General features: G+C 70.9%; 42 protein-coding genes and 3 pseudogenes (1 of these 45 running past the window's edge). 33 read left to right on the forward strand and 12 right to left on the reverse strand.

All coding sequences use genetic code 11. From position 1 onward, the window contains the following. Positions 1-57 precede the first annotated feature (57 nt). On the forward strand, positions 58-4,014 hold the full coding sequence (locus AB0C75_RS33010) for a thioester reductase domain-containing protein (protein WP_362895847.1): 3,957 nt from the start codon (positions 58-60) through the stop codon (positions 4,012-4,014). Between the two features lie 68 nt (positions 4,015-4,082). On the opposite strand, the gene AB0C75_RS33015 is transcribed toward AB0C75_RS33010, so the two are convergent. Together AB0C75_RS33015 and AB0C75_RS33020 are read right to left on the reverse strand one after the other, a co-directional pair. Further along, positions 4,083-5,270: an acyl-CoA dehydrogenase family protein gene (locus AB0C75_RS33015; protein ID WP_362895757.1), complete on the reverse strand. Its 1,188-nt coding sequence runs from the start codon at positions 5,268-5,270 to the stop codon at positions 4,083-4,085. A gap of 208 nt (positions 5,271-5,478) precedes the next feature. After that, complete coding sequence (locus tag AB0C75_RS33020; protein WP_362895759.1) at positions 5,479-5,916, reverse strand: helix-turn-helix domain-containing protein; 438 nt, start codon at positions 5,914-5,916, stop codon at positions 5,479-5,481. A gap of 177 nt (positions 5,917-6,093) precedes the next feature. On the opposite strand from AB0C75_RS33020, the gene AB0C75_RS33025 reads away from it, so the two are divergent. From AB0C75_RS33025 to AB0C75_RS33040, 4 genes are all read left to right on the forward strand, one after another. Then, positions 6,094-7,524, forward strand: coding sequence for an MFS transporter (locus AB0C75_RS33025; protein ID WP_362895761.1), 1,431 nt, complete (start codon positions 6,094-6,096; stop codon positions 7,522-7,524). A gap of 237 nt (positions 7,525-7,761) precedes the next feature. Further along, positions 7,762-8,940 (forward strand): acyl-CoA dehydrogenase family protein, encoded by a 1,179-nt coding sequence (locus AB0C75_RS33030; RefSeq protein WP_362895763.1) that lies wholly within the window; start codon positions 7,762-7,764, stop codon positions 8,938-8,940. A 100-nt stretch (positions 8,941-9,040) separates the two neighbouring features. Further along, the gene (locus AB0C75_RS33035; protein ID WP_362895765.1) at positions 9,041-9,883 is read left to right on the forward strand and encodes an NAD(P)H-binding protein; all 843 of its coding nucleotides are present in this window, start codon (positions 9,041-9,043) and stop codon (positions 9,881-9,883) included. A gap of 143 nt (positions 9,884-10,026) precedes the next feature. Beyond that, positions 10,027-10,518 carry a pyridoxamine 5'-phosphate oxidase family protein gene (locus tag AB0C75_RS33040; RefSeq protein ID WP_362895767.1) on the forward strand — a complete coding sequence of 164 codons (492 nt, stop codon included), beginning with the start codon at positions 10,027-10,029 and terminating at the stop codon, positions 10,516-10,518. 76 nt (positions 10,519-10,594) lie between these two features. On the opposite strand, the gene AB0C75_RS33045 is transcribed toward AB0C75_RS33040, so the two are convergent. Further along, positions 10,595-14,083, reverse strand: coding sequence for a BTAD domain-containing putative transcriptional regulator (locus tag AB0C75_RS33045; protein WP_362895769.1), 3,489 nt, complete (start codon positions 14,081-14,083; stop codon positions 10,595-10,597). Between the two features lie 254 nt (positions 14,084-14,337). Between AB0C75_RS33045 and AB0C75_RS33050 the strand changes: the two genes are divergently transcribed. Beyond that, complete coding sequence (locus AB0C75_RS33050) at positions 14,338-14,916, forward strand: hypothetical protein (RefSeq protein ID WP_362895770.1); 579 nt, start codon at positions 14,338-14,340, stop codon at positions 14,914-14,916. Between the two features lie 23 nt (positions 14,917-14,939). Here AB0C75_RS33050 and AB0C75_RS33055 read toward each other — a convergent pair whose 3' ends face one another. Further along, positions 14,940-15,671: an SDR family NAD(P)-dependent oxidoreductase gene (locus AB0C75_RS33055; RefSeq protein WP_362895772.1), complete on the reverse strand. Its 732-nt coding sequence runs from the start codon at positions 15,669-15,671 to the stop codon at positions 14,940-14,942. Between the two features lie 100 nt (positions 15,672-15,771). Here AB0C75_RS33055 and AB0C75_RS33060 point away from each other — a divergent pair, with 100 nt between their 5' ends. Beyond that, positions 15,772-16,623, forward strand: a complete 852-nt coding sequence (locus AB0C75_RS33060) for a helix-turn-helix transcriptional regulator (RefSeq protein ID WP_362895773.1) — start codon at positions 15,772-15,774, stop codon at positions 16,621-16,623. A gap of 199 nt (positions 16,624-16,822) precedes the next feature. Here the strand turns inward: AB0C75_RS33060 and AB0C75_RS33065 are convergent, their stop codons facing one another. Then, complete coding sequence (locus AB0C75_RS33065; RefSeq protein ID WP_362895775.1) at positions 16,823-18,283, reverse strand: hypothetical protein; 1,461 nt, start codon at positions 18,281-18,283, stop codon at positions 16,823-16,825. A gap of 608 nt (positions 18,284-18,891) precedes the next feature. Further along, positions 18,892-19,335, reverse strand: coding sequence for an ATP-binding protein (locus AB0C75_RS33070; RefSeq protein WP_362895777.1), 444 nt, complete (start codon positions 19,333-19,335; stop codon positions 18,892-18,894). 205 nt (positions 19,336-19,540) lie between these two features. Here AB0C75_RS33070 and AB0C75_RS33075 point away from each other — a divergent pair, with 205 nt between their 5' ends. The 3 genes from AB0C75_RS33075 (at position 19,541) to AB0C75_RS33085 (ending at position 22,770) form a co-directional block, all read left to right on the forward strand. Next, complete coding sequence (locus AB0C75_RS33075) at positions 19,541-20,380, forward strand: helix-turn-helix transcriptional regulator (RefSeq protein WP_362895779.1); 840 nt, start codon at positions 19,541-19,543, stop codon at positions 20,378-20,380. Continuing rightward, positions 20,377-20,583 (forward strand): DUF397 domain-containing protein, encoded by a 207-nt coding sequence (locus AB0C75_RS33080; protein ID WP_362895781.1) that lies wholly within the window; start codon positions 20,377-20,379, stop codon positions 20,581-20,583. The genes AB0C75_RS33075 and AB0C75_RS33080 overlap by 4 nt, the downstream gene beginning before the upstream one ends. Positions 20,584-20,739: 156 nt before the next feature. Continuing rightward, complete coding sequence (locus AB0C75_RS33085; protein WP_362895783.1) at positions 20,740-22,770, forward strand: tetratricopeptide repeat protein; 2,031 nt, start codon at positions 20,740-20,742, stop codon at positions 22,768-22,770. 38 nt (positions 22,771-22,808) lie between these two features. Here the strand turns inward: AB0C75_RS33085 and AB0C75_RS33090 are convergent, their stop codons facing one another. Continuing rightward, positions 22,809-24,710, reverse strand: coding sequence for an SMI1/KNR4 family protein (locus AB0C75_RS33090; protein ID WP_362895785.1), 1,902 nt, complete (start codon positions 24,708-24,710; stop codon positions 22,809-22,811). A gap of 61 nt (positions 24,711-24,771) precedes the next feature. Further along, the gene (locus AB0C75_RS33095; protein ID WP_362895787.1) at positions 24,772-27,357 is read right to left on the reverse strand and encodes a glycosyl hydrolase family 65 protein; all 2,586 of its coding nucleotides are present in this window, start codon (positions 27,355-27,357) and stop codon (positions 24,772-24,774) included. A 175-nt stretch (positions 27,358-27,532) separates the two neighbouring features. Here AB0C75_RS33095 and AB0C75_RS33100 point away from each other — a divergent pair, with 175 nt between their 5' ends. From AB0C75_RS33100 to AB0C75_RS33120, 5 genes are all read left to right on the forward strand, one after another. Further along, entirely contained in the window at positions 27,533-28,285 is a 753-nt protein-coding gene (locus tag AB0C75_RS33100) for a GntR family transcriptional regulator (protein ID WP_362895789.1), read from the forward strand. Positions 28,286-28,536: 251 nt separating this feature from the next. Further along, on the forward strand, positions 28,537-28,719 hold the full coding sequence (locus AB0C75_RS33105) for an SPOR domain-containing protein (protein ID WP_362895791.1): 183 nt from the start codon (positions 28,537-28,539) through the stop codon (positions 28,717-28,719). A gap of 90 nt (positions 28,720-28,809) precedes the next feature. Next, positions 28,810-29,211: an NUDIX domain-containing protein gene (locus tag AB0C75_RS33110; RefSeq protein ID WP_362895793.1), complete on the forward strand. Its 402-nt coding sequence runs from the start codon at positions 28,810-28,812 to the stop codon at positions 29,209-29,211. A 186-nt stretch (positions 29,212-29,397) separates the two neighbouring features. Beyond that, on the forward strand, positions 29,398-29,835 hold the full coding sequence (locus tag AB0C75_RS33115) for an ATP-binding protein (RefSeq protein WP_362895795.1): 438 nt from the start codon (positions 29,398-29,400) through the stop codon (positions 29,833-29,835). 194 nt (positions 29,836-30,029) lie between these two features. Beyond that, complete coding sequence (locus AB0C75_RS33120) at positions 30,030-32,609, forward strand: SpoIIE family protein phosphatase (RefSeq protein ID WP_362895848.1); 2,580 nt, start codon at positions 30,030-30,032, stop codon at positions 32,607-32,609. Positions 32,610-32,757: 148 nt separating this feature from the next. Here the strand turns inward: AB0C75_RS33120 and AB0C75_RS33125 are convergent. The 3 pseudogenes from AB0C75_RS33125 to AB0C75_RS33135 form a co-directional block, all read right to left on the reverse strand. Further along, a pseudogene (locus AB0C75_RS33125) lies at positions 32,758-32,931 on the reverse strand (PspA/IM30 family protein); the annotation flags it as partial. 11 nt (positions 32,932-32,942) lie between these two features. Beyond that, positions 32,943-33,620, reverse strand: a pseudogene (locus AB0C75_RS33130) (TPM domain-containing protein); the annotation flags it as partial. Between the two features lie 215 nt (positions 33,621-33,835). Next, a pseudogene (locus AB0C75_RS33135) lies at positions 33,836-34,008 on the reverse strand (family 1 glycosylhydrolase); the annotation flags it as partial. 146 nt (positions 34,009-34,154) lie between these two features. Here AB0C75_RS33135 and AB0C75_RS33140 point away from each other — a divergent pair. The 16 genes from AB0C75_RS33140 to AB0C75_RS33215 all read left to right on the forward strand — a co-directional run bounded on the left by AB0C75_RS33140 (position 34,155) and on the right by AB0C75_RS33215 (position 54,947). After that, entirely contained in the window at positions 34,155-34,631 is a 477-nt protein-coding gene (locus AB0C75_RS33140) for a MarR family winged helix-turn-helix transcriptional regulator (protein WP_362895797.1), read from the forward strand. An 8-nt stretch (positions 34,632-34,639) separates the two neighbouring features. Further along, a complete protein-coding gene (locus AB0C75_RS33145; protein ID WP_362895799.1) occupies positions 34,640-36,091 on the forward strand; it encodes an MFS transporter in 1,452 nt (483 codons plus the stop codon). Between the two features lie 83 nt (positions 36,092-36,174). Next, positions 36,175-36,726, forward strand: a complete 552-nt coding sequence (locus tag AB0C75_RS33150; RefSeq protein ID WP_362895801.1) for an isochorismatase family protein — start codon at positions 36,175-36,177, stop codon at positions 36,724-36,726. A gap of 213 nt (positions 36,727-36,939) precedes the next feature. Beyond that, positions 36,940-39,219, forward strand: coding sequence for an ABC transporter family substrate-binding protein (locus tag AB0C75_RS33155; RefSeq protein ID WP_362895803.1), 2,280 nt, complete (start codon positions 36,940-36,942; stop codon positions 39,217-39,219). Between the two features lie 335 nt (positions 39,220-39,554). Further along, on the forward strand, positions 39,555-41,429 hold the full coding sequence (gene typA, locus AB0C75_RS33160) for a translational GTPase TypA (RefSeq protein WP_362895805.1): 1,875 nt from the start codon (positions 39,555-39,557) through the stop codon (positions 41,427-41,429). Positions 41,430-41,871: 442 nt separating this feature from the next. After that, a complete protein-coding gene (locus AB0C75_RS33165) occupies positions 41,872-43,500 on the forward strand; it encodes an ABC transporter substrate-binding protein (protein WP_362895807.1) in 1,629 nt (542 codons plus the stop codon). A gap of 121 nt (positions 43,501-43,621) precedes the next feature. After that, positions 43,622-44,551 carry an ABC transporter permease gene (locus tag AB0C75_RS33170; RefSeq protein WP_362895809.1) on the forward strand — a complete coding sequence of 310 codons (930 nt, stop codon included), beginning with the start codon at positions 43,622-43,624 and terminating at the stop codon, positions 44,549-44,551. After that, the gene (locus AB0C75_RS33175) at positions 44,544-45,488 is read left to right on the forward strand and encodes an ABC transporter permease (protein WP_362895811.1); all 945 of its coding nucleotides are present in this window, start codon (positions 44,544-44,546) and stop codon (positions 45,486-45,488) included. The genes AB0C75_RS33170 and AB0C75_RS33175 overlap by 8 nt, the downstream gene beginning before the upstream one ends. A gap of 11 nt (positions 45,489-45,499) precedes the next feature. Further along, positions 45,500-46,558 carry an ABC transporter ATP-binding protein gene (locus AB0C75_RS33180; RefSeq protein ID WP_362895813.1) on the forward strand — a complete coding sequence of 353 codons (1,059 nt, stop codon included), beginning with the start codon at positions 45,500-45,502 and terminating at the stop codon, positions 46,556-46,558. Next, a complete protein-coding gene (locus AB0C75_RS33185) occupies positions 46,551-47,693 on the forward strand; it encodes a dipeptide ABC transporter ATP-binding protein (protein ID WP_362895815.1) in 1,143 nt (380 codons plus the stop codon). The genes AB0C75_RS33180 and AB0C75_RS33185 overlap by 8 nt, the downstream gene beginning before the upstream one ends. A 160-nt stretch (positions 47,694-47,853) precedes the next feature. Continuing rightward, positions 47,854-49,482, forward strand: coding sequence for an ABC transporter substrate-binding protein (locus tag AB0C75_RS33190; RefSeq protein ID WP_362895817.1), 1,629 nt, complete (start codon positions 47,854-47,856; stop codon positions 49,480-49,482). A gap of 93 nt (positions 49,483-49,575) precedes the next feature. After that, complete coding sequence (locus AB0C75_RS33195; RefSeq protein WP_362895819.1) at positions 49,576-50,499, forward strand: ABC transporter permease; 924 nt, start codon at positions 49,576-49,578, stop codon at positions 50,497-50,499. Further along, a complete protein-coding gene (locus AB0C75_RS33200; RefSeq protein ID WP_362895821.1) occupies positions 50,492-51,484 on the forward strand; it encodes an ABC transporter permease in 993 nt (330 codons plus the stop codon). The genes AB0C75_RS33195 and AB0C75_RS33200 overlap by 8 nt, the downstream gene beginning before the upstream one ends. Positions 51,485-51,497: 13 nt before the next feature. Then, entirely contained in the window at positions 51,498-52,475 is a 978-nt protein-coding gene (locus AB0C75_RS33205; RefSeq protein ID WP_362895823.1) for an ABC transporter ATP-binding protein, read from the forward strand. Further along, complete coding sequence (locus tag AB0C75_RS33210; RefSeq protein WP_362895825.1) at positions 52,465-53,631, forward strand: dipeptide ABC transporter ATP-binding protein; 1,167 nt, start codon at positions 52,465-52,467, stop codon at positions 53,629-53,631. Before AB0C75_RS33205 ends, AB0C75_RS33210 begins: the two co-directional genes overlap by 11 nt. A 206-nt stretch (positions 53,632-53,837) precedes the next feature. Beyond that, on the forward strand, positions 53,838-54,947 hold the full coding sequence (locus tag AB0C75_RS33215; protein ID WP_362895827.1) for a hypothetical protein: 1,110 nt from the start codon (positions 53,838-53,840) through the stop codon (positions 54,945-54,947). Between the two features lie 9 nt (positions 54,948-54,956). On the opposite strand, the gene AB0C75_RS33220 is transcribed toward AB0C75_RS33215, so the two are convergent. After that, positions 54,957-57,083, reverse strand: a complete 2,127-nt coding sequence (locus AB0C75_RS33220; RefSeq protein ID WP_362895829.1) for an alpha/beta fold hydrolase — start codon at positions 57,081-57,083, stop codon at positions 54,957-54,959. Between the two features lie 221 nt (positions 57,084-57,304). On the opposite strand from AB0C75_RS33220, the gene AB0C75_RS33225 reads away from it, so the two are divergent. Beyond that, the gene (locus AB0C75_RS33225) at positions 57,305-57,499 is read left to right on the forward strand and encodes a hypothetical protein (RefSeq protein WP_014154257.1); all 195 of its coding nucleotides are present in this window, start codon (positions 57,305-57,307) and stop codon (positions 57,497-57,499) included. Between the two features lie 71 nt (positions 57,500-57,570). Then, on the forward strand, positions 57,571-57,671 hold the 5' portion of the coding sequence (gene mshB, locus AB0C75_RS33230) for an N-acetyl-1-D-myo-inositol-2-amino-2-deoxy-alpha-D-glucopyranoside deacetylase (RefSeq protein WP_362895831.1). The gene runs 853 nt beyond the window's last position; the window shows 101 of its 954 coding nt (coding positions 1-101); it begins with the start codon at positions 57,571-57,573; its stop codon lies off the right edge, out of view.

Raw genomic sequence — 57,671 nt, forward strand, 5'->3', positions numbered from 1 at the left:
GATTACTGGGTCCGTCAGGTGCGTGAGGCCGTTCGGTACGGCGACGCGGTGACCACGATGTATGAGCACGGCGTCCGCACCTTCCTCGAAATCGGACCCGACAGTGTCCTGACCGCCCTGAACCGGAGCATCCTCGACGACCGTGCCGGCACCCGGGCCCTCGCCCTCCAGCGGCGCGGCCGGGCCGAGCCGGACGCCCTGGTCCAGGGCATCGCCGACCTGCACCTGGCCGGTGTGGATGTGGACTGGGAGGCGTTCTACGCACCGTCGGGCGCCAGGCGCGTACCGCTGCCGACGTACGCCTTCCAGCATCAGCGCTACTGGGTGGAGGCCTCGGCCCCGGCATCCGACGCCGCAGGGCTCGGCCTCGACCCGGCCGGGCACCCGTTGCTCGGTACGGCACTGGCGCTCGGCGACAGCGACGAGACGCTCTTCACCGGACGCCTCTCGGAGCGCGCCCACCCCTGGCTCGCCGCGCGCACGGCGACCGGGGAGCCCCTCGTGCCCGCCGCCGTGCTCACCGAACTGGCCATCCGTGCGGGGGACGGGACCGGCTGCGCCGTCGTCGAGGAACTCCACATCGACGAGCCCCTCGTCCTGCCCGTCACCGGCGCGCTGCGCCTCCAGGTCCGGGTCGGCGCGGCGGACCCGGACGGCCGGCGCTCCCTCACCGTGCACACCCGGTCCGACGACTCCGGCGCCTCCTGGATCCGCCATGCCCACGGCACCCTCGGCCAGGACCCGCTGACCGCGCCCCCTGCGGCCCTCGGCACCGGGCCGTGGCCGCCCGCCGGAGCCACCGCCCTCGCAGCGGGCGACCAGGGCACGGACGGTGTCTGGCAGCGGGACGGCGAGCTCTTCGCCGAGGTACGGCTGCCGGACGAACTGGCAGACCAGGCGGACGCGTTCGGGATCCACCCGCTGCTCGTGGGAGCCGCCCTGCGACCGGTGCTCGACGGTGGGCGGGCCGCGGCGGTGCGCTGGCGGGGAGTGCGTCTGTACGCGACCGGCGCACGGGCCCTGCGCGTCCGCCTCAGCCCGCGCCCCGACGGCGCGGCCGGCTACGCCCTCCACCTTGCTGACCCGTCCGGCGCACCCGTCGCCGACGTGGCCGCCGTCATCCCGGAGGCCCTCGCACCGGCCGCTGTCGCAGCCGCACGGACCCGGGACCACGACGCACTGTTCCGCGTCACCTGGACGCCCCGCCGGCTGCCGCCCGCGACGCTGCACTGGGCGGAGACCGGCGAGGACGGCGGCCCGCCCGACGTGCGGGCCCTCTCCGCCGCCGTCGGCAGCGGCACGGCCGTCGACGCGGTGCGCGTCCGCCTCGCCGCACCGCTGGGCACCCCCCTTCCGGACGCCGTGCACCGCACCGTGGGCCGCGCTCTGGAACTGGTCCAGCAGTGGCTGGCCGACGACACCCCGTACGCGACACCGTTGGTCGTGCTCACCAGCGGGGCCGTCGCGGCATCCGACGGCGAGGACGTCAGGGACCCCGCCGCTGCCGCCGCCTGGGGGCTGCTGCGCTCGGCCCAGTCCGAGGCACCCGGCAGGATCGTCCTGGCCGATGTCCCGGACCCGGACGCACCCGGCCTGGACGCCGTGCTGTCCGCCCTGGTCGCCTCGGGTGAACCACAGGCCGCCGTACGGGACGCGGAAGGGGCGGGCGGTCATGCCGTACTCGTCCCCCGCCTGACCAGGGCCGACCGGCCCGCGGCGGACGGCGCCCCGGTCTGGGATCCCGCAGGCACCGTCCTGATCACCGGCGGCACCGGTTCACTCGGTGGCCTCTTCGCCCGGCATCTGGTCACCGAGCACGGAGTACGCCATCTGCTGCTGACCAGCCGGCGCGGCGTCGACGCCCCGGGGGCGAGCGCCCTGCGGGACGAACTGGCCGCGCTCGGCGCCTCGGTGACCCTCGCCGCCTGCGACGTGTCCGACCGGGACGCCCTCTCCCGGGTGCTGGACACCGTCCCGCCCGAGCGGCCGTTGCGTGGAGTCGTCCACACCGCGGGCGTGCTGGACGACGGGGTGATCGCCGCCCAGACCCCCGAGCGGCTCGCCGCTGTCATGCGGCCCAAGGCCGATGCGGCCTGGCACCTGCACGACCTGACCCGTGACCTCGGGCTGACCGCCTTCGTACTGTTCTCCTCGGTCGCCGCGGTCATTGGCGGGCCCGGCCAGTCCACGTACGCCGCCGCCAACGGTTTCCTCGACGCGCTGGCCCTGCACCGCGCGGCACACGGCCTCGCGGCCACGTCGATCTCCTGGGGCCTGTGGGCGCGGGCATCCGAACTGACCGGCGACCTCTCCGAGACCGACCTGCGCCGCATCGCCCGCAGCGGCTTCCGCCCCGTCGGGACCGAGCAGGGCGTCACTCTGTTCGATCTCGCCCTGCGGATCGGCCGTCCCGACGCGGTGGCCACCCCGCTGGACCCGGCCGCGCTCGGTCAGCAGCCGCAGGTCCCGGCCGTCCTCGGCTCGCTGGTCCGCGCCCCGCGTCGGGCCAGGGCCCACGGCTCCGCCGACGACCTGGGCCCCGCGCTGCCCGACCGGCTGGCCGCACTGGACGACGAGCAGGAGCGTCTGGCCGCCCTCCTGGCCGCGCTGCTCGATGTGACCGCCCAGGTGCTGGGCCGCGGGGACGCCGCGGGTATCGAGCCGGACCGTTTCTTCCCGGAGCTCGGCTTCGACTCGCTCACCTCCGTCGAACTGCGCAACCGGGTCACGGAGCTCACCGGACTGACGCTGCCCGCCACGGTCGTCTTCGACCACCCGGCCCCGGGGGACCTGGCCGCGTATCTGCTGACGCGGCTGGTGCCGGACACCGAGGCCGCAGCCGACGTCTTCGACCACACGGCGGACATCCACCTGCCCGACGACATCCGCCCGGCCGCCGAGGTGGTCCGCACCGTCGACGACCCGCAGGAGATCCTGCTCACCGGCGCCAGCGGCTTCCTCGGCGCGTTCCTGCTGCGCGACCTCATGCGCACGACCACGGCCCGCATCCACTGCCTGGTGCGCGGTGCCGGGGAACAGGAGGCGTACGAACGGCTGCGGGCGGGCCTCCAGTGGTACCGGGTCTGGGACAGCGTCGACGAGGACCGGCTGGGCGTCATGGTCGGTGACCTCGCCGATGAGCGGCTCGGACTGACCGAGGAACGCTTCGACGGCCTCGCGCGCACGGTCGACGTGATCTACCACGCGGGCGCGTCGGTCCACTGGCTCAAGCCGTACGAGGCGCTGCGCGACGCCAATGTGTACGGCACCCGCGAAGTGCTGCGGCTAGCCGCCCGGCACCGTACGGTCCCCGTCCACCATGTCTCCACCGTCGGTGTGTTCGAAGGGCCGGTCACCCCGGGAGCCCCGTTGCGGGTCACCGATCCGACCGGACCGTACGAGGCGCTGCCGAGCGGCTATCTGCGCAGCAAGTGGGTCGCCGAACAGGTCATCGGTCTGGCCCGTGAGCGGGGTCTGCCGGTCTCCGTGCACCGCGTCGACGTGATCTCGGGCGACCGGGACAACGGGGCCTGCCAGACCAGGGACTTCGTCTGGCTCAGCTTGAAGGGCCTGCTCCAGGCGGGGCTCGTGCCTTCGGGTGCCGAGGGCAGGTTCCACCTGCTGCCGGTCGACTACGTGAGCGCCGCGATCCTGGGCGTCTCCACCCGGCCCGAGGGCGCAGGTGGCACCTACCACCTGTTCAACCGCAGCTCGCTCCGGCTCTCCGACTGCGTACGGTATCTGCGCCGGCTCGGCTACCGGCTCGACGAGGCGGAACCCGAGCAGTGGCGCGCGGCCGTGCGGGCAGACCGGGACAACGCGCTGCTGCCCCTGCTGCACGCCTTCGAGATGATGACCTCCGACACCGACGCCTTCTACCCGGCGCTGGACACCGGCGGGACGGAGGCGGCGCTGGCCGGGACGGGCATCGTCTGCCCGCCTCTCACCGAAGAGCTCTTCGGCCGGTACGTCGAGTTCTTCGTCGAGCAGGGCCACTTCCCGCCCACGGGCTGAGCGGCGGGGTGCGCACCCCGCCGTGGGCCGTCGCCTTTCACGAGGCGGCGGCCCACGGGCACCGGCGGTCAGAGGATGTCGCTGCCGGGGTCCAGTCCGAGCAGGACCCGGCCCTGCACCTCGAGGTTGGTGTGCACCTGGGCCAGTGCGTGCAACGAGAAGCCGAGAAGATCACGGTGATAGCGCTGGAAGGGCACGCTCCGCTTGATCACGGAGGCGCCGCTCATCGAGTACAGCAACTCCACCGCCTCCTTGGCCAGGTCGGCCGCGAACGCCGACCGGCCGCGGGCCTGCGCCTTCTCCTCGTCGGTGGGTGCCACGCCGGCGTCCGCGCGCTCCTGGAGCAGCGCGACCACCCGGCCGGTCAGCGCGGAGCCCGCATCGATCCGGTTGGCGGCGGCGGCCACCTGCTGCTGCGTCAGCGGGTGCTGCCGCTGGTCCTCCCAGGAGGTGTAGGTGATGCCGCGCCCCGGGACCCGCTCCAGGAACAGCTCGTACGCACCGCGCGCGATGCCCGTCGCCATCGCCGAGTACAGCGTCATGATGAACGCGACGGCGCCGTAACCCCTCCCCGGCACCCGTGCGTTCCACCGCTCCCCGGTCTCGCCGGTCAGGGCGCCCTCGTACGGGATGAGCCGATGGGCGGGGACGAAGACCTGCTCGGCCACGACGGTGGCGCTGCCGGTGCCGCGCCCCGCCGAGACGTCCCAGTCGTCCACGACGGACAGCTCCTTCAGCGGTACGAGCGCGAAGAACTCCTCCTCCTGCTCCTCCGTGCCGCCGTCGGGCCGCTCGAGCACCGAGGCGAGCAGGTCCCAGTCGGCCGCATGGCACCCTGAGTTGTAGCTCCAGCGGCCGGTCAGCCGGTAGCCGCCGTCCACAGGGGTCAGGCGCCCGGTGGGTGCGAAGCCGAGCGACACCCGTGCGGCGCCCCCGCCGAACACCTCCTTCTGCGCCCGGTCAGGGAACAGCCCGGCCATCACCACGCCGGTGAGCCACACCGTCATGTTCCAGCCGGTGGCCGGACAGGCGCGGGCGATCTCCTCCACCGCCTCCGCCTGCCGGGCCAGGGGCAGGTCCAGGCCTCCGAACCGCTCGGGCACCGCCATACGGAACGCTCCCGCGCGGTCCAGCAGCCCGAGCGTCTCCCCCGAGATCCGCCCCCGTTCCTCCGTCTCGGCTCCGTGTTCCCGGATCGCGGGAGCTGCGGCGCGTAGGGAATCCAGCAGAGCGGTTGATTCCTGACGTTCAGACACACATTCCTCCGAACTGGCTGTGCCCGAGGGAACTCGGGCATCCCGCCCGGAAGGTAGGCCGCCGGGATCATCGCCGGGCCACCGTGCGGTCACCGGCCGGTCATTCAACCCGGCATTCAGCGCCCATTCACACCGGTAATCGGCGAGTAATTGCCGAGTAATCGCGCAGGAATAAATCCCGGTCGCGCCGGGGTGCGGCATAAAGCGCTCAGGATGCCTCGGCCCGTTCCGACGCCCGCTGGTCGTACTCGGTGCGGGCATCCGCGATCTCGCTCTGGTGCGCCTCGGTCCAGGTCACCAGGGAGCGGATGGTGTTGTGCAGGGTCGCCCCCAGCGGCGTCAGCTCATAGTCCACGCGCGGCGGAACCACGGGGTGAACAGTGCGTTTGACCAGGCCGTCCCGCTCCAGCTGCCGCAGAGTGACGGTCAGCATGCGCTGGCTGATGCCCTCGATCCGCCGGCGCAGCTCGCTGAAGCGCAGGGTGCGACGGTCCAGAAGCGCTATCACCAGCAGCGACCACTTGTCCGCCACACGGTCCAGAATCTGGCGTACCTCGCAGCCCTGCCGGGTGTCCCACTGCATCACCTCGTAATCGTCGTCGGTACCTGTGCAGTGACTCGGTGACTTCAAAGTGCCTTCTTCCATAGCTATTCAGACTGCCCGATGATGTCGGTGGTTACAAGTGGGAACCGCCCCCCGGGCTCACCCGCGTTCTGATTGGTTTCCCGAGCGGTTGCCCAGGTCCTGTTCGCCTTTTCTCTCCAGCAAGGAGTCATTTCCGTGTCCGCACTGCAATCCTCTCCGGACAGCGGCACTGATCGCATGAGCGGACGCGCTTGGGGCGTGCTGTTCGTGCTGTGTGGTGCGATCTTCCTCGAGGGCGTCGACGTCGCCATGCTCAACGTGGCGCTGCCGTCGATCCGGGCCGACCTTGACCTGTCCACCGGCACGCTCCAGTGGGTGATGAGCGCCTACGTCCTCGGATACGGCGGCTTCATGCTGCTCGGTGGCCGTGCCGCCGACCTCTTCGGGCGCCGGCAGATGTTCCTGTTCTGGCTCACCGTGTTCCTGCTCTTCTCCGGGCTCGGCGGGTTCGCCACCGAGGGCTGGATGCTGCTCGTCGCCCGGTTCGTCACCGGCGTCGCGGCGGCCTTCATGACCCCGGCCGGCCTGTCGATCATCACCACGAGCTTCGAGGAGGGCCCGAAGCGCAACAAGGCCCTGCTGGTCTACTCCGGCACCGCGGCGGGCGGCTTCTCCATCGGCCTGGTTCTCGGTGGCCTGCTGGCCTCGGTCGACTGGCGCTGGGTGTTCTTCGCCCCGGTGATCCTCTCTTTCGTCATCCTGATCACCGGCGCCGCCCTCATCCCCAAGTCGGCGAAGCCCGACCGCGCGGGACAGAGCATGGACGTGGGCGGCGCGATCAGCGTGACGGCGGGCATCCTGCTGCTGGTCTTCTCCGTCGAGCGCGCAAGCCACGAGCCGGCGAGCCAGATCGTGCTGACCGTCGCCGCGAGCCTGGTGCTGTTCCTGGTGTTCGTGCTGATCGAGCGCAGGTCGTCCTCGCCGCTGGTCAGGCTCGGCATCTTCCGCTCAGGCAGCCTGGTCAGGGCCAACCTCGCGGGGCTGCTCTTCGCGGCCGGCTTCTTCGGCTTCCAGTTCATCATCGTTCTGTATCTGCAGGAGCTGCGCGGCTGGTCCATCCTGGAGACCAGCTTCGCCATGATCGTGATCGGCATCGACGCGATCCTGTCGCCGACGCTCACCCCGAAGCTGGTGGAGAAGTTCGGCAACGGCCGGGTCATCTTCGGCGGTCTGCTGCTCGCCGTGCTCTCGTACGCCCTGATGCTGCCCGTCGGGCTCGACTGGACGTACATGATGATGTTCCCGAGCCTGATCATCCTGGGCCTCGCCTTCTCGCTCGCCTACGGGCCGCTGACCATCGTCGCCACCGAGGGCGTCGCGGAGGAGGAGCAGGGCGTCGCCGGCGGTCTGCTGTACACCTCCTTCCAGTTCGGCGCCGCGCTCGGTCTGTCCTCCGCCACCACCGCGATCACCGCCGCGACGGACGGCACCGGCTCCCAGGCGCTGCTCGACGGCTACCGCGCGGCCCTGCTCGTCCCGCTGTTCGCCGCTGTCGTCGCCGTCCTGATCAGCGTGTTCGGGCTGCGCGGCAAGGGCGGCGCCGCAGCGGCCGAGCCGGCCGCCGAGGAGGGCGGCCCCCTCCTGGAGTCGGCGGACACCGCGCACTGACCCGCTGCCCCCGGCCCGATTGCCGGGCCCCCTCTCGTTCGCCCCAGGCCATCCCCCGTGCCTGGGGCGAACTCCCTTTCTCCTGCTTCCGTTTCCCGTGCTTACCGGCGGCTGACCGCCCGAACACCCCGCCCTTTTCCCTGAGATCCAGCGGTTACCGGTACAAGAGACCTCATCGGCAGACTGAATTCCGTTCACGTGAACTGCGTGAATCCGGACAGGGACCGAGGAGGCAGAATGACCACGAATGCGCGCGCGACCGCTGCGGTGTTCGACGAAGTGGCCGGCCTGGCAGAGCACTTCCGGGAATCCGGGGCAACATCCGAGGAACGTCGCTGGATTCCCGAGGAGAACATCGATCTCCTCGAAAAGGCCGGTGTGTTCCGCCTCAATGTGCCGGCCCGCTTCGGCGGCATCGAGGCCCCCGTCGCCGACCAGGTGCGCATCATCGGTGAGATCTCCCGCGCCGACACCGCCACCGGCTGGGTCGCGATGATCTACGTCTCCAGCTCCTGGGTCCCGAGCCTGTTCCCGGACGAGGCCCAGAAGGAGGTCTACGCCGACGGCTCGGCACGGGTGTCGACCGGCTTCACGCCGACGGGCACGCTCACCGCTGAGGACGGCGGCTACTCCCTCAGCGGCAGCTGGAAGTGGATCTCCGGTGCCCGCGGCGCCGGCTGGGGGCTGCTCGCGGCGCTGCTGCCCGCGCCCGACGGCACCCCGGTGCCGCACGCCGCCCTGGTGCCGTTCTCGGAGCTGACGATCGCCGACGACTGGCACACCTCCGCCGCGGCGGGCACCGGTAGCTCCACGGTCAGCGCCGTCGACGTCAAGGTCCCCGCCCACCGGGTGGTCGGCCTGCTCGACGTGCTGGCGGGCACCACGGGCGACCGCTCCAACACCGGTGCCACCGGCCGTAACTACGCCTTCATCCCGTTCTTCATGGCGCAGGGCGCCGCCGCCTACCTGGGCATCGCGCGGGGCGCGTACGAGCTGTTCCTCGACCGGCTGCCGGGCCGCGGCATCACCTACACGTCGTGGACCGACCAGAGCCTGTCCCCGCTGACCCAGATCCAGGTCGCCACCGCCGCCAACCGGATCGCCGCGGCCGAGGCGCTGCAGGAGGCCTGGCTCCGGGAGCTGCAGCGGCACGCCGACGCCGGCACCCAGCCGTCCGTCGCGGAGCGGGCCGAGGCGCGCGGCAAGGCCGCGTTCGCGATCCAGCTGGCCAAGGAGGCCGTCGACGGACTCTTCGAGGCCGCAGGCGCGTCAGTGATCATGCGGGACGTCCCGTTCCAGCGCTTCCACCGGGACATACGGGGCCTCTCCCTGCACGCGCTGTTCGCCTTCCACACCAACCAGGAAGTGCACGGCCGTTCCCTCCTGGGCCTGGCGCCCGACACGCCGTTCCTCTGAGCGGCAGCCGCCGCGGGGCCGCCGGACCGCCCGTCCGGCGGCCCCGCGCCCCGGCACGGCCGGAGTCCAGCACGTCCCATCCAGCACGGGAGACGAAGCCATGACGCAGACAGACATCCTGGTCACGGGCAGCACCGGGAAGACAGGACGCCGGGTCACCGAGAGCCTGCGCGCGCGAGGCGCGTCGGTCCGCGCGGCCGGCCGGTCCGCGCGGGTCCGGTTCGACTGGAACGACGAGAGCACCTGGGAGCCCGCCCTCACCGGCGTACGCGCCGCCTATCTCGTCGACAGGCAGGACCAGCCCGGAGCATGGGACGCCGAGGCCGAGATCGGCGCCCTGGCCAAGCGCGCGGTCGAGTGCGGTGTACGCAGGCTCGTCCTGCTCCAGGCCAGGACCACGGGCCTGGTCGGCGGCAAGGACCTCGGGGCCGGTGAGCACGGGGTGCGCGAGTCCGGCGCCGAGTGGACCGTGCTGCGGCCCAACTGGTTCTTCCAGAACTTCGACGAGGGCGTGCTGCTCGACTCCGTACGCGCGGGCGAGATCCGGCTGCCCACCGGCGACGGCCAGGAGCCGTTCGTCGACGCGGGCGACGTCGCCGATGTGGCCACCGCGGCCCTTCTCGACGACGGTCACGACGGGCAGGTCTACGACCTCAGCGGGGCCCGCGCCCTCACGCTGGCCGAGGCGGCCGACGAGATCTCCGCCGCCGCCGGCCGCGCGGTCACCTATGTCCCCGTCACCCACGACGACTACGTCACCGAGCTGCTCTCCTACGACGTGCCCGCCGACTACGCGGGCTTCGTGGCCGACCTCGCCGGGCAGATCCGCCGCAACCTCAACTCCACGCCGACCGACACCGTGGAGCGTGTGCTGGGCCGTCCGCCCCGGGGCTTCACGGATTTCGTCCGGGACGCGGTTGCACGCGGGACATGGGCCGTCTGAAAGACCGCGAGCCGGGTTCTCCCGCAGTGAGTCGGTGACTTCAAAGTGCCTTCTTCACCTGAGGCGGAGTATGCGGCACGCTGAGTTCGACTGGGGGCATTCGCCCGTATTCTGCTTTTCGACGACTTTTCGAGGTGCCGCACATGGGTGCTGTGAAGGTTAATTCGTTCTCCGAGATCGAGAGCGCCTTCGTGAAATACGTCCAGGACATCGTGTACTGCACGATGATCACGGTCGACAAGAAGGGAAGGCCACGGGCGCGCGTTCTGCTGCCCATCTGGGAAACGGTGGACGGCAAGCCGGTCGGCTGGCTCGCCGCCTACAAGACCCCGGTCAAGGTGGCTCACCTGGCGAACAATCCGCACACCACGTATTCGTACTGGAATCCCCGGCAGAACGCGGTCTTCGCCGACAGCGTCTCCCGCTGGGTCGAGGACCTGGAGACCAAGACCTACGCCTGGGACCTCTACTCCAAGGGCAGCCCACAGGGCGTCGGCTACAACCCCGGCAACTTCTGGAGCCAGGGGCCGTCCGACCCGAAGTACGGACTGATCCGGATCGACCCCTGGCGCGTTCAGGTCCTGCGCGGTTCGGATCTGAGCAGCCGCCTGTGGACGGAGGAGTCCCACCGCTGACCGCGCCCACGGCGTACGCGCTCCATCCCGCCCCGCACGGCTCCGGCCGGGCGGGGCGTCGGCCGTCAGGGGGCGGTCAGGCCGGGATCTCCTGCCCGGGACCGGTCTCGTCGTCGCTGACGGTGGCGAGCGGGGTCGGGCGGAGCGCGAGGGGCGGGCGGGGCCCCCGGCGCTGCCGGCCCTGGCCGGGTGACGGCACCGGACGGACTGCCGAGGGTCCGGCAGCGGGAGACTCCCGCGCCTCCCGGTCGTCCGCGGCCCCGCCCACGCCGGACCCGCCTTCCCCCGCAGCGCCCTCGCCGGACGCCCGCAGCTCCTCCTCCGCGGCCTTGCGGTGGTCCACGAGCCAGCCTGCGGCGAACTCGACGGCGTACGCGTCCGTCCCCGACGTCGCACGGAGCTGGGCGGAGATGCGGTCCACATCCGCGCGCTCGGCGGGCGGCAGAGGTGCCCCCGAGCGGTTACGGGTCGCCTCGGCGACGCCGAGCAGCCGTGCCGCCCTGGCAGGCCGGCCCGCCAGGCGGTGGCCTCCGGCGAGCCCTTCGAGGGAGAGGGCCACCGCGCGCGGGTCCTCGGACGCCAGCGCGGACACCAGCCCGTCCCGGTGCAGACCGAGGCAGGTACCGGCGTCGCCGCGCAACTCCGCACAGAAACCCAGCTCGGCGAGGATGAGAGCGAGGCCGTTGCTCGCCCCACGGCTGCGGTTCCAGTCGAGCCACGGCAGCAGATGGTCCTCCGCGGCCTCCAGGTCGCCCCGGCGCCTGGCACCGAGGGCGAGCCCGAGCTCGGCCATCTGCTCCGCGGGCCTGTTGCCCTGCTCGGCCGCCATCCGCAGCGACCGCCGGTGGAACTCCTCCGCCTCGTCGTACCGCCCGGACAGCAGCGCGATCCGGCCAAGCCCCGACAGCTGGCGCGAGACCTCCGACCACAGCTCCAGCGACTCGGCCATCCGCAGACCCTCGCGGTGCAACTGCGCCGCCTTGTCGTACGCCGCGGTGATCTCCGCGTGCACGGCCAGCTCCTGGGCCGCCTTCAGCTGGCCCCAGGCGTCCCCCTGTTCGGTGAACTGCGCCCGGGCCTCCAGCGCGTCGTCGTGCAGGGCGTCCAGGTCCCCCGTGGTCATCGCCAGCGCGGCCCGGCTGCTGAGGGCGGCGGCCACCCCCCAGGCGTCGCGCAACGCACGGAAGTCGGCCAGCGCCGCGTTGACCCAGCGCTCGGCCGAGCCCAGCGCGCCCACCTCCCACAGCGCGTGCCCCACGAACCAGGTGGCGCGGGCGATGCCCGCCGACGGCAGCTCCCCCCTGGCCTGGTCCCGCCGCGGCGCCAGGCACTGCTTCTCCGGTTCGATCTCGCCCAGCAGCAGCCCGATGCCCTCGCACCAGGTGGCCGCCTCGACGGCGGGCGCGGACAGCGACCGCTCGGGCGCGACGGCCAGGGCGCAGGACAGCGCTCGCCGCGCCTCGGCGAGCCGGCCCGTCAGGAGCCAGAACCAGACCAGCGCGTTGACCAGCCGCAGCGTCAGGCCATCGGCCTCGCCGTCCGCCGTCTCCTCCACGGCCCGGCGGAAGTTGGCGGACTCCGCGGACAGCCGCCGCAGCCAGTGGTGCTGCTCGGGGCCGTGCAGATGCGGCTGTGCCCGCTCGGCCAGCGCGGTGTAGTGACGGGCGTGCCGCAGGGCCACGCCCGGGGCCTCCCCCGACTCCCGCAGTCGGGACTTGACGTACGCGCACACCGACTCCAGCAGCCGGTAGCGGGGGGCCGCCTGGCTGTCGGAGCGTGTGACCAGCGACCGGTCCACCAGCCGCGAGAGGATGTCCATGACCTCGTCGGCGGCCACCTCGCCCCCGCCGCACACCTCCTCTGCCGCGGCCAGCGTGCACCCGCCGGAGTGCACGGACAGCCGGCGCAGCACGGTCTGCTCCTGCGGAGTGAGAAGGCTCCAACTCCACTCGATCGTGGCGTGCAGGGTCTGCTGGCGGCGTGGCGCACCGCGGTAGCCGGAGTTCAGGACCCGGAAACGGTCGTCGAGACGGTCGAGCAGCTCGTGCACGCCGAGCGCCCGCACCCGGGTCGCGGCCAGCTCCAGCGCCAGCGGGATGCCGTCCAGGCGGCGGCACATGGCGACGACGGCGGGGGCCGCGTCGGCGTCCAGCACGAAGGAAGGGTCGGCGGACCTGGCCCGCTCGACGAACAGGTCCACGGCACTGGACCTCTCCAGCTCGGCGGGCTCCGCCGACCCGGGCAGCCGCAACGGCGGCAGCGGCAGCACCGTCTCGCCGGGCAGCCGCAGTGGCTCCCTGCTGGTGGCCAGCACCTTCACGCCGGGCGCCTGCTCCAGGAGCCGTCGTACCAACTCGGCGATGCCGTCCAGCACATGCTCGCAGTTGTCGAGCACGAGGAGCATCCGGCGGTCCGCCGCGTAGTCCACGAGCTGACGCAGCGCCCGTGACCCGTCCGCGCTCGGCGCGTCACTGTGGCCGGCCGCCTCCTGGATGCCGAGCGTCGCCAGCACGTGCGGGGCGAGGTGCCAGCGTCCGGCGCCCTGTTCGGGTGCGCCCAGGCCTTCGCACTCCACCAGCCAGACACCGTCCGGGAACTCACCGGACAGCCCGCCGGCCGTCGCCAGCGCCAGCCGGGTCTTGCCGACGCCCCCGGGGCCGGTGATCGTCACCAGCCGGTTCGCCGCCACCAGAAGCGCCCCCTGCTCCAGCGCGTCGTCCCGCCCCAGCAGCGCGTTGGGTGCGTCCGGCAGATTGCCGCGCGAGCGCCGCGCGGCCTGGTCGGCGGCCATCGGCGGGCTCGGCTCGCGCAGCGGGGGGTCCTGCCGCAGGATGGCCTGTTGCAGCGCGTCGATGGCGTGTCCCGGCACGAGGCCGAGTTCCTCGCCGAGATGGCGGCGCAGGTCCATGTAGCTCTCCAGCGCCTCCGACGAGCGGCCGGCCTGGTAGAGCGCCCGCATGTGCGCCATCCGCAGCCGCTCACGCAGCGGATGCGCCGTCGTCAGCGCGGTCAGTTCGCCCACCAGCAGGCTGTGTTCGCCCAGTTCGAGCCGCGCCTCGAAGTGCTCCTCGACCGTCGTCAGCCGCTCCTCCTCCAGCTGGGCGACCGCGGTGCGGATGAAGGGTTCGCCCGCGAAGTCGGTGAAGTCGGTGAACGCGGGCCCCCGCCACAGTGCCAGCGCCTCCGAGAGAGCCCCCGCCCGCGCCCGGGGCTCGGCCAGCGTGCGGGAGTGGGCCGCGAGGGCGCGGAAGCGCTGTACGTCGAGTGCTTCCTTCTCGGCCCGCAGCGCGTAGCCCGGCGGCCGGTGCACCACCAGGTCGCGGGAGCCCTCCTCGGCGTCCTCCAGGGCGCGTCGCAGCTGGGAGACCTTGGCCTGGAGCGATGCCATGGGGTTGGCGGGCGGTGCGCCGCCCCACAGCGCCTCGATGAGATGGGCGGTGGGAACGGTACGGCCGTGGTGGGCGAGCAGACTCGCGAGCAGCATACGGACCTTGACTTCGGGGACCCGGACCGGTCGCCCCGTCGCGGTCCGTACCTCAAGCGGGCCCAGCACCCCGAATCGCATGAAGGCCAGCCTAGTCACAGACGCTCCGTGGCGGTCCGGGCGCGGTGCGCGACCGTACGGAATCGGCCATCCGAGGGAGAGCCGCCGTGCGCACCCCGGATCCGCGGATTACCGCGGCGTGGACCGGTGGGGGAACGCCGAGCGTACGGTCCGTTCGAGAACGGTCGAACAGTGTGACCGTACGACGGACTTCGGCCGGTAAGGGGACGTCGGACGGGCCGCGTCCCACCGCCGAAAGCGACCGAGGAGACAGAATGAAAAGGACCGTCGCACCGAGGGCGACACGGTCAACGGCACCGTGCGACGCCCCTCGAACCGCCCCGCCCACGGCCCTCGACGGCGCCGCCGAGCTGGTGGGCCGTACGTTCGCCACCGCGCTCCAGGAGGGGCTCGGCCGTGTGTCACCGCCGTGGGCGAGCACCGCCGCAGCGCCGGGAGGCCCGGCCCGCCGGGTACGCCCGCCCGCCCCGAGCGCCGTGCTGCTGCGTGACCACCGCGAGCAGATCCTCACCCGCCTGGCCGGGGCGCTGCCGGCCGCGATGCGCGCGGCGGGGCGGACGGACGCGGAAGACCTGACCCCGGCCCTCGTCGGCTGGGCTCGCGCCCGCCTGGCCGCGGCGATGGCGGCGACGGCGGCCACGGCCCCGGCGGCGACGGCGGCGACCGCCGCCGATCCGCAGCGCCCCGGCGGCGGAGGGGGCGTCCCGTTCCCCTTCCCCCGCCTGGAACTGACCGTCGCCACCCTGCTGCTGGAGTCCGCGGCCGGTGTGCTTCCCGACCTCCCGGCCCGCGACCGCGCCCTGCGGGCACTCGGGCACGCGGTACGGGAGTAGCGGGGGTGCGCCCGGGCCCGCTCTCACCAGGGGACGGAGCCCTCGCGGTCGCGGTACTGGCAGGTCGGTCCGGGTGAGGTGGTCGCCAGCTCGACGATGGCGTCGGTGCCTTCGGTGACGGTCTGGGTGCCCTGGTGGCGGTTGAGGTCGGTGGCGGTGAAGCCGGGGTCGGCCAGGTTGAAGCGGATCCCGGGGATGGCCTTGGCGTACTGGGTGGTGATCATGTTGAGGGCGGCCTTGGACGGCGGGTACATCAGGTGGGGGAAGGACGACTCCTTCCGCTCGGGGTCCGTCATGATGGTCAGCGACCCGGAGCCGCTGGAGACCATCACCACCCGTGGGTCGTGTCCTGCGCGCAGCAGTGGCAGGAACGCGTGTGTCACGCGGACCGGGCCGAGGACATTGACGTCCAGGACCGGGACGAGGTGTAGCGGTGTGGTGTCCTCGGGGCCGACGAGCGGGCCGGTGATCCCGGCGTTGTTGATCAGGACGTCCAGCCGGCCGGTGCTCGCGCCCACGGTGCGTACGGCGCCGGCGACCGATGCGTCGGAGGTGACGTCCAGCGGGACGAAGGTGACGTCGGCGCCTTCGGCGGCGAGCTCCTCGCTCGTCCGGCGGCCCCTGGCCTCGTCACGTGCCCCGAGGAAGACCCGCCAGCCGAGTGCGCCCAGACGGCGGGCCGTCTCCTTGCCGAGCCCCTTGTTGCCTCCGGTGATCAGGACGGTGGTGGTGGAGTGGCTGTGTGATTCGCTCATGCCCCGACCATCGGCCGTCGTCGGGAAGCTGTCCAGAGAGGCCTGAGACTGGGAGCGGCCGTCCCTGGATCCCCCTTCGGGGCGGGTGGACAATCGCCCCATGGACCGTCTCGAACTCGCCCACGTCCTCAAGGCCGCGCGGGCACGCATCGCGCCCGACGAGGTCGGTCTGCCGGCAGGCCCGCGACGGCGGGTGGCCGGCCTGCGGCGCGAGGAGGTGGCCCAGTTGGCCGGGCTGAGCGTCGACTACGTCGTCCGCCTGGAGCAGGGCCGGGGGCCGAGACCGTCCGCCCAGGTGCTGACGGCACTGACCAGGGCGCTTCGGCTGGAGACCGACGAGCGCGATCAGGTCTTCCGCCTCGCGGGCAGCGCCCCGCCGCTCGCGGGCCGGGTCGAGATGTCGGTCAGGCCGAGCGTGCTGCGGCTGCTCCAGCGGCTGAACGACCTGCCGGCCCTCGTGCTGTCGGCCAAGAGCGATGTGCTGGCGCACAACCCGATGGCCGACGCGCTCCTCGGCGACCTGAGCCGCTGGCCCGAGCGGCGGCGCAACATCATCTGGCAGCGGTTCCTCGGCACCGTCGGCACCCGCGTGGCGCCAGGTCCCGAGGAGGACGAGGCGACGGCGCAGCACGCCGTCGGGTCGCTGCGCACCGCGCTCTCCCGTTACCCGGACGACCCGGACCTGCGCGCGCTGGTCGATGAACTGCTCACCGGCAGCGAGCGGTTCCGGGGCATGTGGGAGGAGGGGGGCTCGGTGGTGCGGCGGTCGATGCACAAGACGGTCGATCACCCCGACCTCGGATCACTCGTCCTGGACTGCGACACCCTGCTGCTGCCGGACACCGACCAGTCGTTGATCGTCTACTCGGCGGCGGCCGGCACGCGCGAGGCCTCGGCCCTCGACGTCCTGCGCGTCACGGGCACCGAACGGATGCGCGTGGGCGGCCCGTAGGACGCCAGTTCACCCGGGACGAGTCGCCGGACGCTCGCGGCGATCCGGTCGATGTCGACGTCGGGGGCGGCTTCGTCGGGCCGCTCGGCTCCCGTATGCCGGGCAGGCCCTGGACCACTCCGGGACGGACCGCCCGGCCGACGAGACCTCGGCCGTCGCCCACGCCTCCGCCCGCGTCAGCCCCCAGGTCCCGTCCCGGTCAGGAGGCCAGCTTGGCGGCGATGAGCTTGATGGCGCTCTTCTCGTCATCACCGATGCGGCCCCAGTCGAGCCCCAGGGACGCCACCGTGTCGCGGGCCAGCTCCCCCTGGACCGGGTCCGTGCTCTGTGCGAACCGGTACAGCGCCGCCGCGTACTGCGCACGCTCGCTGCGACCGGTCCTGCGCCAGAAAGCCAGAGTCTTGCCCAGGTGCCGGAAGGCCGAGTCCCCGGGCGCTTCGGCCCCGGTCTGCTCCCAGCGTTTGGCGAGCGTCTGCCACGCCTTGTAGGAGGCGAGGGAGAGTGCGACCGCCGCGGCCGCGGCGGCCAGTCCCCAGCCCACCGGTGTGGTCACGAGTATCGCTGCACCGGCGGTGGCACCGGCCGCGATGGCGATGGTGGAGATGAGGGAGGCGACTCCGGCGGACACGCCCAGGGCCCCCGAGAGGGCGGTCACCATCTTCTTGTTGACGCCCCGGCTGTTCTTCCGGGCCGCGTACTGCTGGATCTGCCGCAGGGTGATCTGCTCGTCGCCGTCGCTCTCGCTCCGGGAGGCCGCCGCGACTTCGTTGAGGGCGTTCTTGATCGCCTCTTGGGCCTGTTCGCGCCGGGCGGCCTCCTGCACGGCGACCGTGTGCGCGCTGACGGCTTCCTGGAGCTGCCTCTCAAGATCCTCGTACGTGAGCCTGAGGTCGCCCAGCCGATCGATCGTGGTGTCCGGGTACTGCCGCTGGTCCGCCGGCCGCGCCTGGTCCTCGACCCGGTCCCCGTACTCGGCGTGCGCGGCCTCGAAGGCGCGGTCCAGCGCATGTACCGATGCGAGGCGCGCCTGCACCTCCTCTTCGGCCGCCTGCAGCGCCAGCTTCGGCTCCTGGTCCTGCCGGCGCATGAGAGCTTCGAGCTCCTTCACCCGCTTCCGGGCCTTGACCGCCTTGCGGATGTAGCGCCCGGTCTGAACCGCGGCAACCGGCAGACCGACGCCGCCGCCACTGGAGAGCACCGCGTTGTAGGTGGCTGGTGCCTGGCCGGCGAGATTCATCGCGCCACCCGCGGCGTTGGCCATACCGCTCAACACGGTCCCGGCGTTCTGTGCCCCGTCGGCGTTGGCGGCGCGCAGGTCGCGTGTGTGGGCGTGGTGCTGTCCGCTGCCTTGCGGCGCCTGACTGAGTCCCTGACGTGCGGCGCGGCCGTCCCGGACGTTCCCGATCAATCCGGCGCCCGCCACCAGAGCGGTGGCCGCGGGGCCCGCGACGCCCACGTTGTAGGAATCCGTGGTGCTGACGGAGGGATCGTCGTACCGTCCGCCGATGGTCGAGGTGGCGGTCGGGTTGGCCAGGTCGGAACCCAGCGCGAGCGTTTCGCTGCCGGTCCGGACGCCGGCTGACGCGGTGCCCTTGGCCTGCGCACCGCGCGACGGGTTCGCGGACGTCGTCGCCTGCTCCTCGACACCTACCCGCTGCACCGGGGTGCCGGTGGGGGCCGGCCGTACATCAGCCGATTTCCCAAGGGCGGAGGACAGCGCGGCGTTCCCGGCGCGTCTCTGTAGCGCCAGCATGTCCCCCGGGGCCACCACGTCTCCCCGCCGGGCCGCGACGGCGCCCGCGGCCCGCGTCTGAGAGACGGGCAAGCGCGCTCGCTGCGCGGCGCCCTCGTCCTTTGATGCGCCGCTTCTTACCGCGTTCGCCCGCACGCCGTCCCCTCGCCTCGATCCGCTGTAGTACCCAGAGGTTACGGCCATATGATGTGACTGTGGTGCCCCGGTGTACTTGTTGTCAGGGCAAATTTCCCAGGACTTCGTACGGTTGCCACTTCGGGACGGCTCATCGCGTGCAGAACGTCCTTGGGGAGTCCGGAACCACACTCTGCAACAGCCCTGTACGTGCGCCAGGCTTCAGGGGCAGGCACCCCCGAGGTCCAGCCCTCCCGGTGCAGGCACCCCCGAGGTCCTGGTCGGCTCGTACGGCCGCGCCTTGTGCGACCCCGTCCGTCGCCGGCTTGTATCCGTAGCAGGCGTTGAGGTTCTTCTGCAGGGCGGTGACCGCCGAGTTGCTCATCCCACGGTCACGAGAGTCACGCACGTGCCGTTTCCAGTACGGCCCACACGGTCTTGCCCGGGGCGCCCTCCCGTGCGGTGACGCCCCACTCCTCGGCGAGGGCGGCGACCAGGATCAGTCCTCGCCCCGTCTCCTCGTCGACGGGCAGGCCGGTGGAGGCGGCCGGCAACCGCTCGCCCCGGGTGTCGCCGACCTCCACCCGCAGTCGTCCCCCTCGCGCCCGGCTCAGCCGGAGCAGCGCGTCCCGGCCGGGTACCAGGCCGTGCGTGACCGCGTTGGCCGCCAGCTCCCCGACGACCAGGCTCACCGTGTCGTTCACCTCGGAGCCGTAGCGGTGGCCCCATTCGTGGGCGCGGTGGGAGGCCAGCCGCCGGGCGAGGCGGGCGGCGCGTGGCGTGGAGGAGAAGCGGAGCTCGAAGGCGTCCGTGGGGTGCGGCGCGGTACGGCCGGAGGTCGTCATGGGTCGAAGATCCCGCCCCGAGCACCGCTCTCACCAGCACCGACGGCCGTACGGGCGCGGTCTGTCGGGGCTCTGCCGGATTCTGGCGGGGCTGTACGGGCGCGCCGTCACCCGTGGGGCGGACATCCGGGCCGAAACCGCCTCCCGGGGCTGCGCCCGGTCATAGCGTGCTGTCACTGCGCGCCGACCCAGGGAGTGAGGAAGCATGGACGTTGCCGTGGCCCGTGCCGCCGAAGGCTCGGCGGACCCGGGGAGCGGGTTCCTGCGCTGCTTCGGCCAACAGGTGAAGCTCCTGCGCGAGGCCGCGGGACTCACCCAGGCGGAGCTCGGCGCGAGCGTCGGATACGGCGAGGCGCACATCGCCTCGGTCGAGCAGGGGCGCCGTATCCCCAAGCCGGAGATGGTGGACGCGGTGGACCGGGTCCTGGGCGGGCACGGGGTGCTGGTGGCCATGAAGGGGGAGGTGGAGCGGGCGCGGTACCCGTCCTTCTTCCGGGAGTACGCGCGACTGGAGGCGGAGGCCACCCAGTTGCACGCGTACGACAGCCACGTGGTCAAGGGGCTGTTGCAGACGGAGGAGTACGCGCGAGCGGTCTTCGAGATGTGGCGTCCGCTGCTGGACGCGGACACGGTGGAGCGGCGGATCGCAGCACGGATGGAGCGGCAGAAGCTCTTTGCCCGGCGTCCGGCACCGCTGCTGAGCTTCGTCATCGAGGAGACTGTCCTTCGGCGCCCGCTCGGCGGAGAGGCCGTCCTGCGTGGCCAGTTGGAGCAACTGCTGCTCTACGGGCACGAGCGCAACATCGAGATTCAGGTCATGCCCACCGACCTCGTCGAACACGCGGGGCTGGCCGGGGCATTCACGTTGCTCCACATCGGCGATCGTCGCAGGATTGCCTATGCAGAGGTGCAGGACGACAGCGCACTGCACTCGGAGCCGAAGAAGGTCGGCGCGTACGAGTCGACCTACGGCGTGCTCCGGGCCCAGGCCCTCACTCCGAGGGAGTCGCTGGCCTTCATCGAGAGACGGTTGGGAGAGCGATGAACACAGAGGTATCCGTTCCGTGTGCAGGTGGCCTGACGTGGTTCAAGAGCAGCTACAGCGCGGGCAACGGCGGGGACTGCGTGGAGGTGGCGACCGCGGAGGTCTCCGTGTACGTACGCGACTCCAAGCAGGCCGAAGGCCCCGTCCTGCGCGTCGCAGCCGGCCAGTGGGCGACGTTCGTGCGGATGGCCGCGTGCGGCTGACGTAACACGGCGCGCATGGAACGCGGGCGGGGCCGGGCAACGGTTCCGCCCGCGTCTGGTTCCGTTCCTCTTTGTGAACTGGGGCGATCGTGTTGGCCGTTAGGTGTTGACTGGAGCGGTCGGCGAGCGTGGTTCCGGTAAGTAGGAGGGGGTGTCATGGAGCCGCTGGTGGCGGGGGATCCGACCCGGGTGGGCGATTTCGTGTTGCATGCCCGGCTGGGCGCGGGAGGCATGGGGGAGGTCTTCCTGGGCCGCTCGCCGGGCGGGCGTGCGGTGGCGGTGAAAGTCGTGCATCCGCATCTGGCGCGGCAGGCGGAGTTCCGGCGGCGTTTCCGGCAGGAGGTGGCCGCCGCGCGGGCCGTCGGTGGAGCGTTCACCGCGCCTGTGGTGGCCGCCGGTTCGGAGGACGACGCGCCGTGGATCGCGACGGTCTATGTTCCGGGGCCGCCCTTGGCCGAGGCCGTGGCGAAGGCCGGGCCGTTGCCGGACAGCTCGGTGTGGCCGCTGGCGGCCGGGTTGGCCGAGGCGCTGGCGGCCATCCACGCCGAGAGGCTGCTCCACCGCGATCTCAAGCCGTCGAACGTGTTGCTGGCAGCCGACGGCCCGCGGGTGATCGACTTCGGGATCGCCCGGGCGATGGACGCCACGGCCCTGACAGGCACCGGCGCCGTCATCGGCACACCCGGTTTCATGTCCCCGGAACAAGCCGAGGGCGGCCAGGTAGGGCCGCCCAGCGACGTCTTCTCCCTCGGCGCCGTGCTCGCCTTCGCCGCCACCGGCAGCGAGCCCTTCGGACAGGGCCCGCCCCTGGCGGTCCTCCACCGCGTTGTCACCAGCGAGCCACGGCTGGGGGCTCTGCGCGGACCTGTGCGCCCTCTGATCACCGCATGCCTGGCCAAGAACCCCGCCGACCGGCCCACCACGGCGCAACTCCTGGAGCGGATCACGTCCCACTGGAGCCCGCCGGACGACTTCCCCGACACCCCGCCGTGGCCCCATGCCATGACCACCCTCATCGACGCACACGCCGCACCCGCCACCCTGCGGTCCACTCCGCCGCCTCAGCGCCCCACCTCGTTCGCCACCAGCCCACCGGGACGAGAACGAGAGGGCCTGACCCGGCCGCACCAGCGGGTGGAACAGGCCGACCGCACCTCCGGCCCGCGAGAGGCCGACCGGCTGCTGGCCGAGCTGATCGCGGACTATGTGCGTGTGCTGGGGCCCGATCACCCCGAAACGCTGTCCGCCCGCCACGACCAGGCCAGGGACCTGGGGGATTCGGGCAGGCGTGCGGAGGCGGCGCGTCTGCTGGCGGAAGTCGGAGCGGACCGTGCGCGTGTGTTGGGTCCGGACCATCCCGACACGCTGGCCACCCGCCACAGCCATGCCTTCCACCTGGGCGAGTCAGGAGGCTATGCGGAGGCGGCGCGTCTGCTGGTGGACGTCGCCGCCGACCGTGCGCGGGTGCTGGGGCCCGAGGACCCCCGCACACTGACCAGCCGTCACAACCACGCCCACTACCTCGGGGAGGCGGGAGAGCGTGCGGAGGCGGCGCGTCTGCTGGCGGAGGTCGCCGCCGATCGCGCGCGGGTGCTGGGGCCCGACCATCCCGACGCCCTGGCCGCCCGCAGCAACCATGCCTACCACCTACGGGAGTCAGGAGGGCGTGCGGAGGCGGCGCGTCTGCTGGCGGAGGTCGCTGCCGACCGTGCGCGGGTGCTGGGCCCGGACCATCCCGACACGCTGGCCGACCGCCACGACCAGGCCCGGGACGTAGGGGAGTCGGGAGAGCACGCGGACGCGGCGCGTCTGCTGGCGGAAGTCGGAGCGGACCGTGCGCGCGTGTTGGGCCCGGACCATCCCGACACGCTGGCCACCCGCCACAGCCATGCCTTCCACCTGGGCGAGTCAGGAGGCTATGCGGAGGCCGCGCGACTGCTGGTGGACGTCGCCGCCGACCGGGCGCGCGTGCTGGGGCCCGACCACCCCCGCACACTGACCAGCCGTCACAACCACGCCCACTACCTCGGGGAGGCGGGGAATCGTGCGGAGGCGGCGCGTCTGCTGGCGGAGGTCGCCGCGGACCGTGCCCGGGTGCTGGGGTCCGACCACCCCGACACCCTGACCGCCCGCCGCAACCACGCCTGGAACGTCCGGAACGCCCCTCGGCACCCCGGGGCATCCTGAGGCAGGCCCGCGGCGAGGGCGTGGGTGAAGTGGTGTGCTCACGCCGTGGCTGAACCATGCGGCGGCCGGCCGATGAAGGCGAAACTCTCGCCCTGGCGTGGCGCCCGGGTCCAGGACCGGGTGGTGAAGGTGCGGAGATGGCCCTCCGTCAGCGCGAAGCGGGGTAGGGACAGGCCGAGTTCGGTGTGCAGGGCCTCCAGGGCGCGTAGCTCGTTGTCCGGTTCGGGGGCGTCCGGGAGGAACAGCCGTGCGGGGTCAAGGGGCTCGGGTATCGCGCCGGAGCGCTGGATGTCCGTGCCCTGCACGGTGAACGCGTAGAGTTCCGTGCCCCGTTCGGCCACCGACAGGTGGAACGTGGCCGGGCGGCCACCCGGGTACGAGCGGCTCGGGTCGTGCCACACCACCACCGCGCGGCCGGACGCGGAGGCGGGCGGGGCGAGGGACCGGAACCGCTCGTTCAGGTACTGGGGGTCTCTGTCGAAGGCGAAGGCCCACTCGCCTTCGACGGTGCGGCCGACGGCGACCGGGGCCCGGTCCTCCCAGGGTTCCGTCCGATCCCGAGCGTCGGACCTGGGCATCCGCCGGCGCGCCCAGCGTTGGTCCATCGGCGCGCTCAGCGCGGAGCCTTCCTCGCCGATCAGGTCGGGGAAGCCGGCGGGATCGATCCCCTCGGCCCAGACGCAACGGTAGCTGCCGAGTCTCTGCCGGAACGGACCGGACTCCGTCAGCCAGGCGAGGCCCGGTGGGTCGAGATCGGGCACCGGCTCGGGAGCGAGGCCCTTCTCTCCGGCCCGGGGCGTCGCGAGGATTTCCCGCCCACGCTCAGGGGTGATCAGCGACCCCAGGAACGGATCGGCGAGCAGGCCGACCGGGGCGATCAGCAAGGGGCCCGGAGCCTCCCACAAGGGGAGCGCGTCCCTGAGTACCCGCCAAGCGGCGTCGGTCGCACCCCAGCGTGCCGATTCCCGGGCCTCGGCGACGGCCCGGCCCCACGGACCGGGAGGTGCGTAGTGATGGGTGCCGTCCCGCATCGCGCCCAGTACGGACTCTGCGGTCTCCCGGGCGACCCCGCGGGCAGCCATCACGGCCAGCCAGTGGTCGTCTCCGCCCAACCGTCCTTCGCCACGTGCCGGTTGCATGGCCTGCACGGGCAGGACGTCAGGCACATAGCGTGGGTCGGCCATCAGGAGGCCGTACTCCCGGTAATCGCGCGGAGCCAGCAGATGCCGGAGCTGGTTCAGCAGGACCGCGCTGTGCGGGCGCCCGAAGGACAGTGCCTCCTCCAGCAGGGGCAGGGCCTCCTCGTGCCGTCCGCGCAGCGCCAGCAGACGGGCCTCCTCGACGCGGGCATCCTGGGTGCGGGTGGTCGCGTTCACGAAGCCGGAGGCCGACGCCCGGTCCGAGTGGAAGGTGCGGTACATGGCCTCCATGTACGCGCGGAACGACGGGTAACGGTCCGGAAATTCGCCGCTCCAGCCCTTGTGGACGTAGAGCGCCCACTCGCCGTCCTGGCCCCTGTCGCCCGGGTCCAGCAGGGCGTGCGATATGTCGGACTCCGTCTCCAGTCGCAGCGCCCGTTGCCACATACCGGCGAGCAGGACCTCTTCCTCGCTCGGGTCGTCGCCCAGACTCTCCTCGTACAGCGGGGTCATGGCGTGCGTATCCTCGAACCAGTCGATGTCCGCGGCGCCACCGAGCTGGTAGATCGCGGCCGTCTGGTCCACGTGCCATCCGTCGCTCTCGGCCAGGAACTCCCGGTAGGAGAGCGGCAGCCGCATCCCCAGCCGTTTCTCGGCCGCGGCGATCGCGGCCTCGCCCGCTCCGGGTCTGCCCGGTCCGGCGAGGGGCGGCTCGCCGTCCTCGGCCTTGGCCGTGCGTGGAACCCACTCCTCCTGCCAGCGTCCCAGGAAGTCGTGCCAGTCGAAGGTCTCAGCGTTCATGGCCGGGATGCTGCCATCCGGCACCGACAACAGCGCCGCATGCCAGCACTCCGGCCGACGCCTACTCGCGTTCGGTGACGGCCAGTTCGCTCACTCCCGTCGGCTTCTCCGCGTCCGCCGAGTGCACCGTAAGCCTGACCCGGCGGGCCACGGCGCCCGGTTCGTACGGGCGCCAGGTGCGGCCGTCCAGGGAGGTCTCCAGGGTGTGGGAGGCCGGTGCGATGTCCGTCCAGCGGGGGGTGAGCGAGGCGATCCGGGTGACGTGGCGCAGGGGCACCGTCAGCGTGCCCGTCGCACCGTCCGGCGACCAGGACGTCGAGGGGCTGCCGTCCACCGCCGCCTCGGCGTACAGGCCGGGTGCCTCGGAGTCGGCCGTGGCGGGGCGGCAGCGGGCCGCGTCGGACGTCGGGGTGAGGTCGGGGCGGCGGGTGGGGAGCGTGAGGGTGCCGGAGAGGCGGCGCGGGCCGGCCGGGGTGTGGACGGTGAAGGGTGCGCCGTCCGTCAGCCGGACCGTGGTCGTGCGCGGGCCGACGGAGACGTCGTACGTACGGCCCCGGTAGCGCAGCCCCGTCAGCTCCACTCCCTCGCGGAGCTGCGGCGGCAGGAGCGGGTCGAGGCGTACGCCGTCCTCGCGCAGCCTGAGTCCCGTCAGGCCGTGCGTGAAGACCTGGAGGAAGCCGCCCTTCCCGGTGAGGAAGTCCTCGGCGGGGAAGCCCGAGAGCGGGTCCTCGGCGCCGGACTTCTCGCCCCGCGCCTCGGAGAAGAGGTTGTACGGGCCGCGGACGAACGGGCGTACGGCGCGCTGGAGATACGTGTACGTGGCGCAGCCCGGCTCCCCGATCGCGGCGGCGTCGATCGCGTGCACCGAGTCGGTCATCGCGGGACCGTCCGGGTCGGTGAGCGCGGCGTAGTGGTCGAGGGTCGCGGCGGCGGCGCCCTCCTCCATCGGCCACTCCAGCGGGTAGATCAGCAGCACCGTGTCGGCCTGCTTGATCGTCGTGTCGTTGTAACCGGCGTACTGGAGGAACAGTTTGCGCTCGGCGTCGTACGGGATGCGCAGCTTGTCGGCGACCCGGGTCCAGCCTGCGGGCGCGGGGTGGCCGAGGAGCGCGGCGGCGCGGGTGGCGTCGCGCAGGGAGGTGGCGGCGACCGCGTTGGTGAAGACGCCGTCGGTGACGCCGTTGCTGTACTCGTCGGGGCCCGCGACGTTCTTCACCGAGTAGCTGCCGTCGGCGTTGGCCGTGGCGCGCGACTGCCAGAAGTCGGCGATGCCCTTCAGCAGCGGCCAGCCCCGGTCGGCCAGCCAGGCGCGGTCACCGGTGGCCAGGTAGTACTGCCAGACGGCGAGCGCGATGTCGCCCTGGAGGTGGTTCTGGGTGAGGCAGTGCGGCGGGTCCCAGCTCTGGCACTCGGAGTCGAGGCGCCCCTCGCTCGCGCTCGTCCAGGGGTAGAACAGCCCCTTGTAGCCCAGCTTCTCGGCGTTCGCGCGGGCGGCGGCGCGGGTGCGGTAGCGGTACTCGACGACGGAGCGTGCCAGGTCGGGGCGGGTGGCGAGCAGCCCCGGGTACATCCAGGTCTCGGCGTCCCAGAAGACCATGCCCGCGTAGTTGTCGCTGGTCAGCCCGGCCGGGGCGATGCTGTCCGACGATCCGGTCCTGGTGTTGGCGAGCAGCCCGTACTGCGTGGCCCGCAGCCAGGCCTGAAGGTCCGGGCTGCCCGGGGTCCTCACGTCGGCGGCCCAGGCGCTGCGCCAGGCCGCCGCGTTGTCGGCCACGACCCCCGACCAGCCGCGCTCGGCCGCGCGGTCGGCCGCCGCGGTCGCGGAGGCGAGCGGGGTACGGGAGGTGAGCGAGGTGTCGACGCCCACGTACTTCTCGAAGGTGTACGAGCGGCCGGCCCTGACCCGGGTGGTACGGGCGCCGTCGGTGCCCCGTTGGACGATCGCCCCTTCCGTGCCCGTGCCGAGCGTCCGGAACGTGCCGTCGTCGGCGACCGTGACCCGGCGCGCCCCGCGCTCGTCCAGCCGGCCCGTCACCGTCGCGGTGCCGCTCCAGTGCGGGGTCATCCGCAGGCGTACGGCGCCGGTGTGCGCGTCGGAACGGTCGGCCAGCACCTCGTAGGTGAGGTCGGTCGCGCGACCGTCGGCGGTGGTCCAGCGCAGGGAGGTGACGACGGTGCCGCACCGCAGGTGGAGGGTCTGGCGATAGTGGGAGACACGGCCGGCCGGGGTGCCGGAGCCGTACGTCTCGGAGCCGACGCGCACATCGAGGGTGGTCCAGGAAGGCAGCGCGGCGATCACCTCGCGACCGTCGGCGAGGTCCTTGTCGCGGGCGTAGAGCCCGGAGACGAACGCGCCGTCGTAGCGCGGGGTGTAGAGCGGCCAGCCCGTCTTCTCGCCGGTGGCGGCGTATCCGGCGCCGGCGGCGGGCACGCGGTGGCCCAGGTAGCCGTTGCCGACGTAGGGGTCGTACCCCGCGGCCTCGCCGAAGGTGGTGGAGGCGGGTGCCCACGACGCGTCGGGCTTCGCGTCCGGCCTGCCGCACACGGGGGACGGTGCGTGCCCGGCGGCGTAGGAGAGGGGCGGCAGGGGGAGGGTCAACGCGCCCGCGATCAACGGCGCGACAAGAGAGATGCGCTTGGTTCTCACTCCCCGAAGGTAGGGAGGAGGGTGGCGCCCATGTGGTAGCGGCGCGCGGCACGGGAGCAGGTATGCGCTGGTGGACGGGAAATCATCACTTCGAGTGAAACCATGGCCTGTGCTTGCGGTACTCAACCGACGGTTGCGACTCTGTTGCTGTCTGTCAACCTGTTGGGAGTGGCCTGTGGCTTTCGGTGAGCAGCCCGCCTATCTGCGCGTGGCGAGCGATCTCAGGGAGAAGATCGTCAACGGCGCGCTGCCGCCCCATACGCGGCTGCCGTCGCAGGCCCGTATCCGTGAGGAGTACGGCGTCTCGGACACCGTCGCACTGGAGGCGCGCAAGGTACTCATGGCCGAGGGGCTCGTCGAGGGCCGGTCCGGCTCGGGGACCTATGTGCGGGCGCGACCGGTCCTGCGCCCGATCGCACGCTCCGGCTACCGGCCGCAGGCGGGAGCCAGCCCGTTCCGTCAGGAACAGACTGCGGACGGGACGCAGGGGACCTGGGAGTCCCGCAGCGAGCAGGAGGGCGCGAGCGCCGAGATCGCCGAGCGGCTCGGGGTCGAGCCGGGGGACCGGGTGATGCGCACGCGGTACGTCTTCCGGGAGGCGGGCGAGCCGATGATGCTGTCCACGTCCTGGGAGCCCCTGGCCGTCACGGGGCGTACGCCGGTGATGCTGCCCGAGGAGGGCCCGCTGGGTGGCTGCGGGGTCGTCGAGCGCATGGCGGCGATCGACCTCGTCGTGGACAACGTGGTGGAGGAGGTCGGCGCGCGTCCGGGGCTCGCTGAGGAGCTCCTGGCGCTCGGCGGGGTCCCGGGCCATGTCGTGATGGTGATCGGGCGTACGTACTACGCCTCGGGACTGGCGGTGGAGACGGCCGATGTGGTCGTCCCCTCCGACCGCTACCGGATCGCCTACCACCTGCCGGTCAAGTAGCCGTCGGGGCGGGCGGGGTGGCAGGCCGGGCGCCTGTGGCGCCAGGAAGGCCGTCCGATGGCCGGAAGGGGGCGCATTCGGGAGAGTGCGCCCCCTTCGGTATGGCCGGATGCGTGTCTCTTTGTGTAAACACGCATCCGCTGAGTGAAGGTCAGGCGTACGCTCGGGCATATGCGTACTGCGGTTTCCTGGGGATCCTTAGAGACGTGCACGCCGGTGGGAAGAGGGGCGGAATGCTGGGGAGGGGCGTCATGACGGACAGTGGCGCCGTGCTCCCCTGGCTGGTCATCAGACAGGACGACAACGGCAACAGATATCGCGTCGGACGCTATGCGACGCAGGCCGAGGCACAGAAGATCGCGGACGGTCTGGACCGTCATGGGCACAAGCAGCTCTACTGGGTGGAGCGAACGAGCCGGAGTGCGCGGCCTTAGGGCGGTAGCCCGGGCCGTCCGCGTGGGCGGGCGGCCCCCTGCGGCCGCCGCGGCGCCCCTCCGGAGCGAGCGAGTGAGCGAGAGCAGGACATGCCGGCATTGATCGACACGGTGGCGTGGGTGCGGGTGGAAGGCGGGAGGATTCTCTGCGCGCGGCCCCGGGGCAAGAGCGTCTTCTACATCCCCGGCGGAAAGCGGGAGGGTGCGGAGAGCGACCTGGAGACCCTGCTGCGCGAGGTCGAGGAGGAGCTGACGGTGGCTCTCCTGCCCGCCACCGTGGCGCACGTGGGCACGTACGAGGCCCAGGATGCGGGTCTGCCGGACGCCGCTGTCGTGCGGATGAGCTGCTACACCGGGGACTACCGGGGCACACTGGCCGCCAGCAGCGAGATCGAGGAGACGGCCTGGTTCTCCTACGCCGACCGGCCCCTGGTCCCACCGGTCGACCAGCTGCTCTTCGACGACCTCAAGGCGTCGGGCGAGCTGGACTGAGCGTGGACACCGTCGGACCATGGCCTCGGACACGGGCGTGGGTGTGGGCCCCGGGGCGTCGCACCCGGGAGTGTTGTACACCCGTACGCCCCAAGAAGTACTGTCTGCGGTAGTTTGCGTCCTGCGTCGGGTATGTGCCGATCAGGCCCTTTGAACGGGGCGCGCCCCCGCTGCCGTCCCCGGGAAGTGATCGGCGTGACCGAGACCGAAGGCGATTGTGCCGAGTGGAGCTTTCCGGCTGTGCCGGGCTCCGTGCGCAGCGCCAGGCACGCGGTCCGTGACGCACTGCACCAATGGGCGTTCGACGCGGCGGTGGGCGACGTCGCCGTACTGCTCGTCAGTGAGCTGGTGACCAATTCCCTGCGCTATGCCTCCGGACCCATCGGTGTCCGGGTGAGGTGGCCGCATCCCGACGGTGAGGAGCCCGGTACGGGCGCCGGTGGACGGGGTCTGCTGGTGGAAGTCTCCGATCCGCTTCCGGATCCGCCCACCGAACGCACGGCCGGAACCGAGGACGAGAGCGGGCGTGGACTGCAGCTCGTGGCTTGTTCCGCGCGTAGCTGGGGCACCCGGCGCGGAAAGAGGGGCAAGACCGTGTGGTTCGAGCTCGCTCTGCCTGGTTAGGAGTGGGAGGGGACGGCAGAGGCGATCACCGGAGGCCCTCAGGACCTGGCTGAAAGGGACTGAGACCGTGCTGTGATCGTGAACGCCGTGCCGGTGAGGCCCGTAGTGCTGAATACTGCGGGCAGGACCGGTCCGGTGTGTGAGCTGGAGGGGACGGTCGCGTGAGCGAGATACCTGGGACGGCGGGCGACGTCATGTGGCAGAGCAGTCCGCCCGGCTCGATATATGACCACATCAGGGTCGCGTCGTTCTCGATCGGGCCCGACGGGCTGATCGAGCAGTGGAGCAGGCGCGCCGCGAGTCTCTTCGGCATGGCCTCGGCCGAGGTCGTGGGCAAGGACCCGGTGGAGGCGTTCATGCCCGCCGAGCTGCGCCCGGACGCCCACAGGCGGGTCGGCGAGATCCTGGACGGCAAGGAGTGGACGGGCCTCGTCCCGTTCCGGATGCCGGGCGAGAACGCGGTCCGCGGACTCGCCGAGATCTATGTCATGCCGAGCGAGACGGAGACGGGTGAGCGCGCCGCGCTCTGTATCGCCGTCGATGTCGGAGCCCTGCGCCGTGTGGAGACCGATCTCGCCGCCTCGCAGGCGATTTTCGGCCAATCTCCCTTCGGCTTCGTCCTCTTCGGTACGGACTTCACCGTCGTGCGGGCCAACAAGCGGTTCGCCACCGTCTTCGGCGGCGAGGCCGACGACCACCGCGGCCGCACGGTGGACGACTACCTGCCCCGCCCGGAGGCCGAACGCCTCACCGGCACGCTCAAGCGCGTCCTGGAGACCGGTGACTCCGTCACCGACCTCCAACTCGTCGGCACCCCGCCCGGCACCACGGCCCGGCGCCACTGGTCCATGAACCTCTACCGGGTGCACAGCGGCGGCGGGCGCCCCGTCGGCATCGCCGGACTTGCCACCGACGTCACCCAACGGCACATCGCCGCCCGCGAGGCGGCCAGCGCCCGACGCAATCTCGCCCTGCTCAACGAGGCCAGCGCACGCATCGGCAACTCCCTCGACCTGGAGACCACCGCCAGGGAACTGCTCGACGTCGCCGTGCCCGGCTTCTGCGACCTCGCGACCGTCGACCTCTACCAGGGACTGCTCACCGGCGAGGAGGCCTCGCCCGCCAGCTGGGGCGGGCACCACCAGGAGTCCGGCACCGGATCGGCGGAGCTGCGCAGGGTCGCCCACGCCAGCGCCGTGTCCGACGCCCTGCCCGGTGTCCTCTCCGGCGGTGCGGGGAGCGGTGCGGAGGCCGACGGGGACACCGGGCCGCCCGAGCTCGGCTCGGTGCACCGCTACCCGTTCCACTCGCCCTGCGCCGTCGCCCTGCGCACCGGCCGCGTCGAGGCCGTGCCCGGCGACGAACGCGGCTTCGTCCACTCCACCCTCGCCGTTCCGATGGTCGCGCACGACGTCGTCGTCGGCCTCGTCCAGTTCTCCCGTACCAAGGGCAGCGAGTCCTTCGGCGAGCGGGACCGGGCGCTGGCCACCGAGCTCGCCGCCCGCGCCGCGGTCTGCATCGACAACGCCCGCCTCTACCGCCGGGAGCACGAGCGGGCGCTCATCCTCCAGCGCAGCCTGCTCCCGCCCGGCGACCCCGAGGCGGCGGGTCTGGACATCGCCTGCCGCTACCTTCCGGGCAACACGGCCACGGAGGTCGGCGGCGACTGGTTCGACGTGATCGAACTCCCCGGTCACCGCACGGCCCTGGTCGTCGGCGATGTGATGGGCCGTGGGCTGCGGGCCGCCGTCGCCATGGGTGAACTGCGCACCGCAGTACGCACGCTGGCCCTTCTGGACCTGGAACCCGCCGAGGTGCTCTCCGCCCTCGACGAGGTGGCCCGTGGCCTCGGCACCCCGGGCGGCGGCGAGCGGAGCGACGGCTTCGGCGGGGGCGGCGGCGCCCAGTGGCCCTCGCGCGTCGCCCACAAGTCACGCGAGGCGGACCTCTCCGAGGTGTATCTGGCGACCTGCGTGTACGCGGTGTACGACCCGGTCACCCGGCGCTGCACCTTCGCCAACGCAGGTCATCTGCCCCCGGTGGTGGCCGAACCCGGCGAGCCGGCCCTGCTCCTGGACGTACCGCCGGGGATGCCGCTCGGCGTCGGCGGCGAACCCTTCGAGGAGGTCGAGGTGGAGCTCAAGGAGGGTGCCCTCCTCGCCCTGTACACCGATGGGCTCGTAGAGTCCCGCGACCATCCGCTCGACGAGGGCCTCGACGCCTTCAGGGAGGCGCTCGCCGATCCCTCGCACCCCCTCGAAGACGTCTGCGACCACGTGCTGAGTACCCTCGACACCCGGCACGGCGAGGACGACATCGCCCTGCTGATGGCCCGTATCCAGGGGCTCGCCCCGGACGCGGTCGGCGACTGGCGGCTGCCGCGTGAGCTCCGCTCGGTGGCCCGCGCCCGTGAGCTGGCCCGTGATCAGCTCACCGCCTGGGACCTGGACGACCTGGTGGACACCACCGAACTGCTCGTCAGCGAGCTCGTCACCAACGCCCTGCGCTACGGCGAGGGTGAGATCAGGCTCAGGCTGCTCCGCGACCGTACGCTCGTCTGCGAGGTGTGGGACGCGGGCCTCGTCCAGCCGAGGCGCCGGCGCGCACGCGACACCGACGAGGGCGGGCGCGGGCTGCAACTGGTCGGGCTGCTCAGCGCGGCCTGGGGCTCGCGGCGCACCCCGCGCGGCAAGACGGTCTGGTTCGAGCTGGCGCTGCCCGACGGAGCGCCCGCCCCCGAGCTCTCCGTGGAGCAGCTGCTGAGCATGTACTGACGGGGCGCACCCCCGTCATGAAGCGCACCCCGTCACGAAGCGCATCTCCGTCATGAAGCGCACCCCGTCACGAAGCGGACTTCGGAGCGGCGAGCCTGGCCTCGATCTCCGCGCTCTCCCCGAGGCTGTCCAGCTGCTCGAACCGGGAGTCGAGGCCCGACTTCAGCTTGTCCATCACCACCGTCCGCGAGGCGATCGTGGGCTCTGCGGTCTGCGCCTCCTGCTCCGCACGCAGCCGGCGCCCCAGCGCCACCTCGGCGAGGTTGTCGAACCTGTCGGCCTCGGCCCCCGACGACCCGGCGCGCAGCTCGTCCTCCCGCCGCCCGCGGCGGGAGCCGCCGGAGTCGTACGCGTGACCGTGCGCCGTCTGCGCCTGGCGAAGGTGAAGACGGCGACGGTGCCCGCCACGACGACGAGCGCCAGGGGCAGGATCAGACCGGCGGACGAGCCGCCGGGGCCGCCGGAACCGCTCCCGGGATCCGCGACGCCAGAGGTGACGGCCGGCGTTGGGACCGGGTCGCCCGAGAGCACAGCGGCGTAGCCGTCGGCGGCGCCGATCGCGGCTCCGGCCCAGTCGTTCTGCCGGAGGGCCGGCCCGATCGCCGTGTTCGCCACGTCCCGGAGCTGGGCGTCGGTGAGGCGTGCTCCCCGGTCGACGGAGCAGGCGTACTGCCGGTCGTGCGTGGCCACGGCCAGCAGCACGTCGTCCTGGCCGAGGCCGTTGCGGTTCGCGGTCTCGTCGGCCCAGGTCCGGGCGCCCCGGCCGGAGAAGTCACGGACGTACGCCACGTACAGCTGGACCTGATGCGCGTCGAACAAGCGGTCGAGGGCGGCTTCGGTCTGCCGCTCGCGGTCACCGAGCGCGTCCACCGTGTCGGTGACCTGCCCTTCACGTGACAGCGTGATGGGGTCGTCGGCCCGGGCGGTGCCCCTATCGCCCGGCAGGGCGATCCAGAGCGCCGCTGCCAGGGCGGCGACGAGGACCCTGCCGGGTATCGAGGGCCGGGACATCCCGGTACGGCTCGCGGGCGGCGTCACATTTCGGAGGCTATGTCCGCCCATAGCCACCCGCGACCCGGCGCCGGTGGTTATGGGCGGGGCGGTGCGGGGCGGTCGGAAGCCGTCGCCCGGTCAGGTGGCGACGGCTCCAGGTCCGCAGGGACCGTTCGGGCGGTCCCTGTTCCTGGGCCGGTCTCAGCCGGCGGTGGGGCGGGCCCGGGCCGGTCTCAGCCGGCGGTGGCGCGGGGCTGCTCGCGGGTGCGGCCGAGGGCGCCCAGCCACTCCAGGCCAGGTAGCCCTGGACGTTCAGCCCGTTCTCGATCGCGGCGGTCACCTCGTCCAGCGCGCCCGCGTAGTAGGCGACGCGGCGGGTGTCGTCGGAGGTCGCGATGCCTGGATCGCGGCTCCGTCGGCGGGCAGCAGCGGACCTGCCCGGTGAGCCTCATCTCGGCCTCGCGGTCCGCCCCCGCCCGCTCTCCGCCGACTTTGCCGAACAATAGACAGGCTTCCTTGCAAGATGCCCTGTCCATCTTTAGCGTGGAGAGCATGTCCGGAACATCCGAGAATCCCGGGAGCACAGCCCCGCAAGGCCCCGTCGACCCGACGGCCGAGCGCGTGGCGACGGATCTCGCGGCCGTGGTCGGCCGTCTGCTCAGGCGGCTGCGGAGCTCATCGGCGGACAGTCTGCTCACCCCCTCCCAGCGCTCGGTCCTCGCCAGGCTTGAGGACGGCGGTCCGGCCACCACGGCGGCGCTGGCCAGGGCCGAGCTGGTGCGCCCCCAGTCGATGCGGCTGACCCTCGGCGCGCTGGAGAGTCAGGGATGCGTCACCCGCGCCCCCGATCCGGCGGACGGCCGCAAGTCGGTCGTGTCGGTCACGGAGCGGGGGAGCGCTGTTCTGGCCTCGGTGCGGGCCGCCAAGCGCGGCTGGCTGGCCGACGCGATCACCGGCGAACTGGACGGAGCGGAGCGCCGTACGCTCGCCGAGGCCGTCGACCTCATCGCCCGTCTGGTCGACAAGTGACCCGTGACATGAGGGCCCTACCCACCGGCGTGCCGCCGGTGCAACCCGGGCCCGCAGCCCTGCCCGCCGGACCGGGGGCTGCGGCAGGGCCAGGGGCAGGACCCCGCCCCGGATTCAGCGCGCGGCTCACCGCACCACTGCTGATGGGCTCCCTGCTCAACCCGCTCAACACCACGATGATCTCCACGGCCCTGGTGTCCATCGGGCACACCTTCGCCATCGGCGCCGCCGACACCGCCTGGCTGATCTCCGTCCTCTACCTCGCCAGCGCCGTCGCCCAGCCGGTACTCGGCAAGCTCGCCGACACCCTCGGCCCGCGCAGGGTCTTCCTGGCCGGCCTGATCGTCGTGGTCGTGTCCGGTCTTGTCGGCACGCTGGCCCCCGGCTTCGGCACGCTGATCGTCTCCCGGTTGCTGCTCGGCATCGGCACGTCGGCCGCCTACCCGGCCGCCATGGCCGTCCTGCGCGACGAGTCGCGACGCCTCGGCCGCCCCACTCCGCGCCCCGTGCTCGCCAGGCTCTCCTTCGCCGCCCTGGGCAGCGCCGCCGTCGGCCCCGCGCTCGGCGGGCTGCTCGTGTCGCTCGTCGGCTGGCGCGGCATCTTCGCGGTCAACGTGCCGGTCGCGCTGCTCGCCTTCGGCGCCGCGCTGCTCTGGGTCCCGGCCGACCCGCCGCGCGAGCGGGCCGCCGACGGAAGCACGCCGAAGCTCTCGCTCGACCCGCTGGGCATCGGCCTGTTCACCACCGCGCTGACGGTGCTGGTCTTCTTCCTGCTCGACCTCGCCCACCCGCAGTGGTGGCTGCTCGCCCCCTTCGCGGTGCTGACGGCGGTCCTGGTGCGCTGGCAGCTGCGCACTCCGCAGCCGTTCATAGACATCAGAATGCTCGCGGGCAACGGCCCCCTGGCGCGCACGTACGCACGCCACGGCCTCAGCTATCTGCTGATCTACTGCGTCATGTACGGCTACACGCAGTGGCTCGAGGAGGCCCGCGGCTTCTCCGCGGGGCACGCCGGGCTGCTGATGCTGCCGATGTCGGTCACCGCACTCGTCTGTTCGCTGGTCGGTGCCCGGACGAAGGGCCTTCGCGCCCCGCTGACGGTGGCGTGTCTCCTGCTCACCGTCGGCGCCGGAATCCTGGTGTTCCTCTCCGGCGACACCCCGCTCGCCGTCCTGCTGCTCGCCGGAGCGTGCTTCGGCGTCCCGCAGGGACTCATCGGCACGAGCAACCAGGCGGCCGTCCAGGCCTACGCGCCCCCCGGGAACATCGGGGCCGCCGCCGGGCTCCAGCGCACCGCCCAGTACATCGGGGCCATCACGGCGTCCAGCCTGATCGCCCTGGCCTACGCCGACGCGGCGAGCGACTCGGGACTGCACCTCATGGCGGCGGTCTCCGTCGTCCTGGCCGTCCTGCTGACCGTCCTGACCCTCACCGACCGCGCCCTGCGCGCCCGCACCTGAACCCGTCCGCACGCCGCACAGCAGCAGCGGCACCAGCACCAGCAACAGCAACAGCAACAGCAACAGCAACAAGGAGCACGCACATGACCGCCACCGTCCTGGACCCCCGGACCGCACTCGTCGTCGTCGACCTGCAGAAGGGCATCGTCGGCCTCCCGACCGCCCACCCGACCGCGGCCGTCGTCGCCCGCTCGGTGACCCTCGCCGACGCCTTCCGCGCCAAGGACCTCCCGGTCTTCCTTGTCCGTGTGACAGGCGGCGCCCCCGGGCGCAACGAGGGTCGCGCCCCCGCCGGCAAGCCCGCAGCGGACTGGGCCGAGATCGTGCCCGAGCTGGGTCCGCTCGACAGCGACATCGTCATCACCAAGCAGCAGTGGGGCGCCTTCCACGGCACCGCGCTCGACCTCGAACTGCGCCGCCGCGGCATCACGCAGGTCGTGGTCACCGGAGTCGCCACCAGCATCGGCGTCGAGTCCACCGCCCGAGCGGCGCACGAGCACGGCTACCACGTCACCGTCGCCACGGACGCCGTCACCGACATGGACGCCGAGGCCCACCGCAACAGCATCGAGAAGATCTTCCCGAGGCTCGGCGAGACCGACACCGCCGAGGCGATCGTCAAGCTCCTGGGCTGACCGACCGTGGCCGGGCCGTCCTGTCCGTCCCGGCCGCAGGGGCCGCACGGGTGACTTCTGCCGCCCTGCCGGCCGTGTCTGCCTCCCTCCCGCGCGTGCAGGTGCTTTCAGTGGATAAGCGAATCAGTCTGATCAACTGCAAATGCCACCAGAAAGCATCATCCGGCCCATTCCGGTACGGGATGGACCGGGCCGGCCCCGGAGGTATCAGCCATGGCCCACCTCGGCGTCCCACGCGGGACGGCCCGAAAGCGCCGCTCGGTCGCGCTCCTGGCGACAGGTGTGCTCACGATCCCGGCGCTGGCGGGCTGCAGCTCGGACAGTGACGGACCCACCGCGGTGGCCGTCCCGCAGGACATCGCCCCGGTCTCCCGGGACCGGGTGGCCGACGGCTCCACCCTCAACTGGGCGATCGACGCGGTCCCCGCCACCCTCAACGCCTTCCAGGCCGACGCCGACCAGGCCACCAGCCGCATCACCGGCGCCCTGCTCCCCTCCCTCTTCCCGCTGGACGCGCGCGGGGAGCCCAAGCTCAACCCCGACTATCTGGAGTCGGCGAAGGTCATCGAGCAGGAGCCCAGGCAGGTCGTCCTCTACAAGCTCAACCAGCAGGCCGTGTGGAGCGACGGCCGGGAGATCGGGGCCCCCGACTTCGTCGCCCAGTGGCGCGCCCTGAGCGGCAAGGACTCGGCCTTCTGGACCGCGCGCAACGCGGGCTACGAGCGGATCGAGAAGATCGAACGCGGCAAGGACGACCTCCAGGTCCGGGTCACCTTCGCGAAGCCGTACGCGGACTGGCGCTCGCTCTTCTCGCCGCTGTACCCGAAGGAGGTGACCGGTTCGCCCGGCACCTTCAACGACGGCGCCAGGGCCACCCTGAAGAACACCGCGGGACCGTTCAGGCTGCGCAGTGTCAACAAGGACAAGGGGACGGTCGTGCTCGACCGGAACCCGCGCTGGTGGGGCAACGAGGCCAAGCTGAAGTCCCTGGTCTTCCGCGCCGTCGACCCCAAGGACCGCACCGACGCGCTGACCGACGGCACGGTGGACATCGCCGACATCGACGCCCCGACGGCGAACAGCGTCGCCCAGGCGGCCCGCTACAGCAGCGGGAACGGCCAGCCGCCCGCCCACGGCCCGGGAGCCGACATCACCCCGGCCGCCGCCCTGCGGTCCTGGGCCGTGGCCCACGGCTCGGACGAGGACGCGGCCGAGGCGGCGCAGGCCGCACGCGAAAAGAACCGGAAGGCCGTCGCGGTGTACGCCGCCGAGCAGAAGGCGCTGCGCGGTTTCGCCGTACGCAAGTCCCTTGAGCCCGCCTACACACAGCTCGCGCTGAACGGTGAGTCCGGGCCCCTCTCCGACGACCGGGTACGGCGCGCCATCGCCCGCACCCTGGACCGCCAGGAGCTCGCCGACGCGGTGCTGAAGCCGCTCGGCCTGCCCGCGCAGCCGCCCGGCAGCCACCTCGCCCTGGCCGGGCAGCCCGGGTACAAGGACGGCAGCGGCGCGCTCGGTGACCAGGACCCCAAGGAGGCGCAGGCGCTGCTGGCCGACGCCGGATGGACGCCGGGCGGCGCCCGCGAGGCCGCGGACACCAAGGCGGGCAGCGAGGCGGACAAGAAGGCCGACGACGAGAAGGCCGAGGACAAGGCGGCCGACAAGAAGGCCGACGACGAGAAGGCCGAGGACAAGGCGGCCGACAAGAAGGCCGGGGAGAAGAAGGCGGCCGAGAAGAAGGACGCCGAGGAGGACGACAAGGCCTCGCGCGACGAGGGGCTGTACATCGTCGGCGACGACAAGCCGGGTGACCGCCCCGACGACGGCGCCGGAGTCACCGGCCAGGACAAGCCGGGCGGCGCCGCAGCAGGCGCCTACGCCCCCGCCGGCACGCCCGCACCGGCCCCCGCAGCGGCCAGGGCGCGTCTCGGCAAGGCCGGCAAGCCGCTGACCCTCCGCTTCGTCCTGCCCTCGGGCCCCGGATCGCAGCCGCTGCGCACCGTCGGGGAGAAGATCGCCGCGATGCTGGACTCGATCGGCATCAGCACACAGATCACCAAGGTCGACGACGAGAGCTACTTCAAGGACCACATCGCCTCGGGCGACTACGACATGGCGCTGTACTCCTGGCCCGCCACCGCCTACCCGGCGACCGACGGCCGGCCGATCTTCGCCAAGCCCGAGCCCGCCACCGACGGCTCGCTGCTCGTCGAGCAGAACTACACCCGGGTCGGCTCGGACCACATCGACCAGCTGTTCGACCGGGCGGTCTCCGAGCTCGACGCCAACGCCTCCAGGGACCTCCTGAAGCAGGCCGACGCCCGGATCTGGGCCGCGGCGGGATCGATTCCGCTGTATCAGAGGCCACAGTTGGTCGCCGTCGACAAGAAACTGGCGAACATCGGCGCCTTCGGCTTCGCCGCACCCCGCTACGAGGACATCGGATTCACCGGGGCACAAGCGGCAGGTTCCCCCGCGAATCGGAAGAAGTAGCAGGTCAAGGCCACATTCAAAGCTCAGATACAGCTCAAGTCCCTTGCCCGCCGGAGTCCCCGGCGGGCAAGGTGGTGTCTGCCCAGACCCGGGCCGCTCGTCCTCCCACACCCCCTTGCCGTCCAGCCGTTCACCGGCTGGACGATGGCGTAATACCGGCAAAATACCGGGCGAATCCTTGTCGCTTCCCCGCCCTGGGGATCGGGCCGGGAAGCCCAGGACCCATCGGGCCCGTACCATTGACCTAGCCGTGGCGTGCCGCCCGGCGGGCGTACGAGGACTCGAGACCGACTGAGACGCCTGATCCCACGATCCGAGAGAAGCGCAAGCCACCCATGCCCACGCGCCACGACATCCGTAACGTAGCCATCGTCGCCCACGTCGACCACGGCAAGACCACGCTGGTCGACGCCATGCTCAAGCAGGCGGGCGCCTTCGCTGCCCACGCCGCCGAGAACCTCGACGAACGCATGATGGACTCGAACGACCTGGAGCGTGAGAAGGGCATCACGATCCTGGCCAAGAACACGGCCGTGAAGTACCACCCGAAGGATGGCGGCGACGTCATCACCATCAACATCATCGACACCCCCGGTCACGCCGACTTCGGCGGCGAGGTCGAGCGCGGTCTGTCGATGGTGGACGCGGTCGTCCTGCTCGTGGACGCCTCCGAGGGGCCGCTCCCGCAGACGCGCTTCGTGCTCCGCAAGGCGCTCGACGCCAAGCTGCCGGTCATCCTCTGTGTGAACAAGACGGACCGTCCCGACTCCCGGATCGCCGAGATCGTCGACGAGACCTACGACCTCTTCCTGGACCTCGACGCCGACGAGGACCAGATCGAGTTCCCCATCGTCTACGCGTGCGCCCGTGACGGCGTCGCCTCGCTGACCAAGCCCGAGGACGGCACCGTCCCGCAGGACAGCGACAGCCTGGAGCCGTTCTTCAGCACGATCCTGTCCGCGGTTCCCGCGCCCGAGTACGACGAGGACGCCCCGCTCCAGGCCCACGTCACCAACCTGGACGCCGACAACTTCCTCGGCCGTATCGCGCTGTGCCGCGTCGAGCAGGGCGAGCTGCGCAAGGGCCAGACGGTCACCTGGATCAAGCGCGACGGTACGCAGTCCAACGTGCGCATCACCGAGCTGCTGATGACCGAGGCGCTCACCCGTAAGCCCGCCGAGAAGGCGGGCCCCGGCGACATCTGCGCCATCGCCGGTATCCCGGACATCATGATCGGCGAGACCCTGGCCGACCCCGAGAACCCGATCGCGCTGCCGCTGATCACGGTGGACGAGCCGGCCATCTCGATGACCATCGGCGCCAACACCTCGCCGCTCGTCGGCAAGGGCGGCAAGGGTCACAAGGTCACCGCCCGGCAGATCAAGGACCGTCTGGACCGCGAGCTGGTCGGTAACGTCTCGCTCCGTGTCCTGGACACCGAGCGCCCCGACGCCTGGGAGGTGCAGGGCCGTGGTGAGCTGGCGCTCGCCATCCTGGTCGAGCAGATGCGCCGCGAGGGCTTCGAGCTGACGGTCGGAAAGCCGGAGGTCGTCACCAAGCAGATCGACGGCAAGACGCACGAGCCGATCGAGCGCATGACCATCGACTGCCCCGAGGAGCACCTCGGCGCCATCACGCAGCTCATGGCGACCCGTAAGGGCCGTATGGAGACGATGACGAACCACGGTTCGGGCTGGGTCCGCATGGAGTGGATCGTGCCCTCCCGCGGCCTCATCGGCTTCCGTACGGAGTTCCTGACCCAGACCCGTGGCACGGGTATCGCGCACTCCATCTTCGAGGGCCACGAGCCGTGGTTCGGCGAGCTGCGCACCCGTCACAACGGCTCGCTGGTGGCGGACCGTGCGGGCGTCGTGACGCCGTTCGCGATGGTCAACCTCCAGGAGCGCGGTGTCATCTTCACGGAGGCCACCACGGAGGTCTACGAGGGCATGATCATCGGCGAGAACTCGCGCGCCGACGACATGGACGTGAACATCACCAAGGAGAAGAAGCTCACCAACATGCGTGCGGCGTCCGCGGACACCACGGAGAACGTGGTGCCGGCCCGCAAGCTGTCGCTGGAGCAGTCCCTGGAGTTCTGCCGCGACGACGAGTGCATCGAGGTGACCCCGGAGACCGTGCGCATCCGTAAGGTCGTCCTGGACCAGAAGCAGCGCGGCCGCTCGGCCTCGCGCGCGAAGAACGGCTGACCTGGCGCGTACGGCACGCCTGGGCACGCGAACGGCCAGAACGAGCCATTGACATGAGGCCTGGACCCCCGCAGACACTGTGGGGGTCCAGGCCTTTCGTCAACCGTTTTTTCCGACCGAGGTGTCCGTATATCGTGCGTCGCTCTCCGGAACATGTGTTAACGGTCCGTTTCGGGGGTGTCTGTCTGGGATCACTTTGTCCGGATTTCGGGCAACCACGGCTTCTCGATGTTGTCAAACCGATACCCTTTAAGTGTGGTTTACAGCCCGGTGTTACTTAATAGTTGGCTCCATTGAGCTCGGGTCAATGGGTCGGCGCACTGTGGGGAGTGCGGACTCACGAGCACACTCGGGGCACTGCAAACGATCGCCGTCAGGGGTGTCGGTGGATCTCTACAGTGCCCCTCTTGTAGTCAAAAGTGGACTCATGAGGAGGAAACCCATGCGCGGTGCCAAGAGCGCCAAGTGGGTCGCGGGAGCGGCAATCATCGCCCTGGCCGCGACCGCCTGTGGCGGGGGCGACAGTGACGACAGCAACAGCGGCGCCTCGACGGAGAAGGGCAAGCCCGCGGGCTACGTCTCCGTCGACGTCGGCGAGCCGCAGAAGCCCCTGATCCCGGCCGACACCAACGAGCAGCTCGGGAGCTACGTCGTCCAGGCGCTGTTCACCCAGCTGCTCGAGTTCGACTCCAAGGGCGAGATCGTCTACACGAACGCGGAGTCCGTGAAGTCGGACGACAACAAGACGTGGACGGTGAAGCTCAAGCCCGGCTGGAAGTTCCACGACGGCACCCCGGTCACGTCCGAGTCCTACATCAAGGCGTGGAACTGGTACGCCAACATCAAGAACAACCAGCAGAACGCCTTCTGGTTCGAGGACATCAAGGGCTACGAGGACGTCCACCCCGCCAAGGGTGACCCCAAGGGCCAGGAGATGTCCGGTCTGAAGGCCGTGGACGACACCACCTTCACGATCGAGCTCGACAAGCAGGTCCCGTACTTCGAGTACAAGCTCGGCTACTACACCTTCGCCCCGCTGCCCGAGGTGTTCTACAAGGACACCAAGGCCTTCGGTCAGGCGCCGGTCGGCAACGGCCCCTACTCCTTCGAGAAGTGGGACCACAAGAAGCTCATCCGGGTCAAGGCCAACCCTGACTACAAGGGTCCGAACAAGGCCAAGAACAAGGGCATCCTGTTCAAGAACTACGCGACCGTCGAGGCCGCGTACCAGGACCTCCTCTCCGGCAACCTGGACATGATCCGCCAGGTCGGCCCGAAGGACCTCCCGAAGTACCAGACGGACCTCGGCGACCGTGTGATCGACGAGCCGTACGCGGCCGTCCAGTCGATCGTCCCGACGTTCTACTCGAAGACCTTCAAGGACATCGACCCGAAGGTCATCCAGGGTCTGTCCATGGGTATCGACCGCGAGACGATCACCAAGACCGTCCTCAACGGCACCCGCGAGCCCTCCACCAGCTTCACGCCTCCGGGCGTCGCCGGTAACCAGAAGCTGGACACCGACGTGCTCACCTTCGACCCGGCCAAGGCCAAGAAGATGGTCAAGGACAACGGTGGCGTCCCGGGCAACAAGCTCTGGATCCAGTACAACGCCGACGGTGGCCACAAGGAGTGGGTGACCGCTGTCTGCGAGTCCATCCGCAACTCCACCGGGGTCGACTGCATCCCGGACGCCAAGCCGGACTTCCAGACCGACCTGGAAGCGCGTGACAACGACGAGGTCAAGTCGATGTACCGCGGCGGCTGGGTCGCCGACTACCCGCTGAACGTCAACTTCATGCGGGAGCTGTACGGCACCACCGCCGAGGCCAACAACGGCCGGTTCTCGGACAAGGACGTCGACGCCGCCTTCAAGAAGGGCGACAACGCCGACACCCTGGACGACTCGATCAAGGCGTACCAGGACGCGGAGAAGCTGCTTCTCCAGAAGATGCCGGCGATCCCGCTCTGGGACTACAAGATCAACGGTGGCTACGGCAAGTCCGTGGAGAACGTCGGGATCGACTACCGCGGCGACTACGTCATGACCGACGTGACCGTCAAGAAGTAACACTCGCCTGAGGGCCCCCACTCGGCCATCAGCCGCCCACACAGGCAGTAGGCCCCGGGGGGCCGCTCTCCGTGCCCGGAGAGCGGCCCTTCGGGCTGCTTTATCCCTTTCGGAGGCAAACATGGGGCGTTATGTCGCACGGCGACTGCTCCAGATGATCCCGGTCTTCCTCGGATCAACCTTGCTGATCTTCGCCATGATGTACGCGCTGCCCGGCGACCCCGTGCGCGCGCTCGCCGGCGAACAGACCGTCGACCCGGCACAGATCCAGGCCATGAAGGAGAAGCTGGGCCTCGACCTGCCGCTGTGGCATCAGTACTGGAACTACCTCTCCGGTCTCTTCCAGGGTGATTTCGGCACCCAGATCGCCAGCGGGCGACCGGTCGCCGACATCATCTCGGAAGCGTTCCCGGTCACGATACGACTGGCGCTGTTCGCCTTCATCTTCACGGTCGTCGTCGGTATCACCATGGGCGTCTTCGCCGGCCTGAAGGCCGACACCTTCCGCGACCGCGGACTGCTCCTGCTGACGCTGCTGCTCATCTCGGTGCCGTCGTTCGTGCTCGGCTTCCTCGGCCAGTACTTCTTCGCCTTCCAGCTCGGCTGGGTCGATCCCAACGTGAGCGCGGAAGCGAACTGGGGCGAGTTGTTCCTGCCCGCTGTCGTCCTCGGGTCGTTGTCGCTCGCCTATGTGGCGCGACTGACCCGTACGTCGGTGGCGGAGAACCTGCGCTCCGACTACATGCGCACCGCTGTGGCCAAGGGCCTGCCGCGGCGCCGCGTCGTCGGTGTCCACCTGATGCGCAACTCGATGATCCCGGTGGTCACCTTCCTCGGCACCGACCTGGGCGCACTGCTCGGCGGCGCCGTCATCACCGAGGGCATCTTCAACGTCAAGGGCGTCGGTTTCACCGTCTTCGACGCGCTCAAGCACCGCGAGGGGGCCACCGTGGTCGGCATCGTGACGCTGATCGTCATCGTCTACCTCGCCACCAGCCTGCTCGTCGACCTGCTCTACGCGGTCCTGGACCCGAGGATCCGTTATGCCTGAGACGCTCAAGAAAACCACCGGGGCCGAGACCGAGGAGGCCACGGCCGCGGTCTCCGCCACCCCGAACGTCGGCAAGCCCCGCAGTCTCTGGTCGGACGCCTGGCACGACCTCCGGCGCAGCCCGCTGTTCGTCGTCTCCGCGATTCTGATCGTCTTCCTGATCGTGATGGCGGTCTTCCCCGGCCTGTTCACCGGTGCGGACCCGCGCTACGCGGACCTGGCCAACCACTACCTCCAGAAGCCCAAGTGGGGGAACTTCTTCCAGGAGGACTGGTTCGGTTACGACGTCCAGGGTCGCTCGATCTACGCGCGAGTCGTCTACGGCGCCCGTGCCTCGATCATGGTCGCCGTGATCGTCACCGTCCTCGTCACGATCCTGGGCGCGGTGGTGGGCATGCTCGCCGGCTACTTCGGCGGCTGGATCGACACCATCCTGTCCCGGGTCACCGACATCTTCTTCGGTGTGCCCTTCATCCTCGGCGCGATGGTCATCCTGACGTCGTTCGAGGAGCGCAAGGTCTGGGTCGTCATCCTGGCTCTGGCCTTTCTCGGGTGGACCCAGATCGCCCGTGTCGCACGCGGCTCGGTCCTGACGATCAAGCAGGCGGACTACGTGATGGCGGCCAAGGCGCTCGGCGCCTCGACCAGCCGCATCCTGCTCCGTCACATCCTGCCCAACGCGATGGCCCCGGTGATCGTGGTCGCCACCATCGCGCTCGGCGGTTACATCTCGGCCGAGGCCTCGCTGTCCTTCCTGGGCATCGGACTCGCCGAGCCGACCGTGTCGTGGGGTGTCGACATCTCCTCCGGCCAGGAGCAGCTGCGTAACGCCGCGTTCGTCCTGATCATTCCGTCGGTCATGGTGTCGATCACCGTCCTGGCGTTCATCATGCTCGGCGATGCGGTACGCAACGCCCTCGATCCCAAGCTGCGCTGAGGGAGGCGTACATGACCATCATCGACAAGACGGCGGATGTTCCTGCTCCGCGTGGTTCGAACGACGAGAGCGGCCCGCTGCTCGAAGTCCGCGATCTGCACGTGGAGTTCCATACCCGTGACGGCGTGGTCAAAGCCGTCAACGGGGTCAACTACGACGTCAGCGCGGGCGAGACCCTCGCCGTGCTCGGCGAGTCCGGTTCGGGAAAGTCCGTGACCGCTCAGGCGATCATGGGCATCCTGGACATGCCCCCGGGGAGTATCCCGCAGGGTGAGGTCCGCTTCCGCGGCCAGGACATGCTCAAGATGTCCAACGAGGAGCGCCGGCAGATCCGCGGCCAGAAGATCGCCATGATCTTCCAGGACGCGCTCTCCTCGCTGAACCCGGTTCTCTCCGTGGGTTATCAGCTCGGCGAGATGTTCCGCGTGCACCAGGGTCTCTCCAGGAAGGAGGCCAAGGCCAAGGCCATCGAGCTGATGGACCGCGTGCGCATCCCGGCGGCCAAGGAGCGGGTCGGCGACTACCCGCACATGTTCTCCGGCGGTATGCGCCAGCGCATCATGATCGCGATGGCGCTGGCCCTGGAGCCCGACCTGATCATCGCGGACGAGCCCACCACGGCGCTCGACGTGACCGTCCAGGCGCAGGTCATGGACCTGCTCGCGGAGCTCCAGCGCGACTTCAACATGGGCCTGATCCTGATCACGCACGACCTGGGTGTGGTCGCCGACGTCGCTGACAAGATCGCCGTGATGTACGCGGGCCGGATCGTCGAGACCGCTCCGGTCCACGAGATCTACAAGCGCCCCGCGCACCCGTACACCAAGGGCCTGCTGGAGTCGATCCCGCGCCTGGACCAGAAGGGCCAGGAGCTCTACGCGATCAAGGGCCTGCCGCCCAACCTGCTGCACGTGCCGTCCGGCTGTGCTTTCAACCCGCGCTGCACGGTGGCGCAGGACATCTGCCGTACGGACGTCCCGCCGCTGCTGCCGGTGACGGGTACGGACGGTAGCGAACTGGTCGGACGCCACAGCGCCTGCCACTTCTGGAAGGAGACGCTCCATGGCTGACATCCGCAAGGAGTCCGTGGACGCCACCCCGAACGTCACCGAAGTGGAGACGGTCGACGCGGCCACCGAGTCGGAGACCGTGGCCGCCCTGGACGCCCCGGTGTCCCAGGGTGAGCCGATCCTCCAGGTGCGCAACCTGGTCAAGCACTTCCCGCTGACCCAGGGCATCCTGTTCAAGAAGCAGGTCGGCGCGGTCAAGGCCGTGGACGGGATCTCGTTCGACCTCTACCAGGGCGAGACCCTCGGCATCGTGGGCGAGTCCGGCTGCGGCAAGTCCACGGTCGCCAAGCTCCTGATGACGCTGGAGCGGGCCACCGCCGGTGAGGTCTTCTACAAGGGCCAGGACATCACCAAGCTGTCCGGGCGTGCGCTGAAGGCCGTGCGCCGCAACATCCAGATGGTGTTCCAGGACCCGTACACCTCGCTGAACCCGCGTATGACGGTCGGCGACATCATCGGGGAGACCTTCGAGATCCACCCCGAGGCGGCCCCGAAGGGTGAGCGGCGCCGCAAGGTCCAGGACCTGCTGGACGTCGTCGGTCTGAACCCGGAGTACATCAACCGCTATCCGCACCAGTTCTCCGGCGGCCAGCGCCAGCGCATCGGGATCGCCCGCGGCCTCGCGCTCAACCCGGAGATCATCATCTGCGACGAGCCGGTCTCCGCGCTCGACGTGTCGGTGCAGGCACAGGTCATCAACCTGATGGAGAAGCTCCAGGACGAGTTCAACCTCTCCTACCTCTTCATCGCGCACGACCTGTCGATCGTCCGGCACATCTCGGACCGGGTCGGTGTGATGTACCTCGGCAAGATGGCCGAGATCGGTTCGGACACGCAGATCTACGACCACCCGACGCACCCCTACACCCAGGCGCTGCTCTCGGCGGTCCCCGTGCCGGACCCGGACGCCCGTGACGGTCGCGAGCGGATCATCCTCTCGGGCGACGTCCCGTCGCCGGCGAACCCGCCGTCGGGCTGCCGCTTCCGCACCCGGTGCTGGAAGGCCGAGGACAAGTGCGCCACGGAGATGCCGCTGCTGGCGATCCCCGAGCGCTTCAAGACCTCGGACACGCCGGCCGCGCACGAGTCGGCGTGCCACTTCGCCGAGGAGCGTGACGTGGTGCACGCGGCGTAGCCCGTACAGCCCGAACCAGGAAGCCCGGCCCCCGCGAAGGGCCGGGCTTCCTGGCGTCCGGGTCCACGTACGGCGTACGGCCTATGCCGACATGCGACGGAGTGTCATATGGGGTGATATGGGGCATTGAGCCACTCACGGGAACCCTAGGAGGCACTCCATGCGTGGAGCCACACAGGCCAGGTGGGCCGCATGCGCCGTTGCCGTCACCCTGGCCGCCACGGCCTGCGGAGGCGGGGACAGCGGCGGCGGCGGTGGATCCGACGGAATCGTGAGCTCGTCCTGGGGGGACCCGCAGAACCCGCTCGAGCCGGCGAACACCAACGAGGTGCAGGGCGGCAAGGTTCTCGACATGGTCTTCCGCGGACTCGTGCGGTACGACCCGAAGACCGGCGAGGCCAAGAACGAGATCGCCGAGAAGATCGAGTCCAAGGACTCGGAGAACTACACCATCACGATCAAGGACAACTGGACCTTCAGCAACGGCGAGAAGGTCACCGCGAAGTCGTTCGTGGACGCCTGGAACTACGGCGCCGCGCTGAAGAACAACCAGAAGAACGCCTACTTCTTCCAGTACATCGACGGATACGACAAGGTCCACCCCGAGTCGGGCAAGGCATCCGCCGCCGGCCTCTCCGGCCTCAAGGTGGTCAACGACACGACCTTCACGGCCAAGCTGTCGCAGAAGTTCTCGCTCTGGCCCGACACCCTCGGCTACGCCGCTTTCGTGCCGCTGCCCAAGACCTTCTACAGCGACCACGACGCCTGGCTCTCCAAGCCCGTCGGCAACGGTCCCTACACCATCGACTCGTACGCCAAGGGCTCGTCGATGAACCTGCGCCGCTGGGACGACTACCCCGGCGCGGACAAGGCGCAGAACGGCGGCATCGACCTCAAGGTCTACACCGACAACAACACCGCCTACACCGACCTGACCGCGGGCAACCTCGACCTGGTCGACGACGTGCCCGCATCGCAGCTCAAGAACGTCAAGGCGGACCTGGGCGACCGCTACATCAACACCCCCGCCGGCATCATCCAGACGATCGCCTTCCCGTTCTACGAGAAGGCCTGGGACACCCCGGACGCTGCCAAGGTCCGCCGTGGCCTGTCCATGGCGATCAACCGTGACCAGATCACCAACCAGATCTTCCAGAAGACGCGCACCCCCGCCACCGACTGGACCTCACCGGTCCTCGGCAAGGACGGCGGGTTCAAGAAGGGGCTCTGCGGTTCCGCCTGCGAGTACGACAAGGCGGAGGCCAAGAAGCTGATCGACGAGGGCGGCGGCATCCCCGGCGGCCAGCTCAAGATCTCGTACAACGCCGACACCGGCTCCCACAAGGAGTGGGTCGACGCGGTCTGCAACAGCATCAACAACGTCATGGGGAACAACAAGGCGTGTGTCGGCGGGCCCATCGGCACCTTCGCCGACTTCCGCAGCCAGGTCTCCACCCAGAAGCTGACCAGCGCCTGGCGCGCGGGCTGGCAGATGGACTACCCGCTGATCCAGAACTTCCTGCAGCCGCAGTACTACACGAACGCCTCGTCCAACGACGGCAAGTGGAGCAACGAGAAGTTCGACGGCCTGGTCGACAAGGCCAACGCGGAGACGGACAAGGCCAAGGCCGTCAGCACCTTCCAGGACGCGGAGAAGGTCCTCGCCGAGGAGATGCCCGCCATCCCGCTCTGGTACCAGAACGGCAGCGCCGGCTACTCGGACAGGGTCGAGAACGTCTCGCTGAACCCCTTCAGCGTCCCGGTGTACGACCAGATCAAGGTCAAGTGACCCGCTGAAAGCCGGGTGGCCGGTGCGGCACCCCGCACCGGCCACCCGGCTTTCCGGTCCTTCGGTCCTTCCGCCCCGACCTCGGGAGCCCTCATGGGACGTTATGTGATCCGGCGGCTGCTGCAGATGATCCCGGTCTTCTTCGGCACCACGCTGCTGATCTTCCTCATGGTGAACGTGATGGGCGACCCCATCGCGGGCCTCTGCGGTGACCGCCAGTGCGACCCCTCGACCGCCGCCCAGCTGCGCACCGAATTCGGCCTCGACAAGCCGGTCTGGCAGCAGTACCTGCACTACATGGGCAATGTGTTCACCGGCGACTTCGGCACCGCGTTCAACGGCCAGAAGGTCACGGAGCTGATGGGCACCGCCTTCCCGATCACCATCCGGCTCACCATCATCGCCATCGTGTTCGAGATCGTCATCGGCATCAGCCTCGGCGTCGTCACCGGCCTGCGCCGCGGCCGGCCCATCGATACCACGGTGCTGATCCTGACCCTGGTCGTCATCTCCGTGCCGACCTTCGTCACCGGCCTGCTCCTCCAGCTCCTGCTCGGTGTGGAGTGGGGCGTCATCAAGCCGTCCGTCTCCTCGGAGGCACCGGTGGACGAACTGATCCTGCCCGGACTCGTCCTGGCCTCCGTCTCCCTGGCCTACGTCACCCGGCTCACCCGGACGTCGATCGCCGAGAACGCCCGCGCCGACTACGTCCGTACCGCCACGGCCAAGGGTCTTCCCAGGCGCCGGGTGGTCGTACGGCACCTGCTGCGCAACTCCCTCATCCCCGTCGTCACCTTCATCGGTACGGACGTGGGCGCCCTGATGGGCGGGGCGATCGTCACCGAGCGCATCTTCAACATCCACGGAGTCGGCTACCAGCTCTACCAGGGCATCCTGCGGCAGAACTCCCAGACCGTCGTCGGCTTCGTCACCGTCCTGGTCCTCGTCTTCCTGGCGGCCAACCTGATCGTCGACCTCCTGTACGCCGTACTCGACCCGAGGATCCGCTATGCCTGAGCCGAAGCCGTGGGACGAGACGACGGGCAGCGGAGCGATCTCGGGTGCCGGTACCGGCGGGCCGATGGACCTCGCGGTGGACGAGGGCACCACCCTGGAGAAGGCGCCGGGCGGCCCCGACGGCGCGGGGCCCACCGGCAAGCCGCGCAGCCTGTGGTCCGACGCCTGGCGCGACCTGCGCCGCAACCCGGTCTTCATCATCTCCGGGCTCGTCATCCTCTTCCTGGTGATCATCGCGATCTGGCCGTCGCTCATCGCCGACCAGGACCCCCTCAACTGCGACCTGGCCAAGGCCCAGGAGGGCTCCCAGCCAGGCCACCCCTTCGGCTTCGACGGACAGGGCTGCGACGTCTACACCCGCACGGTCTACGGGGCGCGGACCTCGGTGACCGTCGGTGTCCTGTCCACCCTCGGCGTCTCCCTGCTCGGCGGTGTGCTGGGCGGACTCGCCGGCTTCTTCGGCGGGGCCTGGGACGCGGTGCTCTCCCGCATCACGGACGTCTTCTTCGGCATCCCGGTGGTGCTCGGCGGACTGGTCTTCCTGTCCGTCGTCACCAGCTCCACCGTCTGGCCTGTGATCGGCTTCATCGTGCTGCTGGGCTGGCCGCAGATCGCGCGCATCGCCCGCGGCTCCGTCATCACCGCCAAACAGAACGACTACGTCCAGGCAGCCCGCGCACTGGGTGCGTCGAACTCGCGGATGATGCTCCGGCACATCATGCCCAACGCCATCGCCCCGGTGATCGTCGTGGCGACCATCGCCCTGGGGACGTACATCTCGCTGGAGGCGACCCTCTCGTATCTCGGCGTCGGCCTGAAACCGCCGGCCGTCTCCTGGGGCATCGACATCTCCGCCGCCTCCCAGTACGTCCGCAACGCGCCGCACATGCTGCTGTGGCCCGCCGGGGCACTGGCCGTCACCGTGCTCGCCTTCATCATGCTCGGCGACGCGGTGCGCGACGCCCTCGACCCCAAGCTGCGCTGAGGAGTCCGCTGCCATGTTGCTCGAAGTGCGCGATCTGCATGTGGAGTTCCACACCCGGGAGGGTGTGGCCAAGGCCGTCAACGGGGTCAACTACTCCGTCGCCGAAGGGGAGACGCTCGCGGTGCTCGGCGAGTCGGGCTCGGGCAAGTCCGTCACCGCGCAGGCGATCATGGGCATCCTGGACATGCCGCCGGGGAGGATCAGCGGGGGCGAGATCCTCTTCAAGGACCGCGATCTGCTGAAGCTCAGGACCGAGGAGCGCCGCAGGATCCGGGGCCAGGAGATGGCCATGATCTTCCAGGACGCGCTGTCCTCGCTCAACCCCGTACTGAGCGTCGGAGCCCAGCTGGGCGAGATGTTCGTCGTGCACCGAGGGATGTCACGGGGCGACGCCAAGGCCAGGGCCATCGAGCTGATGGACCGGGTCCGCATCCCGGCCGCCCGGCAGCGGGTCGGCGACTACCCGCACCAGTTCTCCGGCGGTATGCGCCAGCGCATCATGATCGCCATGGCGATGGCGCTGGAACCCTCCCTGATCATCGCCGACGAACCGACCACCGCCCTCGACGTGACCGTCCAGGCCCAGGTGATGGACCTGCTCGCCGAGTTGCAGCGCGAGCTCAACATGGGCCTGATCCTGATCACCCACGACCTGGGTGTGGTCGCCGACGTCGCCGACAAGATCGCCGTGATGTACGCGGGCCGGATCGTCGAGACCTCACCCGTCCACCCGATCTACCAGGCGCCCGCCCACCCGTACACCAAGGGCCTGCTGAGGTCGATCCCGCGCCTGGACCAGAAGGGCCAGGAGCTGTACGCGATCAAGGGTCTGCCCCCCAACCTGCTGCACATCCCGCCCGGTTGCGCCTTCCACCCGCGCTGCCCGCTGGCCCAGGACGTGTGCCGCACCGACGTGCCGCCGCTCTACACCGTGAACGAGGAGCGCCGGAGCGCCTGCCACTTCTGGAAGGAGACGCTCGATGCACGCTGACGAGACGGGCCACGGGGGAGGGGGCGGGGGCTCCACGCTCCAGGCCGTGGCGCCCGTGCGCCCGTACGCCGGGGGCGACCCGATCCTGGAGGTGCGCGGTCTGGTCAAGCACTACCCGCTGACCCAGGGCATCCTCTTCAGGAAGCAGATCGGCGCGGTCAAGGCCGTCGACGGCGTGGACTTCGACCTGGCCGCGGGCGAGACGCTCGGCATCGTCGGGGAGTCGGGCTGCGGCAAGTCGACCGTCGCCAAGATGCTGGTGCACCTGGAGCCGCCGACCGGGGGCGCGATCCGCTACAAGGGCGAGGACGTCACGAAGCTCTCCGGGCGTGCGCTGAAGGCCGTGCGCCGCAACATCCAGATGGTGTTCCAGGACCCGTACACCTCGCTGAACCCGCGTATGACGGTCGGCGACATCATCGGGGAGCCGTACGAGATCCACCCCGAGGTGGCGCCCAGGGGGAGCCGCAGGCAGCGGGTCCAGGACCTGCTGGACGTCGTAGGTCTGAACCCGGAGTACATCAACCGCTATCCGCACCAGTTCTCCGGCGGCCAGCGCCAGCGCATCGGGATCGCCCGCGGCCTCGCGCTCAACCCGGAGATCATCGTCGCCGACGAGCCGGTCTCCGCGCTCGACGTGTCGGTCCAGGCCCAGGTGGTCAACCTGCTGGACCGGCTACAGGCCGAATTCGACCTGAGCTTCCTGTTCATCGCGCACGACCTGTCGATCGTCCGGCACATCTCCGACCGGGTCGGCGTCATGTATCTGGGCCGGATCGTCGAGATCGGCACGGACGAGGAGATCTACGACCACCCGACGCACCCCTACACCCAGGCGCTGCTCTCGGCCGTCCCGGTGCCCGACCCGACCGCCCGTGAGCACCGTGAGCGGATCATCCTGCACGGTGATGTGCCCTCCCCGGCGAACATCCCGTCCGGCTGCCGCTTCCGTACCCGGTGCTGGAAGGCCCAGGAGCGGTGCGAGCTCGAGGTGCCGCTGCTGGCGGTCCCCGCGGTCTTCCGGGACTCGGAGACCCCGGCCCGGCACGACTCGGCGTGCCACTTCGCCGAGGAGAAGCGGGTGGTGCCGCCGGAAGACCTGCGGGACCGGCCCGGGGGAGACGCAGAGGGAGACGAAGAGGGGGACAAAGAGTGATGAAGAGGCCTCGGATCCGTTAACACAGAGGCAACTCGGCCGTCGCCGCACCGATATACGAACGTCCCACCATGGTCGTCGTACGGCCGTGCGGGTGCCGTGAACCGGCCGGGGTGTTCATCACGTCGCCCCGGCCGGTTACCCGTTCCCCCGCCTTCCCACAGGTCCTCTTGTCCATCGGCGGGCCGCGGGGGAGTATCGCTGAGGTGATACTCACACGGGGAGCCAGAATCACCGGAGCCGTGCTGTGCGCCGTGCTCGCGGCCCTGGTCGCGGCCTGGATCGTACGGGACGTCAGGGCGCTGGGCGATCCGGCGGACCTGCTGCGCTACTGGGCCGGCTACACGCGCGGATGGCCGAGGACACTGCCCGCCACCCTGCAGGCCGATCCGGTGCTGTTCGTCGTCCTCGTCGCCGCCCTGATCGCGGCTCTGCGCTCCCCGGTCGCCGCGTCCACGCTGGTCGTCACCGGGCTGGTCACGCTGGCCCTGCGGCTGCCCGGAGTGTGGACCATCGGCTCGTCGTGGATGGGCGAGCGGTACAGCGACGAACTGCGCACCCGCGCACTCGTCGGCACCTTCGTCGCCCTGGCCGCCGGACTCGCGCTCGTCGTCATCGGGTCCGTGGGCCGCCGACAGCCCGAGGACTCCTACGAGCCGCGGCCCACCAGGCCGGGCCGGGGCGCCGGCGTCACGGCCTTCCTGCTGCTCGGCGCTTCGGGCGCCGTCATGATCGCCTGGGAGATCCGCCAGCTCTTCACACTGCCGGACGAGCTCTATCCCGCCTGGTTCACCGGCGGGAAGGTCCTCACGATCGGGCTGACCGCCACCCCGCCGGGCTGGAGCGGCGTGGCCATCGGGGTGATCTGCCTCGTGGTGGCGTGGACCGCGCTCTTCCGCGCCGTCCACGCCAGGCCGCTGGGCATGATCGTCGCCGGACTCCTGCTGGTCTCCGGCGGCTGCGGCATCGCCCGGACCGTCCACGACGCGTCGCTGCAGCACTTCGGCGATGCACCGTTGGAGCAACAGCTCATCATGCTCACCTCGTTCCTCTTCGCCCTCGCCGGGGCCGTGACCCTGCCCGTCCTGGCGCGCAGAGGCTTCGAGCGTGTGGAAGGACAGGACGGGCAGGGCGTGCAGGGGTACGGCGGCTACGGCTACCCACCGGCCGACACTCCGGGCTACGGCTACCCGCGGCCCGGAGCCGCCCCTGGCTACGGCTATCCGCAGAGCGGCGGCCCCGGCTACGGCTATCCGCAGAGCCGCGGCGGGCCCGGCTCCCCGCCGCCGCCCGCGTCTCCGCCGCCCGGCTGGTGACGGCCGCTGTCAGGTCCTGGGCAGCCCCAGGGACCGCCTGAGGAAGTCCACCTGGAGCAGCAGCAGATTCTCGGCCACCTGCTCCTGCGGGGTCATGTGCGTCACCCCGCTCAGCGGCAGCACCTCGTGCGGGCGTCCGGCGGACAGCAGCGCTGAGGAGAGCCGCAGTGCGTGGGCGACCACCACGTTGTCGTCGGCCAGACCGTGGACGATCATCATCGGCCTGACCTCGCCGGCCGGCTCGGAGAGCCCCTCGTCGGTCACCAGGGAGTTGCGGGCGTACACCTCGGGCTGCCGGGCGGGGTCGCCGAGATAGCGCTCGGTGTAGTGGGTGTCGTACAGCCGCCAGTCCGTCACCGGGGCGCCGACCACGGCCGCGTGGAAGACGTCGGGGCGCCGCAGCACCGCGAGCGCCGAGAGATAACCGCCGTACGACCAGCCGCGCATGGCCACCTTGGACAGATCGAGCGGGAACCGCCCGGCCAGTGCGTGCAGCGCCTCGACCTGGTCGTCGAGGGTGAGGGTGAGATCGTCCCGTACCGCCTTCTCCCAGCCTGGCGAACGGCCCGGGGCGCCCCGGCCGTCCGCGACGACCACGGCGAAACCGTGGTCGGCGAACCACTGGGACGTGAGGTGCGGATTGTGGGCGGCGACCACCCGGCGGCCGTGCGGGCCGCCGTAAGGATCCATCAGAACCGGAAGCGGACCATCCGATTCCGTGTACCCGGTGGGGAGCAGCACGGCGCACGGGATCCGCCGTGCGCCCCCCTCCGTCAGGTGGACCTTCGCGGACAGGACCGGCTCCTGGGCGAGATTCGCCACGGTGGCGATCCGCTTGCCGTCGCGCAGCACGCGTACGGCCGTCCCGGGGTGCTCCAGGGACGCCGAGACCAGCACCGTCACGCCGCCCGAGCGCACCGCCGAGTGGACCCCCGGGTCCTCGCTGACGCGCTCCACGCCCAGCTCGTTGACGCGGTAGACATGGCTCTGCCCCGTCTCCGGATCCGCCGCGCCCTCGCCGGCGGTGGCCTGCACCAGGATGTCCGAATCCCCGATGTCCAGCACCGCCTGGAGGTGCAGCCGGTCGCCGGTCAGCGGCCTGTCACCGACCGAGAGCACCCGCGCGCCCCCCTCGTCGGCGATCCGCACGAGCCGCCCGTCGGGCGCCCAGGCGGGCACCCCGGCGAAGAGGTCGAGCCAGACCCCGTCCTCGTCGACATGCACCGTGCGGGTCGCGCCGCTCTCCGTGTCGACCGCCAGGTACAGCTGGCTGCGCTGGTCACGGGCCTGCACCAGAAGCAGCGGCGCACCGTGCGACGACCAGTGCACCCGCGCCAGATAGGGAAAGCGGGCCCGGTCCCAGACCACCTCGGTGCGGGAGCCGTCCAGGCCCATCACGAAGAGCCCCACCTCGGCGTTGGCCGTCCCAGCCGCCGGATAGCCGATCTCGGCCGGCTTGCTCCCGGGGTGCGCGGGATCGGCGATCCACCACCGCTGTACGGCGCTGTCGTCGACCCGCGCGACCAGCAGGCTCCGGGAGTCCGGCGACCACCAGAAACCGCGGTAGCGGCCCATCTCCTCGGCCGCGACGAACTCCGCGAGGCCGTACGAGACGTTCGCGTCCTCCGGCTCGGCGACCGGCCGGTCCCCGTCGCCGTCCGCCCCCACGACGCGCAGCGAGCCCCGCGCGGCGTAGGCGACGAGCCGGCCGTCGGGCGAGGGGCGGGGGTCGATCACCGGTCCTGGCACCGGCAGGGCCCGTGCCGTGCCCGCCCTCAACTCGGCGACGTACGCCTTGCCGGAGAGCGCGAAGGCCGCCAACTCGGCCGCGTCGTCCACCGCGTAGCCCACGATGCCCGCCGAACCCTCCCTGGTCCGCTCGCGCCTGGCCCGCTCCTGCGGTGACAGCTTCTCCGCCGAACCGCCCAGCAGCGCGTCGGGGTCGGCCGCGATCCGCTCCTCGCCCGTCGCGGTGTCCAGCACCAGGAGCCGGTTCGTCCGGTCGGTGCCGGATGCGGAACGCAGGAAGAGCACCCGCGTTCCATCCGGTGAGACGGTGAAGGCCCGGGGTGCGCCGAGAGTGAACCGCTGGGTCCGGGCGTGCTGGCGGGGAAAGGACAGCTTCTGCGAGGTCATGGCACCGAATCTAGTTTGCGACGGCCCCTCCGTGCGCCCCTCGTGCTGCTGTGCCCCGATCAATGCGTCGGTACAGATAGTTATGATCCGTAGCGCTCGGTGGGTAAGAAGCTGTTGTCCTGTTCCCCTCGGACCCCGACCGGGGCAGGACAACAGCTTCCAGAACCCGCTGGCTCCATGTGTGCTGCCTGTCCCGACCGTACTGATGGAGGTGAACCGCCGTGGCACTCTCGATTTCGGCGGTGGTGCTGCTGGCGATCGTCGTCTTCCTGCTGATCCGGAAATCCGGACTGAAGGGCGGACACGCGGTGGTCTGCATGTTGCTCGGGTTCTACCTCGCGAGCTCGTCGATCGCCCCGACCATCTCGGAGGTGACGTCGAACGTGGCAGGCATGATCGGGGGAATCAAGTTCTGACGGTGCGCGCCGGGCGCCCCGGCCCCGTGGGGCGTTCGGCCGGCGGGGCGCCCGGCTCGTAGGGTGGTCCCATGAAGGACCTCCCCGCCCGCCGTCTGCTCCTGGTGCACGCGCACCCCGACGACGAGTCGATCAACAACGGCGCCACCATGGCCAGGTACGCGGCCGAGGG

The organism is Streptomyces sp. NPDC048565 (genome assembly GCF_040650935.1).
Taxonomy (GTDB): domain Bacteria; phylum Actinomycetota; class Actinomycetes; order Streptomycetales; family Streptomycetaceae; genus Streptomyces.

Bases quoted from the DNA above. Each gene is read 5' to 3' on its own strand.
- AB0C75_RS33010 (WP_362895847.1), top strand. From the start codon at position 58: ATGTATGAGCACGGCGTCCGCACCTTCCTCGAAATCGGACCCGACAGT.
- AB0C75_RS33020 (WP_362895759.1), bottom strand. From the start codon at position 5,916: ATGGAAGAAGGCACTTTGAAGTCACCGAGTCACTGCACAGGTACCGAC.
- AB0C75_RS33025 (WP_362895761.1), top strand. From the start codon at position 6,094: ATGAGCGGACGCGCTTGGGGCGTGCTGTTCGTGCTGTGTGGTGCGATC.
- AB0C75_RS33030 (WP_362895763.1), top strand. From the start codon at position 7,762: ATGACCACGAATGCGCGCGCGACCGCTGCGGTGTTCGACGAAGTGGCC.
- AB0C75_RS33035 (WP_362895765.1), top strand. From the start codon at position 9,041: ATGACGCAGACAGACATCCTGGTCACGGGCAGCACCGGGAAGACAGGA.
- AB0C75_RS33040 (WP_362895767.1), top strand. From the start codon at position 10,027: ATGGGTGCTGTGAAGGTTAATTCGTTCTCCGAGATCGAGAGCGCCTTC.
- AB0C75_RS33045 (WP_362895769.1), bottom strand. From the start codon at position 14,083: ATGCGATTCGGGGTGCTGGGCCCGCTTGAGGTACGGACCGCGACGGGG.
- AB0C75_RS33050 (WP_362895770.1), top strand. From the start codon at position 14,338: ATGAAAAGGACCGTCGCACCGAGGGCGACACGGTCAACGGCACCGTGC.
- AB0C75_RS33055 (WP_362895772.1), bottom strand. From the start codon at position 15,671: ATGAGCGAATCACACAGCCACTCCACCACCACCGTCCTGATCACCGGA.
- AB0C75_RS33060 (WP_362895773.1), top strand. From the start codon at position 15,772: ATGGACCGTCTCGAACTCGCCCACGTCCTCAAGGCCGCGCGGGCACGC.
- AB0C75_RS33070 (WP_362895777.1), bottom strand. From the start codon at position 19,335: ATGACGACCTCCGGCCGTACCGCGCCGCACCCCACGGACGCCTTCGAG.
- AB0C75_RS33075 (WP_362895779.1), top strand. From the start codon at position 19,541: ATGGACGTTGCCGTGGCCCGTGCCGCCGAAGGCTCGGCGGACCCGGGG.
- AB0C75_RS33080 (WP_362895781.1), top strand. From the start codon at position 20,377: ATGAACACAGAGGTATCCGTTCCGTGTGCAGGTGGCCTGACGTGGTTC.
- AB0C75_RS33085 (WP_362895783.1), top strand. From the start codon at position 20,740: ATGGAGCCGCTGGTGGCGGGGGATCCGACCCGGGTGGGCGATTTCGTG.
- AB0C75_RS33090 (WP_362895785.1), bottom strand. From the start codon at position 24,710: ATGAACGCTGAGACCTTCGACTGGCACGACTTCCTGGGACGCTGGCAG.
- AB0C75_RS33105 (WP_362895791.1), top strand. From the start codon at position 28,537: ATGACGGACAGTGGCGCCGTGCTCCCCTGGCTGGTCATCAGACAGGAC.
- AB0C75_RS33110 (WP_362895793.1), top strand. From the start codon at position 28,810: ATGCCGGCATTGATCGACACGGTGGCGTGGGTGCGGGTGGAAGGCGGG.
- AB0C75_RS33120 (WP_362895848.1), top strand. From the start codon at position 30,030: ATGTGGCAGAGCAGTCCGCCCGGCTCGATATATGACCACATCAGGGTC.
- AB0C75_RS33140 (WP_362895797.1), top strand. From the start codon at position 34,155: ATGTCCGGAACATCCGAGAATCCCGGGAGCACAGCCCCGCAAGGCCCC.
- AB0C75_RS33145 (WP_362895799.1), top strand. From the start codon at position 34,640: ATGAGGGCCCTACCCACCGGCGTGCCGCCGGTGCAACCCGGGCCCGCA.
- AB0C75_RS33150 (WP_362895801.1), top strand. From the start codon at position 36,175: ATGACCGCCACCGTCCTGGACCCCCGGACCGCACTCGTCGTCGTCGAC.
- AB0C75_RS33155 (WP_362895803.1), top strand. From the start codon at position 36,940: ATGGCCCACCTCGGCGTCCCACGCGGGACGGCCCGAAAGCGCCGCTCG.
- typA (WP_362895805.1), top strand. From the start codon at position 39,555: ATGCCCACGCGCCACGACATCCGTAACGTAGCCATCGTCGCCCACGTC.
- AB0C75_RS33165 (WP_362895807.1), top strand. From the start codon at position 41,872: ATGCGCGGTGCCAAGAGCGCCAAGTGGGTCGCGGGAGCGGCAATCATC.
- AB0C75_RS33170 (WP_362895809.1), top strand. From the start codon at position 43,622: ATGGGGCGTTATGTCGCACGGCGACTGCTCCAGATGATCCCGGTCTTC.
- AB0C75_RS33175 (WP_362895811.1), top strand. From the start codon at position 44,544: ATGCCTGAGACGCTCAAGAAAACCACCGGGGCCGAGACCGAGGAGGCC.
- AB0C75_RS33180 (WP_362895813.1), top strand. From the start codon at position 45,500: ATGACCATCATCGACAAGACGGCGGATGTTCCTGCTCCGCGTGGTTCG.
- AB0C75_RS33185 (WP_362895815.1), top strand. From the start codon at position 46,551: ATGGCTGACATCCGCAAGGAGTCCGTGGACGCCACCCCGAACGTCACC.
- AB0C75_RS33190 (WP_362895817.1), top strand. From the start codon at position 47,854: ATGCGTGGAGCCACACAGGCCAGGTGGGCCGCATGCGCCGTTGCCGTC.
- AB0C75_RS33195 (WP_362895819.1), top strand. From the start codon at position 49,576: ATGGGACGTTATGTGATCCGGCGGCTGCTGCAGATGATCCCGGTCTTC.
- AB0C75_RS33200 (WP_362895821.1), top strand. From the start codon at position 50,492: ATGCCTGAGCCGAAGCCGTGGGACGAGACGACGGGCAGCGGAGCGATC.
- AB0C75_RS33205 (WP_362895823.1), top strand. From the start codon at position 51,498: ATGTTGCTCGAAGTGCGCGATCTGCATGTGGAGTTCCACACCCGGGAG.
- AB0C75_RS33210 (WP_362895825.1), top strand. From the start codon at position 52,465: ATGCACGCTGACGAGACGGGCCACGGGGGAGGGGGCGGGGGCTCCACG.
- AB0C75_RS33220 (WP_362895829.1), bottom strand. From the start codon at position 57,083: ATGACCTCGCAGAAGCTGTCCTTTCCCCGCCAGCACGCCCGGACCCAG.